The sequence below is a fragment of the Sphaerisporangium cinnabarinum genome, from assembly GCF_055567015.1.
Genome location: NZ_JBVHRG010000001.1, coordinates 1 through 55,474 on the forward strand (window position 1 = coordinate 1; position 55,474 = coordinate 55,474).

The following is a 55,474-nucleotide window of genomic DNA, read 5'->3' on the forward strand; positions in this document are numbered from 1 at the left end:
GCCTGGTGGTGCTTGGAGTGGTGCAGCTCCATGATCCGCCCGGAGATGTGCGGCTCGAGCGCACCGTAGTCGTAGGACAGCTCGGGGAGAGTGTAGACAGGCATGGTTCCTCAGGTTCCTTCCGTCGGTATGCAGCCACGCTAGGACCTCGACCACGGTTGAGGTCAAGGTGGGCGCGCTGTGATCTTGCAGGTCGGACGGGTCGTCCCGCGCGTCGAGCGGCCCGGGCTGCCCGGCGGCCAGGGCGCCAGGTCCGGCGGATTCCGCTGGGGCTCGGGGACCGTCGTCGGGCACGATGGACGGATGCCCGACGACGCCCGCCCCGGCCTGCGCGTGACGACCAGCCTGGTCGTGCCCGAGGCGGAGCTGTCGTGGCGGTTCTCGCGCTCGTCCGGGCCCGGCGGGCAGGGCGTCAACACGACGGACTCGCGCGTCGAGCTGTCGTGGGACGTCGCACGGTCGGCGGTGCTCACGGAGGCCCAGCGGGCGCGGATGCTGGACCGCCTGGGGCGGCGGGTCGTGGACGGCGTCGTCACCGTCGCGGCGTCGGAGCACCGCGAGCAGCGACGCAACCGCGAGGCGGCGCGCACCCGGCTCGCGGCGCTGCTGGCGGCCGCCGTCGCACCGCCCGGGCCGACCCGGCGGGCGACGCGGCCCACGCGTGGGTCCGTCGAGCGGCGGATCGCCGCCAAGAAGCGGCGGACCGACGTCAAGCGCCTGCGCCGCCCTCCGCACGACTGACGGGGGCTCGGCTCGCCGACCACGACCCTGCCCCCGGTCGAGCACGACCCTGCTGTCGTTCTCGACGTGAGAACGACGGCAACCTCGTGGTCGGCGGGGTCAAAGGCGGCGCGCGAGCTCCGGGTAGTCCACGACCAGACCGTCGGCGTCGACGGTGAGGTCGGCCGTGAAGTCCCGCGTCGCGCTCGTGTAGGTGACGACGCCCTGCCCGGTCGCGGGGTCGAGCGGCTCGCGCGCCGCGTAGACCTGGTCGCTGCGCAGGACGCGCAGCGACGGCACCTCGACCCAGGCCATGACGAGGTGCGTCTCGTGCGCCGGCGGGTCGTCCCCGAGCAGGCCGAGCCGCAGGATCGGCATCGTGTTCGTCACCGGGCAGAGCGCGATGTCGCAGTCCAGCGCCCCGTCGAGCGTGGCCGGGTCCGCCACACCGGGCGCGGCCAGGCCCGACGGCGGCGTCCCCGCCTCGCGCACGTCGGCCCGCCACGCGCCGTCGGGCGTCCGGACGAGGTCGAGGTGCCGCGACCACCCGAGGCCCCGCACCGACACGTCGAGGTGCTCCGTGACCCAGCCCGGCCCGGTGCGCAGCGCCCACGCCGTCGCGTACGTCGTCGCGCGCGACGTGCCGAGCGCGGCCAGGCGGTCGCCGCGCACGGTGACCGTCGCCGCCTCGAGGCGGTCCGGGTCGTCGTCCCAGCCGGTCCATGCGACGTGCCTCGTCCGTGGGCTCACGCCGGTCAGTGTGGGCCGAAAAGCCGGTGCCCGCGCGGCGAGCGCGTGGCAGGGTCGCGCCATGACCTCTCGTATCTCCCACACCACGTTCGACGCGCGGGACGCCTACGCGCAGTCCGTCTTCTGGGCCCAGGTCCTCGGGTACACCGACGTGCCCGGTGACCCGAACCTCCCCGGCCACGAGGAGTGCATGATCGTCCCGCCGGCCGACGCGACGACGCCCACCGAGAGCCGTGGGCACGTCCTGTTCGTCGAGGTGCCCGACGACAAGCAGCTGAAGAACCGCGTCCACCTCGACCTGCGGCCCACCGACGGGTCGCGCGAGGAGGAGGTCGAGCGCCTGCTCGCCCTCGGCGCGACCCAGGTCGCCGACCGCCGCACGCCCGACGGCGGCGGCTGGGTCGTCCTCGCCGACCCGGAGGGCAACGAGTTCTGCATCCTGCGCAGCGACGCCCAGGTCGCGGCGGACGCGGCGCGCTAGCGGTCGGTCATCCGGATCCAGCCGCGCTGCGCGGCCCGGACGCCGGCCTCGAACCGGCTGGTGGCGCCGAGCCGCCCCATGAGGCCGGCGGCGTGACGGCGCACGGTGCGGGGCGAGACGCCGAGCCGGACGGCGACGGCGGTGTCGGTCTTGCCCTCGGCGAGGAGCCGCAGCAGCGTGTCCTCGCTCGGGGCGAGCGCGTCGCCGTCGGGCCGCGCGCGGTCCCACTCGGACTCGGCGAGGGCGCGGAGGGCGGCGACGGCGTCGCGGTCCGTCACGGCGCGCGTGCGGCCGGGGCGCGCCACGAGCACGACGGTGTCGTCGAGGGCGACGAGCGACACCGGGAGGGTGGTGGCGACCCGGCGCTCGACCGCGGGGGCGCCGCCCGCACCGCCGACGCCGAGCGTCACGACCCGGAGGCGTGCGGCGTGGCGGGTGCGCTCGCGGACCCGGACCCACAGCGGCTCCGGACAGTCCTCGCTGCCGTCGTCGAGGACGAGGACGTCGTGCGCGCGGCGCAGCGCGAGGGCCCGCGCGGAACGGCGGGCCCCGAGGACCGGGTCCCGCTCCGTCGAGGTCACGCCGTGTGACTGTAGTCGACCCCGGCAACGGTCCCGGGTCGTCCCGCGGTGCGGACCGATGTGACAGCTTGCGGGCAAGAGAAGGCTTCTGTCCTCTTCCGGCCAGCCGAATTTGTTTACACCGCGAGCAACCGCTGCGAGGCTTCCCCCGGACCGCCGGGCGGGGTGCGTGCTGCCTGGTGTCCGCGTGCGTCGGGACGGTCCCGGCGCCGGCGAGCAGGGGGCGACGTGGGCGTGCTGCCGGACGACCGGACTCTCGTGGACCTCGTCCGCGACCACGTGCGCGAGCGCCCGGACCACGCCGCGGTCGTCGTCGTGCCGGAGGTGGGGGAGCGGCGCACGCTCACCTACGCCGAACTCGACATGCAGGCGGCGGCGCTCGCGGCGCGCCTCGCAGCCCGGCACCAGCCCGGCGACCGGGCCCTGGTCCTCTACTCCGCCACCGCGTCGTTCGTCGTCGGGCTCCTCGCGTGCTTCTCCGCCGGGCTGGTCCCCGTCCCGTCGCCCCTCCCGGGCGGGCAGGCGTACCAGCGCGAGCGCGTGCGGGGCATGCTCGCGGACTGTGACGCCGCGGTGGTGCTCGTCGACCCGACCGCCGCGACCGAGACGACGGAGTGGGCCGCGCCGCTGCGGCGGGCCGACGGCGGCCCGGTCGTCGTCACCGTGGTCGACGGCGCGACGGACGGCCCGGCACGGCGTGACCGCCCCGGCCCGCAGGACGTCGCGTTCCTCCAGTACACCTCCGGGTCCACGAGCAGCCCCAAGGGCGTCGTGGTCACGCACGCGAACGTGCTGCACCACCACGACGCCTTCACGACGGCGCTCGACCTCGTCCCGGACGACGTCTTCTGCAGCTGGCTCCCCGGGTACCACGACTTCGGGCTCGTCGGGATGCTCCTGGTGCCGCTGGGCCTCGGGGCGACGGCGGTCGTCGTGCCCTCGACGTCGTTCCTCAAGCGCCCGGTCCGCTGGCTCTCCGCCATCACCGAGACGGGGGCGACCGTCACGGCGTCGCCGAACTTCGGTTACGACCAGTGCGCGCGGCGCGTGCGCGACGACCAGCTCGCCGAGCTCGACCTGTCCCGCCTGCGCTGGGCGCTCGGGGGTGCCGAGCCGGTCGACCCCGCCGTCCTCGACGCGTTCACGCGCCGGTTCGAGGCCGTGGGCTTCCGCGGGTCCGCGCACGGCCCCGGGTACGGCCTCGCGGAGGCGACGCTGACCGCCACGTACCCCGACAGGCGGCTCCCGCTCGTCGTCACGGCGGACGAGGCGGCGCTCGCCGACGGCCGCCTGGTCGTGACGGCGGAGGCGTCGTACCTGTCCGCGCTCCCCGACGCCACGGCGGCGGCCGTCGACCCCGGCGTGCGCCTCGTGTGCTGCGGCGTGCCGAGCGGGGTGGACCTGCGGGTCGTGGACGCCGAGGGCGCCACCCTGCCGGACGGCGCGGTCGGCGAGGTCTGGCTGCGCGGCGGCAGCGTCGCGGCCGGGTACTGGGGCGACGCGTCGGCGGCCGCGACGGCGGAGACCTTCGGCGCCGTCGCCGCGGACGGCACGGGCCCGTGGCTGCGGACCGGCGACCTGGGGGCGATGCACGACGGGCAGCTCGTCGTCACGGGCCGCATCAAGGAGCTCCTCATCGTCGCGGGACGCAACCTCTACCCGTACGACCTCGAGCGCGAGCTGCGCCGTCTGCACCCCGGGGCCGAGGGGCGGCCGGGCGCGGTGTTCGAGGCGGACGGTCGGCCCGGCACGCTGTGCGCGGTCCAGGAGTTCCGCCCCACGCCGGGCGCCCGTGCGGACGGGGCGGCGAGCGCCGAGGAGGAGCTGGACGCCGTCGTCCGCCAGATGGCGGCCCACCTCGCTACGGTCTCGGGCGCCACGGTGCACGACGTCGTCCTCGTGCGTCCCGGCCAGGTGCCGCGGACCACGAGCGGCAAGATCCAGCGCGGCCGGGCGCGCGACCTGCACGGTCGGGGCGACCTGGCCGAGCTCCACTCCCTGCGCGCGGCCCGGGCCCGCGCGCACCCCGAGCTCGCAGGGACCCGATCATGACCGCACCCCGCCACGACGCCTTCGACGACCTCGTGCTGCGCCACGTCGCCACCGCGCTCGGCGTCGCCACCGCCGACGTGGACCCGGGGGCCGACCTCGCCGGTCTCGGCCTCGGATCGGTCCAGGTGCTGGCGCTGCTCGGCGACCTGGAGGACGCTCTCGGCGTCGACCTCGACCCGGAGGCCGTCGTCGACAACCCGACGCCCCGCGCGCTCGCGGCGCACCTGCGCAGCGTCGTCGACGTCCCCGGGACGGCGGCATGACGACCCTCGTCGACGTCGGCGCGCACGTGCCCGCGACGCGCGTGCCGATCCGCGACCTCGCCGACGAGCTGGGCCTCGACCACCTCGAGCTCGGCGTGTTCGAGCGGTTCTTCGGGCTGCGCGAGGTGTGCACGGCGCCGGGGCAGACCCTCACCGACCTGCTCGTCGCCGCGGCGCGCGCGGTGCCCGGTCTCGCGGGCAACGAGCACCGCGTGCGGTACGTGCTGGGGGCGCGGACCATCGCGACGGTCGCCCCGGTCGGGGCGAACCCCCTGCACGACGCCGCGGCGCGCCTCGGCCTGGACCACGCGGTCGTGTGGACGCTCACCCAGCACGCGTGCGCGTCGGCGCTGCTCGCGGTCGACCTCGCGGGGCGCCTCCTCGCGTCGGACGGCGACCCGGACGCGCTCGCGCTCGTGCTCACGGGCGAGAAGGCGTTCAGCCCGGGCTCCCGGCTCATCGAGGGCACGACGATCATGGGCGAGGGCACGGCGGCGTGCCTCGTCGCGGCGTCGGGCCCGACTGTCGGCGGGTCGGTGCGCACGCCGGGCAGCCCCGTCCTCGCGTACGCGACCCGCACGCTGGGCGAGTACCACCAGGTGCCGCTGCCCGAGGACCTCGCGGGCCCGTTCGGCGTCGCGTACACCGAGGTGCTGGCCGAGGTCGTGCTCGAGGCGGTCGAGCGCGCGGGCCTCACGCTGGACGACCTCGCGCTCGTCCTGCCGCACAACGTCAACCGCGTCTCCTGGCGGCGGCTGTGCGCGCGCCTCGCCCTCCCGCTCGCGCGCGTCCGGCTCGACGACGTCCCGGTGACCGGCCACTGCTTCGGGGCGGACTCGTTCATCGGCTACGCCGCGGCGCGCACCGAGGGTCGGCTGCGGCCCGGCGACCCGTTCCTCATGGTCGCCGTCGGGCTGGGCGCCACGTTCTCCGCCATGGTCCTGCGCCACGAGGGCTCCGACACCTCCGAGGGCTCCGAGAGCGACGCGGTCCACGACACGAAGGAGCAGGCATGACGGTCGAGCAGGTGACGGGGACCGCCTCGCACGCGTCGGCGGCGGTCGGCCGCGAGCCGTTCCTCGCGCGCGCCAAGCGCGCGCTCGCGGGCGCGCCCGACGCGCCGCTCGTGCTGCTGGGGAACTTCGAGGTCGAGGACGCGTGGGCGGTCGGCGAGGTCGGCCTGCCCACGGTCGGCGGCGCGTCGGCGACGGCTGCGCTCGTCCACCGCATGGACGAGCTCGCGCTGCTGCTCGCCGGCCCGCGCGACCACGTCGTGCTCAAGGCCGAGCCCGACCCCGACCACCTCGCGCACCTGGACGCTCTCGGCGTCGGGTTGCCCACGGTGCACGTCGCCGGGTCGAGCGACCCCCTGCGCACGGTGACGCTCGACGCCCTCGACTCGCCCGCGCTGCTCGCGCGCCTCGGGGAGCTCGCGGCGGGCGGCGTGCGGCTCCTCGCGCACGGGACGTCGTCGGCCGAGGAGGACCTCGCGACGGCGACGGGCCTGCGCTCGGTGCTCCCCGACGCGGCGACGACCAAGACCGTCAACAGCAAGGTCTACAGCCGCGGCCTGTGCGACGAGCTGGGCGTCGAGCAGGCGCGCGGCTGGGCGTGCCGGACCGTCGAGGACTTCGAGCGCGCATGCGCCGAGGCCGCGCGGCTCGTCGCGGACGGCGCGACCGTCGGCGTCAAGGACGCGTACGGCGTCTCGGGCAAGGGGATCCTCGTCGTCGACGACCCGCGCCGGCTCGACCAGCTCGTGCGCATGGTCGCGCGCCGGGCCGCGCGCTCGGGCGACGACCGCCTCGCCGTCGTGGTGGAGGTCTGGGCCGACAAGGCGGCGGACCTCAACTACCACTTCACCGTCGCGCGCGACGGCTCGGTCACGTTCGACTTCGTCAAGGAGGCGATCACGGAGGGCGGCGTCCACCAGGGCCACCGCATCCCGTCGCGCCTGCCCGCGGACCAGGTCGACACGCTGGCCGAGCTGTCCGGGCGTCTCGGCACGCGTCTCGCGGCCGACGGCTTCCACGGCCTCGTCGGGGTCGACGCGCTCGTGCGCACGGACGGTCGGCTCCTGCCCGTCCTCGAGATCAACGCGCGCAGCAACATGTCGACGTACACCGTCCCGCTCCAGGAGCGGTTCCAGCCGGACGGGTGGGTCGCGCTCGCGCGCCAGTACCCGCTGGTGCTCGACGCTCCGCTCCCGTTCGCGGCGCTCCACGACCTCCTCGGGGACCTGCTGCCGGGCGCCCCCGGCGAGGCGGGCCTCGTCGTCCAGGGGACGGGCACCGTCAACGCGGGTGCGCCGGGCCCGACGCCGGGCGCCACGTTCGCGGGCCGCCTCCACGGCCTCCTCGTCGCGCCCGACGACGAGACCCTGACCCGCCTCGACCGCGCCGTGACGGAGCGGCTGGCCTCGCGGCCCTCCGCCCGCCCCACCGAAGGAGACGCCCGATGACCACGACGCCGACCCGGCCGACGACGCCCGGGAGCGCGGACCTCGCCGCGGTCGCGGAGCGGTACGGGACCCCCGTGTACGTGTACGACGGCGACGTGCTCGCCGCGAACTACCGGGCGCTGCGCGAGCGGCTGCACCCCGCGCTGGGGATCTTCTACTCGCTCAAGGCGAACCCGAACGTCAGCGTCTGCGGGCTGCTGCACGCGCTCGGCGCGAACGCCGAGGTGTCGTCGCTCGCCGAGCTGCGCACCGCGCTCGCCGCGGGCGTCGCGCCGCAGGACGTCCTGTTCCTCGGCCCCGGCAAGAGCCGCGACGAGCTCGTCTCGTGCCTCAACTCGGGCGTGCGCGCGATCATCGTGGAGTCGCTCCCCGAGCTCGCGCTCGTGGACGAGCTCGCGCAGGCGGTGGGACGGCCCGCGCGCGTCGTGCTGCGCGTCAACCCGTCGTTCTCCGTGAAGGGCTCCGGGCTCACGATGGGCGGCAAGCCGCGCCAGTTCGGGATCGACGAGCAGCAGCTCCTCGACGCGCCCGACCTGTGCGCCGGGCTCACCGCGGCCCGCGTCGTGGGCGTCCAGGTGTACCTGGGGACGCGCATCCTCGACGAGGGCACGATCGCCGAGAACACGACGCGGATCTTCGACCTCGCGGAGCGGCTCGCGGAGCGCCTGCGGTTCCCGCTGGAGCTCGTCGACGTCGGCGGGGGCCTGGGCGTCGCGTACTTCGAGCGCGAGCGCGACCTCGACGTCGAGGTCCTCACCGCGGCGCTCAACCCCGTCGTCGAGGCGTTCGTGCAGCGCCACCCCCGGACCGACCTCGTCATGGAGCTCGGCCGCTACCTCGTGGCGCTCTGCGGCACGTACGTCGCGCGCGTGCGGTACGTGAAGGAGTCCATGGGCGAGCGGTTCGCCGTGGCCGACGGCGGCACGAACCACCACATGGCGGCCGTCGGCATCGGGTCGTTCGTCAAGCGCAACTTCCCCATGCGCCGCGTCGGGCCCGCCTCGACCGCCGAGGACGTCGCGTGGAACGTCACCGGTCCCCTGTGCACCCCCAACGACACGATCGGCAAGGCCGTGGCCCTCCCGGCCGACCTCGCACCGGGCGACCTCGTCGCCGTGGAACGCTCCGGCGCGTACGGCGCGACGGCGTCGCCGGTGCACTTCCTCAGCCACGGGTACCCGGCCGAGGTCCTCACGCTGGGCGACGAGACGTTCCTCGTCCGGCACGCGGACACGCCCGACGACCTCCTCGCGCGCCAGGTGTTCCACGACCTCGGCGCGCGGGTCGAGCCCGTCGCCGCCGGCGCCGTCCCCTGACCCGCCGCCCGTCCGCCGTCGTCCAGCCACCGCCCGCCCCGCGGGCGCCGACCCACCACCGGAGGAACCATCGTGAGCACCAGCACCGAGCCGCAGGAGGCCCTCGGCCGCGAGCGCGTCGTGGGGGCCGTCGTCGAGGCGCTGTCGAGCGTCCTCGGGCGACCGCTGCCCGACGTGACCGCCACGACGCGCCTGTTCGACGACCTCGACCTCGACTCCACGAGCGTCCTCGGCCTGCTCATGGCCCTCGAGGACTCCCTCGACATGGAGGTCGACCCGGAGTCGCTCGAGCAGCACCACCTCGAGACGGTCGGCTCGCTGACGGACTTCGTCGTCGAGCACTCGACCCGGAACTGACGTGCCGTCCGGGGGCAGCGGCGCCGGAGCCTCGCGGGTGTCCCGGCCGCGCGGGGACGGGCTGCGGGTGCGGGCGGTCGTGGACGTCCCGGTCGACGACCTCGCGCCCGTCGGGGACGGGACGCGGCGCTCGGTCGCGGAGGACCTGCGCTACGTCTACGGCGAGGACCAGCCGACGGACTGGCTCGAGGACGGGCCTGGCCGCGACTACCCGACGATGATCCGCGCCGCGCGCGCGGCCCTCGGCGGGCGCGGTCTGCTCGACGACGTGCGCCTCGTCGTGCTCGTCGTGACGACACCCGACCTTCAGCACGAACGGCTCCTCGGCGGGTTCGTCGCGGACCTGTTCGACGGCGGCCCCTTCACCTTCTGCGTCACGGAGCAGGGGGTCGCGGGCCCGTTCACCGCGCTGCGGCTCGCGGGCGAGCTGCTCGCCGACGGCGGGCCGGGCGTCGGGTCGGACGGCGGGTCGGGCGATGCAGCGCGTGGTGGGACGGCCGTCGTGCTCGTCCTCGAGCAGTGCACGCTCCCGCCCACGGCGACGCGCGTCCCGGCGCGGGACCGCGTGGTGGCGCTCGTCGTGGGGCGCGACGGCGCGGGGCGGCCGGTCGAGGACCTGTCGGTCGTGCGGGTGCCGCGAGGTCCGCGTCCCGCGGGTCGCGGCGCGTCGGCGGAGGCGTCCGCCGCGCCCCGGAAGGTGGGCCCGGACGCCCGGCGCGTCGTCCTCGGCGTCGACGTGGAACTCGCCGACGTGCCCCTGCTCGACGGCGACGTCGTGCGGCACACCGCCCGCGGGGCCGCGGCGACGGGCGTCTGGGAGGTGCTCGCGGACGACGACGCCCCGGACGCGCCCGTCGTGCTGCACGAGCGGTGCGTCGAGCTCGGCTACCGCTGCTCGCTCGCCCTCGGTCCGTGGTCGGCCGCGACGTCCCGCGAGACCGACGGCCGCGCCCGCGAGGCGGTGCTCGCATGAGCACGGGGATCGTCTCGCGAGACGCGGGCACGGTGGGTGCCGACGTCGTGGCGACCGGGGTCCCCGGGGTGCGCGACGTCGCCCGAGAGCAGGGCGCGGTCGCGGCGCTCGTCGCGCTCGCCGCGGTGCTGCCGGTCGCGGTGCTGCCGGGCGAGTGCGTCCTGCTGCCCGACGCCGTCGCCCCGCCGCCCAGGTCGGTGCTGCTGGGCGAGGTGCTGTCGGACGCCGGCCCGCTGCTCGCGTGGCGCGCGGCGTCCGAGACGGTGGACGACCGACGTGCCCGTGCCGCGGACGCCGCGTGGCGCGTCGGCGTGGCGTGGGCGCGGACGGGCCTGTGCGAACGGTTGACCGACCGTGCCGTCGACCGGCTCCGCGGCCGGAGCATCGGCGGCGCGGCGACGGTGAACCTGCCGCCGGTGCGCCTCGTCCTCGCGGACGCGGCGCTCGCGCACCTGGAGGCGCAGGCCCTGCTGGCGCGCGTGACCGCGGAGCCCGGGGAGCCGGCGGGGCGCGGGGGGCCGGCGGACGCCGGGCCGGTCCCCGCGGCGACGCTGGCGCGCGTCACCACGGTGCTCGACCGCGCGTCGCGCGCCGTCCACAACCTGTTCGGCGCCTCGGGGTTCGTCGACGGCGAGGCGGCCCGGCTGTCCCGCACGATCGACCTGCTCGGCCACGCGAGCGGCACGCTGCCGACCGCGGCCACCGGCGGCGGGGAAGGGGAGGACGCATGACCACCGTCGATCTCGGCGCGCTGCGGGACCACCTGCGCCCCGTGGCCGCCGCGCTCCGCGAGCGCGCGCTCGCGGTCGACGCCGACCCGGGAGCCCTGCACGCGCTCCTCGACTCTGGTGTGCTGCCCTACCGGCAGCTCGGCGGCTTCCCGCCCGGCTACCTCGACGACCCGCTGCGCGTGCGGGGCGTGCCCGTGCTCGTGCGCACGTGCGTCGAGCGCGCCGTCGTCGCGGAGACGCTCGCGTGGGGCGACGCGTCCGTCGTCGTCGGGGCGCCGGGGCCGTCGATGTCCGGGGTCGTCGTGGACGACCTCGCGGACGACGAGCAGCGCGACCGCTTCTACCGGCACGTCGCGCAGCCGCGCACCTGGACGTTCTTCGGGCTCACCGAGCCCGACCGCGGCTCGGACGCCGCCGCGCTCGAGACCGCGGTGGTCGCAGAAGGCGTCCTGCGCGGCCACAAGAAGTACGTCGGCAACGTCGCCCGCGCGAGCCTCGGCGTCGTGTTCGCGCGGCACCGCCCGGGTCCGCTCGGGGTCGGGGTGTACCTCGTCGACACCGCGCGCCCGGGCTTCGACGCCGCCCCGCTCGTGACGACGGGCATGCGGGCCGTGCAGCTCGGCGAGGTGCGGCTGCGCGACGTGCCGCTCCGCCCGGAGGACACCCTGGGCCGGCACCTCTCGCCGTCGCGCCGCGGGCTCCTCGGTGCGGTCCGCACGTTCAACCGGCTGCGGCCCGTCGTCGCGGCGCTGGCAGTGGGTGTCACGCAGGCGGCGCTGGACTACGTGCGGGCCGAGCGGTCGTCGTTCCGGGCCGACGAGCGCCGGCTGCTCGAGACGTTCGACGACCGCCTCCACGCGGCCCGGGCCCTCGTGCTCCAGGCGGCGCGCGGGGCCGACGCCGACCCGGCGGACGGGACGCTGCCCGCGGCGGCGAAGGCCACGGCGCTGGACCTCGCGGACGAGGTCACCCGCACGGTGCCCGCGCTGCTCGGCCCCGGTGCACGCTGGGAGCACCCGTACGTCGACAAGCTCGTCCGGGACGTGCCCGGGCTGGAGATGATGGAGGGCACGCGGACCGTCCAGCGGCTCACGCTCGCCCAGGGCTGGCTGCAGGGCAGGGCACGGCATGCCGAGCTGGTCTAGGGCTGCAGGAAGGGCGCCGGCCTTGCCCGCACCCGGGCCTGATCCGCACGCCGCCGCGCCGCTGGACGGGGCGGGCGGCTCGGATGCTGCCGGAGGCTCGCGCGCGGTGGGCGCCCCGACGGACGTGTCGGTCCCGTCGGTCCCGTCGGTCGCGAGGCTGCGTCGTCGCGTCCTGCGGCTCGCGGGCCCGATCTGCGCCGCGCTCGTCGTCGGGGCGCTCGCGCAGCTCGTCGTGGCGGCACTGCTCGGCCACATGGGCGACGACGCCCTGTACGTGCGCGCGCTGTTCATCCCCGTGACGTTCCTCGTCCTCGCGGTCCAGGAGGGCCTCGACGTCTCGACGCAGGTCGGGTTCGCTCGCCTGCGCGGCGCGCGCGACGGGGACGACGCGCCGACGTCCGCGACGACGGCGCTCCTGGGCCGGTTCGTGGGTGCGGGCACCGCGGTGCTCGGCGCCGTGGCGCTGCTCGTCGTCCTCGCCGCCCCGGCGCTCGCGACCGTGCTCGCGGTGCCGGGCCCGCTCGTCGCGGAGTTCGTGGCGTTCGCGCGCTGGACGGTCGTCGCGAGCGTCCTGTCCGTGCCGACGGCGGTGGCGGCCGCCGCGCTGCGCGGCTGGGGCCGCACGGGCGCGTCGGCGACCGTGGCGCTGCTCGTCGCCGGGCTGCAGGTCGTCGTCGTGTGGCTGGCCGGGCTGGTCGGCGGGTTCGGCGTCCTCGCCGTCCCGGTCGCGATCACGGGGTCGACCCTCGTGGGCGCGGGCGTCGCGTGGGTCCTCCTCGTGCGCGCGCGCCTCCTCCCGAGCCCAGGACGGCCGACGCGCGGCGTCGCGCGACCGGGCGCGGCGGACCACCGGGGCGTCGACGTGCGCGCGCTCCTCCTCGGCGTCGGCCTGCCGGTCGGCCTGTCCTACCTCCTGCTCACCGTGACGAACCTCGTCATGGTGTGGGTGCTCGGGCCGTCGGGGACCGCCGTCGTCGCCGGGTTCGGCGGCGCGGCGACGGTCCAGACGCTCGTCGTCGTGCCGGCCATCGGCCTCGCGGCCGCGGTGAGCATCGTCATGAACCAGCAGTGGGGTGCGGGCGCGCTCGGTCTCCTGCCGCGCACGTTCCGCGCCGGGACGGTCGTGGTCGCGGGGACGTACGTCGTCGTGGGCGGCCTCGTCCTCGCGGCGGCACCCCTCCTCGCGGGGCAGCTCTCCGCCGACCCGGAGGTCGCCGCGCAGGCGGCGCTGTACCTGCGGGTCGTCGGGCCGTCGTACGCGGGCGTCGGCCTCGTGCTGTACCTCGTGACGCTGCTCGAGCAGCTCGGCTACGGGCGCGTCGCCGTGACGCTCAACGTGCTCTACCACGCGGTGTCGCTCGGGGTCGGCGGGGCGCTCGCGCGGTCGGGCGGCGGGCCCACCGCGCTGTACACGACGATCGCGGTGACGAACGTCGTCGGGCTGGCCGTCCTGCTCCCCGTCGCGGTGCACCTCGTGCGACGACGCGCGGGCAGCCGGGTGCGGCAGGGTACGCCGTGACGGCCGGAGCGGCGGTCGCGCGCGCCGGGGAGCCCGGGCCGGGAACGGCCACGACCGGCGGAGAGGGCCGCGACCCGGTGCTGAGCGTCGTCGTCATGCACCACCCGGCGCGGGGCGACGTGTCCGGCCTCGTGCGTGCGTGCGCGCCGCTGGACGTCCGCGTCGTGGAGGACCCCGACCCGGACGGTCCGCCCAGCCCGCTGCGCACCGCCAAGCGCGCCTGGGCCGCCGTCGCGCCGGATGCGACGCACCACCTCGTGCTCCAGGACGACGTCACGCCCGTCGCGGGCTTCGCCGCACTCGTCCGGCGGGCCGTGCGGGCCCGCCCGCGGCACGCCGTCGCGCTGTACTCGAACTGGAACAGCCCGCGCAACGCCTACCTCGTGCGCGCCGCCGCGGCCGCGGGCCAGGCCTGGGCGCCGCTGGGCCACGACGAGTGGGTGCCGACCCTCGGCCTCGTGCTCCCCGCCGACGGCGCCCGACGCCTCGCCGCGCACCTCGCGACCCTGCCCGACGACGCGCGCGACGACGACGAGGCCGTCGTGACGTTCTGCGCACGCGAGGAATACCCGGTCGTCGCGACGCTGCCGCACCTGCTCGAGCACGGCGACGGCCCCAGCCTCGCGGGCAACGACGCGCACGGCGCCCGCCACGCCACCGTCCCGGCGGGCGACGTCGTCGACCCGGACGCGTGGGACCGTCCGGGGCCGGAGCGCACGCCACCGCGCACGCCCGCGACCCTGCGGTCGGTCGCCGTGACGCTCGACCGGTCGCGCTGCACGCTGCGCGTCCTGCGTCCGGCGGTGGGCGAGCCGCTCGAGCACCCGTTCGGGTGGGGCTGGGACGCGTGGGCGGGGTGGCTCGGCGTCGACCCGGCGGTCGTCGCGCACGACGTCGCGGCGCTCGCCGCCGGGGTCTGCCCGGAGCTCGGGGGTGTCGCGCCCGCAACGCTCGTCGAGCTCGGCGCGGCGTGCTGGCTGCTCGGGTCCGACGTCGCGCGCACGGACTGGCCGCCGCCCGCCGGCCCGGGGACGACGGCGCACCGCGCGGCCGCGGTGCGGACGTGGGTGCTCTCGGGGCTGCTCCCCGCCGACCGCCCCGAGGGCCGGGTGGACGAGCTCGTCGCGTTCGGCCTCGACGCGCTCGCCGCAGGCACGGCGTGGGCGGTGACCAGGGCTTCGGCCTCCGCCGTGGGCGGCGCGTCCCCCGCGGGACACGCCCGGCCCGATCCGGCCGTTCTCGACGACCGACCCGACCTGGCCGCTCTCGACGACCGGCTCGACCCTGCCGCCCTCGACGCGGTGCGGCTCCTGGCCGAGCGGGACGCGGCCGTCGTCTGCCGCGCGGCCGGTCCCGCGGTGCCGGTGCGGGTCGTCGTGCACGACTGCGCGTCGTGCGGTGCGCAGGCCGCGGACGCCGTCGCCGACCTCGCCGCGCACGGTGACCTCGACGGCGCGGCCGAGCACGCCGTCGCGGCCGAGCACACCGCGGCGGCCGCCGTCGAGCCGGAAACCGCCGACGTCCGGGCGACGGTCGAGGTCCTCGCGTGCGAGCGGCTGGAGGTGCGCGGGCTCCTCGGCCTCGTGCCGGGCGGACGGCACGTCTCGCGCGGGTTGTGGGCTGCTCGCCGCGCGTCGGCCACGGGCGAGGAGCGGCTCGACGCCGCCGACCTCCTCGTGGCGCTGGTGGACGAGGCGTCCGGCCTCCCCGTCGTGGCCCGAGCGGTGGGCGCGCCGCTCGGCCGCCCGAGCCGTGCGCCGCTCGGGCTCCAGCATGCGACGGGTGCCGCGCAGGAGTACGCCGACCGGTACGCCGCTGCGCGGTCCGCGCGCGCGGCGGAGCTGCTGTGAGCGGCGGCCCGGCAGGGGGGTGGCGGTGGCGCGGGGACGCGCTGCTGCTCGATCTCGACGGCACGCTCGTCGACTCGTCCGCCGCGATCGAGCGCCACACGCTCGCGTGGGCCGCGCGCCTCGGGCTCGACGGCGCGGCCGTCGTCGCCGCGTCCCACGGGCGGCGCGACGTCGAGGTCGTCCGCCTCGTCGCGCCGGGCGCCGACGTCGCGCGCGAGGTCGCGTGGCTGCACCGCCTCTCGTGCGACGACACGGAGGGCGTCGTCGCCGTGCCGGGCGCGGCCGACCTGCTGGCCGGGCTGGACCCGCGCACGTGGACCGTCGTGACGTCGGCGGCGCGCGAGGTCGCGCTCGCGCGCCTCACGGCGGCCGGGCTGCCGGTGCCGGGGCGCCTCGTGTGCTCGGAGGACGTGACGCGCGGGAAGCCCGATCCCGAGGGTTTCCGCGCCGGGGCCGGGCTGCTCGACGTCGACCCACGGCGGTGCCTCGTGCTCGAGGACTCGGCGGCGGGCGTGGCGGCGGGGCGCGGGGCGACGGCGGCGGTGCTCGCCGTCGGGCCGGAGCCCGTGCCGGGGGCGCATCACCGCGTGCCGGACCTGCGGCCGGTGGCGGCGCGGCCGCTGCGCGGCGGGCTGGAGGTCGTCGTGCGGGTCGACCGCGCTCTGCGTGACGCCGGGCTGGAGGTCGTGGCGTGAACGGTGCCCGCGAGGTCGAGGTCTGGTCCGTCGACACGACGGTCCCCGTGCCAGGCGGCGAGACCCTCCTCGGCCCGGCCGAGCGCGCGCGGTCCGCGCGGTTCGTGTCCGGCGTCGACGCGTCCCGCTACGTGCACGCCCACGTCGCCGCCCGGACGATCCTCGCGCGCCGCACGGGGCTCTCACCGGCGGACGTCGGGTGGGAGGTGGGGCCGCACGGGAAGCCGGGACCCGTCGTCGGGCAGCGGTGGAACCTCAGCCGGAGCGGGGGGCACGCGCTCGTCGCGCTCGCCGCCGCCGACGTGGGCGTCGACGTGCAGGTGCGCGACCCCCGCGTCGACGTGGCCCGTGTCGCGGCGCGCTACCTCGCCCCCGCTGGACGGACCGCGGGAGCCGCCGACGACTGGCGGCGCCTCGCGCGCCTGGAGGCGTGCGCCAAGGCGGTCGGCGGGCGCCTGCTCGACGTGCTCGGGCTCGACGTCACGACCCCCGGGCTCGTGCGGGCCGACGGCGGCGCGTGGCACGAGCAGGAGTGGTGGGTGACCGACGTACCGGCCCCGGGCGGCGCCGTCGCCGCGTGCGCGACGCCCGGTGCGCGCCCGCACGTGTGCCGCGTCCGGGCGTGGCCGGGTGAGCAGCGCGACCGCCGCCGCACGGTCCGGGTCCCGCAACCGGTCGCCGCAGGGGAGGGGTTCCGATGAGGGTCGTGCACCGGGTCGAGGTCCGTGGCCCGGCGGGCGAGGGGCCCGCCACGTGGGGACAGACCGCCATCCGGCGGGCGCTCGCGGCGCTCGCGCCGCAGGACCACCAGTTCAACCTCGTCTGGGGCGGTCCGCTCGACCGTCCGCTGCCCGTCGCCGCGGCGGTCGAGGTCGTGCGGGCGCTCGTCGAGCGCCACGACTCCCTGCGGACGCGGGTCCACGCGCGGGGCGACGGCTTCGTCCAGGAGCTCTGCGGCGCCGGGGAGGTGGAGGTCGTCGAGGAGCGGGTCGACGACCTCGACGCCGTCGCCGTGCGCGGCGCACGGATGCGCCACGAGCTCTGGGGCCGGGCGTTCGACTACGCGACGGACCTGCCCGTGCGAGCCGGTCTCGTGACCGTCGACGGCGCGGTGCACCACACGGTGCTCGTCGTCGCGCACACCGCCCTCGACGGGTGGGGCCTGCCCGTGCTCGACGCCGACCTCACGGCCCTCGCCGCCGGGACCGTCCCGCCGGAGCGGGCCGCGTGGACGCCGCTCGACGAGGCGGCCTGGCAGACGTCGGACGCGGGCCGACGGCACGACGCCGCCGCCCGCGCGCGTACCTTGCGCACGATGCGGGCCGCGCCCGTCGAGATCTTCCCGCGGGGGAGCATCGCCGCCGGGACCATCGACGGCGGGAGCACCGCCCGCGAGGGCGCAGGAGACGGGAGCACGGACGGCGGCGGCGCGGTGGCCGCCGCGCGGCCGCGCTACCGGCAGGCCGTCCTGCGGTCGATGCGGCTCGGTCCCGCCGCCGAGCGCGTGGCGGCCCGGTGGCGCACGAGCACGTCCGGGGTGCTGCTCGCGGCGTCGTGCCGAGTGCTGGCCGCCGCCGCGGGCCGGGACGACCTCGCTCTCCAGGTCATGGTGAGCAACCGGTTCCGCCCGGCGCTCGCGGACGCCGTCGTGACGACCGCGATGGAGGGGTTGCTCCACGTCGACGGTCTCGACGCCCCGCTCGAGGAGGTCGGGCCGCGCGTCTGGCGGGCCGCGATGACGGCGTACCGCTCGGCGTACTACGACAAGGACCTGCTCCGGCGCGAGGCCGCCGCCGACCCGACGACCGCGCACGACGGGACCTGCTGGTACAACGACCGGCGCGGCACCGGGCCCGACCGGACGCTGCGCGCACGACCGACGCGGTCACGGCGGCTGGCGTGCGCCGACGCGTCCGACGAGCAGGGCGGCGTCACGCTCACGCTGCACCTCGTGGACGCGCCGGGCGGCGGCGTCGACGTCGTGCTGACGGCGGACGCCACACGCCTCGACGACGCGACCGCGGAGTCCGTGGTGCGGGACGTCGAGCGCACGGTCCTGGCGGCCTCCCGGACCCCGCCGACGGCGGGGCCCCGACCCACCCGCGACGCGCCTCGTGACCTGCCCCCCGACGCGGCCGTGCCTCCGCCCGCGGGGCCCGCGACCGCGCGTCGGGCGGTGTGACGTCCGCAACGTGGTGCGGCTGAGGTGGCGCCAGCGCGTGCGAGGAGTGCCGGACCCTGGGAGTGTTCACGTCCGCAGGGGGAAACCGACATATCGGAGGAGAACTCATGGGTTGGATCGCGTACATCGTCCTCGGCCTCGTGGCCGGTCTCATCGCCCGTGCCGTCCTGCCGGGCAAGCAGACCGGATCGGTGATCATCACGATCCTGCTGGGCATCCTGGGCGCGCTGCTCGGTGGGTGGCTCGGCTCGGTGTTCTTCGGGACCTCGCTGGGCGACCTGGGCGACTTCCGCACCTGGCTCCTCGCCATCCTGGGCTCGCTCATCACGCTCGGCGTGTACGGTGCGGTCACCCGGAACAACCGGGGCTGACCGTGCGCACGGCGCACCGTCGGTGACGTCGGGGACGGGAGCGTCGTGGGGAGCACTGGCACCGGGGGAGTCCGCGTCGAGGACGGTGGCCGTCGCTGGGTGATGTGGGGCCAGATCGACTTCGCCGTCACCCACGAGGTCAAGTCACGGCTCGCCGCCACGATCGACGGCCGCCCCAAGACGGTCGACCTCTCGGCCGTGACGTTCATGGACTCGTCCGGGCTGCACCTGCTCCTCATGAAGGTGACCGAGGAGTCGCGACCGCGGCTCCTCGGTGTCCCGCCCCAGGTGCTCGAGATCCTGGAGTTCAGCCACGCGCTCGACCTCGTCGAGATCGTCGGCCCCGACGAGGTGCCCCCGCCCGACGAACCGGCCGGCGCGCTGGCCGGCTGACCGACCGCCCGCGGCGCGCGACGTGCTATCCCAGCGCGTCGCGCGCCGCGCGTGCGACAGCCGCCGCGAGCCGGTCGAGCGACGCAGAGTGCAGCCGCCACTGCTGCCAGTGCTGCGGAACCTCCGTCGCCCGCGCGTCGTCGAAGCCGACGAGGCGCCCGGCCCGCTCGGCACGGGCGCTCTGCAGGTCGGGCAGCATCCCCCAGCCCATGCCGAGCTCGACGGCCCGGCGGAACTCGTTCGAGGCGGGGACGTAGTGGCGCGGCGGCTCGAGCGCGGTGCCTGCCTCCTCCGCCCGGAGCCGCAGGTAGCGCTCCTGGAGGTCGTCCTTGCGGTCGAACGCGAGGACGGGCGCCCGGGACAGCGCCGCGGCCGTCGGGCCGTCCGGGAACCACCGCTCGACGAACGCCGGGCTCGCGCAGGGCCGGTACCGCATCTGGCCCAGGAGGGTCGACCGGCAGCCCGGCACCGCGTCCGCGACCGACGTCACCGCCGCCACCGCCGTCCCGTCGCGCAGGAGCCCGATCGAGTGCTCCTCGTCCTCGCGCAGCACCTCCAGCCGTGCCCATCCCGCCGCCTCGGCCAGGGCGGGCAGCGCCCACGTCGTGAGCGCGTCCCCGGAGACGACGAGCGTGATCTCCGGCAGCGCGGCCGGGTCGCCCGTGTCCTGCCCGTCCCGTCCGATTCCCAGCTCCGCGAGCACGTCCGCCTGCTGCAGCGCGAGGTGGCGTGCGTGGCGCACGAGCACCCGCCCGGGCGCGGTCAGCTCGGCGGGCTTGCCCCGCCGCACGAGCACCTGGCCGACGGCGGCCTCCAGCGCGCGCATGCGCTGGCTCACGGCCGACGGCGTGACACCGAGACGGCGCGCCGCGGCGTCGAACGTGCCGGTCGCGGCGATCGCCTCGAGCGCGCGGAGCTGGTCGGGCTGCAGGTCCACCATGAGCGGATCTTACGGTTCTGCAGAATCTGTCGCTGTACTTCAGGAGTGCTGGTCCCTACCGTCAAGGGGTGCTCGCCCTCCTCGCGCCCCTCGCCGCCGGCCTCGCGGCCGGGCTGTCCCTCATCGTCGCGATCGGCGCGCAGAACGCGTTCGTGCTGCGTCAAGGGCTCCGGCGCGAGCACGTGCTGCCCGTCGTCCTCGTCTGCGCGCTCTCGGACCTCGTGCTCATCGCGGCCGGGACGGCCGGCCTCGGCGCGCTGGTGACGGGTGCTCCCGTGCTCCTCACCGTCGTGCGGTGGGGTGGCGCCGCGTTCCTCCTGACGCTCGCGGCGCTCGCCGCCCGACGAGCGCTGCGCCCCGGGGGCCTCGACCCGGCGGCGGGCGCAGGGGCGACGTCGGCGCGGTCGGCGGTGGGCACGTCGCTCGCCCTCACGTGGCTCAACCCGCACGTGTACCTCGACACCGTCCTGCTGCTGGGGTCGCTCGCTGCGGGTTACGCCGCCGCCCACGCGAGCGGGGCGACGGTCGGAGGCGCCGACGCCACCCGGTGGCTGTTCGGCGCCGGGGCGATGGTGGCGAGCGCCGTCTGGTTCACCGCGCTCGGCTTCGGTGCGCGGCTGCTCGCGCCGGTCTTCGCCCGGCCCGGGGCGTGGCGCGTGCTCGACGGCGTCATCGCCCTCGTCATGGCGACGATCGGGGTGTCGCTGCTCCTGGGGGGATGAGCGGACGGGCGCCGGTCACGGTTCCGGGCTGCGAGGTCGTGGGACCATCGCGTCGGGGCTGGCGTCAGGGCGTGGGGTCGAGCTGGTAGAACGTGCGGATGCGCTGCTGGGTCGCCGGGTCGATGCGGCGGCGAGGGCTCGTCGACCCGCCGGCGTGCACCGCGATCCACGAGCGCAGGACCGTCGGCTGGACGTCGACGACGCGCGCGAACTCGTCGACGGTCGGCCACGTGGGCTGCGGCGTGCGGACGCGCGGCCCGCTCGCGGCGAGGTGCAGGTCGTCGCCCCAGGCCATGGCCTCGGCGGTCGACGGGAAGCCTCCGATGCGGCCCGGCGTCGGGTACGGCTTCTCGAGGCACCACTCCGTGCCGCGCGCGACGATGCGGTACGTGCCCTCGGGCGCGTGCGCCTCGTACTCGTCCGGTCCGGTGTTCCCCCAGTTCAGCCCCATGGGCCACATCTTCAGCGGAAAGCGCTGTCAGCGGAAGGGACCTAGGTCAACTTCACCCGCTCCTGCTGCTGGACGCTTGTCCAGTTCGCGTCTAGCGTGAGGAGCAGCCGGTGCCGCATCTCTGCCCCCTGCTGGTGCGGCACCGGCAACCATTCGTCACCCCCGCGGCAGCCGCTCGACGTCCCGGCGGTAGAGCGCCGCGTGCCCCCGCAGGTCGTCGCGGCCCGTCGTCCGGGCCCGCTCCTCGGTCCAGCCCGCGAGGTCGAGCAGGCGCTCGCGCATCGTCCGGAGCACGACGGCGGCCCCCGGCGCCGCGTCCGGCCCGTAGGCCTCCAGCAGATGAGCCAGCCGCTCCTCGGGCCGCACGTCCGCAGGGGCCGGCATGTCCTCGCACCAGCCGCACATCCGGTGGGCCAGGTAGGCGAGGTCCCACGCGCGCGGCCCGGGCGCCGCCATGTCGACGTCGATGAACCCGACGACCCGTTCGCCGTCGTGCACCATGTTGTACGGCGCGACGTCGTTGAGGCACACGACCTCCGCCGGCTCGCGCACCGGCGAGCGCCACACCGCCCCCGGGGGAGCGAAACCGACCGAGGCGTCGTGCACCCGGCGCAGCATCCCGGCCGCCTGCTCGCGCGCCGCGGCCGTCCACACCCAGTCGGGGACGGGCCAGCCGCCCGTCTCGCCGGGGATCCAGCCGAGCACCTCGCGGCCCTGCTCGTCGAGCCCGAGCGGCGCCGGCACGAACGACACGCCCTGCGCGCGCACCCAGGCCAGCAGCGCCTGGACGGTCGGCGTCCACGGGCCCGCCGAGCGCCGCACGGTGTCCCCGCGCCGCACGACGTCGTTCACGGTGCCGCCGGTGAGCTCCTGCTCGGTCGTCGTGTCGTCCATGGCCCCGATCCTGCGCGGTGCGCGGAGCGTGGAACAGCGATTGACGGCCCGTCTCAGCACCCCCCAGGCGCCGGGCGGACGACGCAGCCCACTACGATGCGGAGGTGAACGCGGACGCGAGCTGGTTTGACGAGGCGACGTCGGGCAGCGACGTCGGTCGCCTCGCTCGCGAGGTCGCGTGGGCGGACACCCCGCTGGGGGAGCCCGAGACCTGGCCGGTCGCCCTCCGCCACGCGGTGCGCCTGTGCTTCTCCACCCGGTTCCCCGCGATGCTCGTGTGGGGTCCGGAGCTGACGCTCCTCTACAACGACGGGTACCGGGACCTCCTCGGCACCGACAAGCACCCGAGCGCGCTCGGGGCGCCGGTCCGTGCGGTGTGGCCGGAGATCTGGGACGACATCGAGCCGCTGTTCGACGCGGTGCTCACCGAGGGCCGCGCCACCTGGAGCGAGGACATGCCCCTCGTGATGAACCGCTCCGGCTTCGACGAGGAGACCTACTTCACGTTCTCCTACAGTCCCCTCGTCGACGACGACGGCCAGATCGCGGGCGTCCTCGACATCGTGACCGAGACGACGCGCGAGGTCGTGAACCAGCGTCGCCTGCTCACGCTCGGGGAGCTGCACGCCGTCCTGCCGACGACGGCCGGCAGCCTCGCCGCGTTCGCCCGGCCGGTGGTCGAGGTGCTCGCCCGCAGCGCCGACGTCGCACGTGTCGCGTTCTACGCCATCGACGGTCCGCGCCCGCGCGTGCTCGTCGAGGCGGGCGCCGCCGCCGACGCGACGGAGGCCGACGCCGTCGGGCGCACGCTCAGCACCGGGCAGCGCGAGGTCGCGGCGGGCCGCGTCGTGAAGCCCCTGCGGGACGCGAGCCCGCGGGGCGCCGCGGGCGTGCTGGTCCTCCAGGCGGCGCCCGGCCGCCCGTGGGACGACGACTACGCGCGCTACCTCACCGGTCTCGCCACGACCATCGGTGCGGCGCTGCGCGACGCCGCGCGGATGCGCACGACCCTGGACGAGCTGCGCCGTCGGGCGGAGCGGTCGGAGGAGGAGACGGCGCGCGCCCGCGAGCTCGCGCTCGTGCTCCAGCAGGCGGTGCTCACCGAGCCGCCGCAGCCCGAGGACCTCGAGGTCGCGGTGCACTACCAGCCCGCGACCCACGACCGAGACATCGGTGGTGACTGGTACGACGCGTTCGTGGCGTCCGACGGCGTGACGACCCTGGTCATCGGCGACGTCGTCGGGCACGACCTGGGCGCCGCCGCGACGATGGGCCAGCTGCGCGGCCTGGTGCGCGCCATCGGCTACGACAGCGGCGCGACCCCGGCCCGCCTCCTCGAGCGCGTCGACGCCGCGATCGACGGCCTCGCCCTGGGGATCAACGCCGTGGCGACCGCCGTCGTCGCCCGCATCGAGCAGAGCGACGACGAGCGCTCCCGGGGCGTGCGGACCGTCCGCTGGTCCAGCGCGGGCCACCTGCCCCCGGTCGTCGTCCGCGCGGACGGCGCGGTCGAGGTGCTCACCGTGCGCAACGACCTCCCGCTCGGGCTGCGCCCGGGTGCGGGCCGGCGCGACCACACCGTCGAGCTCGGCACCGACGACACCCTCGTCCTGTACACGGACGGGCTGGTGGAGCGCCGCGGGCACAGCATCCGGGACGACGTCGCGGCGCTCGCCGACGCGCTGCGGGGCCTGGCGGGCGCGAGCCTCGACGACGTGGTGCGGACGGCGCTCTCCCAGGTCCTCCCCGGCGACGGGGAGGACGACGTCGCGCTCGTCGCGCTCCGCACCGGACCACAGGCGGCGGTCGTGCGGCGCGACGTCCCCGGCACCCCGGTGGCCGTCTCGGTCTGAGTCCCGCCGCGCACCGCGCCCGCAGCGGGAGTCACGGCCGCGGGTCGATCCGGCGCCACGGCTTCTCGTCGCGCCGGCCACGCGTCCCGGCGGCGCAGCGGCGGTCGCAGCCCTGGCGGGTGGTGCGGTCAGGTGAGGTGGTCGAAGTCGCCGCGGACCCAGGCGGCGTGCCGTTGCGCGGAGCGGAGCACGACAGCGCGGGCGTCGGCGGGGATCACGCCCTCGAAGTTGTTGTAGAGCCGCTCGAACGGGCGCCGCGCCACGCGCTCGGCGATGCGCAGCACCACGGCGGCCGAGAGCGGGATGCGGTTCGGGTAGGACCGCATGAAGCTCACCGAGGTGCGGTCGGGATTGGCGAAGATCGTGTCGCCCGAGAGCAGCACGCCCCGCCCGTCGGCGCCGGCGGCCCAGTGCACGACGGCGCTCCCGGGGAAGTGGCCGCCCGGCTGCGAGAGCACGACGCCGGGCAGCACCTCGCGTTCGCCGGTCCACGTCTCGATGACCCGGTCGGGCCGCGCGACCCAGTGCGCGTCCGCCTCGGCGACGAGCACGGGGACGTCGCCGAGCGCACGGCTCCACTCGACCTGGACGCCGAACATGTGGGGGTGGCTCGCGGCGATCACGACGACCGGGCCGAGCGCGCGCACCTGCTCGACGGCGGCGTCGTCCACGTAGCCGGGCGGGTCCCACAGGAGGGTGCCCGCCGGGGTGCGCACGACCTTGGCCTGCTGCCCGATCCCGACGCTCGGCGAGCTCGTCAGGCCGAACAGGTCCGGCTCGAGCTCCTCCAGGACGAGGCGTTCGCCCGCCGCGGCGAGCTCGGCGAGCGTGGTCCACGCCTGGCCCGTCGCGGGCACCCACTGGCGCTCGTCGGCGCAGATCGCGCACACCGCCGGCCGCTCGGCGTGCTCGACGGCGCACGTGCGGCAGATCCACCAGCCCGCGTCCGGGGTCGGGTCGAGGGAGGGCGCGGGCGTCGTCGTCATGGCACAGGTCTACCGTGCCCCGCCGACACGCGTCTCCTGAGAGACTGTCGCCCCCATGATCTCCACGCTCCTCGTCGCGCACCCCTGGATGTCGCCGCTCGCGCTCGCGGCCCTCGTCGTCGTCGGCCCGTTCCTGGGCTCGTGGCTCGTCGGGCGCCGCCGCCTCACCGGCGCGCTGCTCGCGCTGTCCCTCGTGCCGCTGCTCCTGCTGACGCTCGTGCCGGTCGACCGCGAGCTGTACGCCGTCTGCACGGTGAGCTGGGTCCTGCCGACGCCGGCCCGGGTCGAGCTGTTCGCGAACGTCGTGCTGTTCGTGCCGCCGGTCCTCCTCGCGGCGCTGCTGCTCCGCCGACCGCTCGTCGCGCTGCTGGGCGGGGTCGTCGCGTCGGCGCTCGTGGAGGCGTTCCAGGCGCTCGTCCCGGCGCTGGGCCGGTCGTGCGACACGAACGACTGGCTCTCCAACTCGATCGGCGCGCTCGTCGGTGCGGGGATCGCCGTCGTCGCGCTGGGTCTCGCCGCGCGGCGGACGCGCACGACGGACGACGACCGCGTGCCCGCGACCCGCGCGTCCTGACGGCCGCGGCCGAGCGCCCGGTCGGGTCCGGGCACCCGGGCGCAGGACCCGAGGACGGACACGGTGTGGGAACGCTTCCACGAAGCGTGCTCCCGGGTTAGCGTGGTGGTCCGGGCGCGTCGCCCGTCACCGCCGACAGGACCCCGCCGGGAGTACGCCATGCCGCCCATCACGCTCGACGACGTCGCGACCGCCGCGCGCGTGTCGCGGTCGACGGCGTCGCGCGTCGTGCGCGGGACGGGCCCCGTCTCGGACCAGGCGCGCCGCGCCGTGCTCGCCGCGGTCGACGAGCTGGGCTACGTGCCGCACCCGGGAGCACGCGCGCTCGCGAGCGGTCGGGGCGAGCGCGTCGTGGTCGCGGTCGGGTCGCCGTCGGCGGACCTGCTCGCCGACCCCTACGTCGCACGCGTCGTCGCGGCGGCGAGCCGCACCGCGGACACCCAGGGCGTCGGGGTGGCCCTGCGCTGGCTCGGCCGCGACCCGCAGGAGGAGCTGCGCCGCCTCGCGCGCGACCCCGGCGTGGGCGGCGTGCTGCTCGTCGACTACGCGGCCGACGTGCTCGCGAGCGTCCCGCGCGAGCTCGTCCCGCGCGTCGCGGCGATCGGCCCCGCGGACGGCCGCGTCCCCTCGTACGACGTCGACGCCGCCGCCGGGATCGCCGCGCTCGTCGAGCACGTGCTCGCGGACGGGCGGCGCGACGTCGTCATGCTCACGGGGCCGGGCTGGCTGCCCGGGTCGCGGCGTGCCGTCGAGGCCTACGAGAGCGTGGTCCGGGCGGCCGGGGTCCCCGCGCTCGTCGTCGCGGCCGACCTCTCGTGGCTCGCCGGCGCGGAGGCCGCGCGCGAGGCGCGACGGCGCTGGCCCGGGATCGACGCCCTCGTCGCGATGAGCGACACGCTCGCCGTGGGCGCGATGCGCGCGCTCGCGGAGGACGGCGTCCGCGTGCCCGACGACGTCGCCGTCACCGGGTTCGACGACCAGCCGTTCGCGGAGCAGGCCGGTCCCGGCCTGACGACCGCCACGCACCCGGTGGAGCGCATCGCGGCCGCCGCCACCGCGGCCCTGCTCGGACGGCGGCACGACGACGAGCGGACGTTCCCGTCCGTCGTCGTGCGGCGCACGAGCGCCTGACCCGGCCGCCGGGACGGTCCGGTCTCAGGCGGGGAGGTCGTGCGCGAGCAGGTCCTCGCGCAGGTGCCGGGCGTACCCGCCGGGCGTGCGCCCGACGAGGCGCGCCGACGTCAGGACCTCGGCGGACGCGTCGGCGACGACGCGCGCCCCCGCGGCCCGGGCGCGCTCCACGAGCCCCACGTCCTCGTGCTCGGCGACGGGCGCGAACCCGCTCGCGGCGTCGTGGGCCGTGAGGCGGACGCCCAGGTTGGCGCCGTGCACGTGCCCGTTCGCGTGGCCCGGCCGGTGCGTCGCGAGCCACGCGCGCGCCCGGTCCGGCGAGAGCGCGGCCAGCTCGGGGCGGACCGTCCCGACCACGACGTCCGCCCCGGCGTCGGCCAGGTCGAGCTGACGCGTCAGCCAGTGCTCGGGCACCGCGGAGTCGGCGTCGGTGCACGCGAGCCACGTCCGGGCGGCGGCACGGTCCCGGCGCACCGCGAGGGCCGCGACCCCCGCGCGCACACCTGCCCGACGGGCGCGCCCGACGTTGCCGTGCGCGACCTCCACCACGCGCACGCCCGCGGCCCGGGCAACGCGCGCGCTGCCGTCGGTGCAGCCGTCGAGCACGACGACGACCGCGACCCGCACCCCCGGGCGGTCCCGCGCGACGGCGGCCGTCGCGCGCCCGAGCGCCGCCAGGCAGCGGGGCAGCAGCTCCTCCTCGTCGCGGGCGGGGACGACCACGACGACGCGCTCGATCGTGCCTGCCGACCCGCTCCCCGGGGCGCTCACAGCAGCCCCGTCGCGCGCGCGACCGAGACCGCCGGACGGCGGACGAGCACGTCGAGGACGAAGTCCTCCTCCACGTGGTGCGCGAGCCGGTCGAGCTCCGGGCGGGCGGCGAGGCGCGCGTGCACCTCGTCGCCGCCGAGCGGGTACTCGACGACGTCGTGCCGCCAGTGGCACGCGACGAGCACGCCGTCGTCGGCGAGCGACGCCGTCGCCCGGTCCAGCGCGCGGTCGAGGTCGTCGCGACCGTTGTAGTAGAGGACCTCCGAGAGCACGACGAGGTCGAACGTGCCGTCGGGCCACTCGTCCGGGGTGTCGAGACGCAGCAGCTCGACCTCCGGCCCGAGGCGGCGCCGCGCCTCCGCCAGCGGCGCCTCGGCGACGTCCACGCCGACCACGCGGTCGCAGCGCGCGGCGAGCTCGGCCGTGAGCACGCCCGTCGAGCACCCGAGCTCGAGCGCGGCCCGGAACCGCGGCCGGGGGAGGCTCGCGAGGAGGACGGCCCGCTTGCGCTGCTCGTACCAGCGCGTCTCGAACCCCCACGGGTCGCGTCGGCCTGCGTAGAAGCGCTCGAAGAACCCCGCGCCGAGGCTCGCGCCCGGGTCTGCGGGCTCCTTCGCGACCCGGCGGCCCGACGCGTCGACGAGCACCTCGACGCCGCGGTCCGCGTGCCGGAGCATCTCCGGGCCGAGCGTCGCCTCGTCGCCGGGCGCCGCGGACAGCGGCTCGACCTGCGTCACGTGGGCGGCGAGGGCGCGCCGCTTGGCCTCCCTGGCCTCCGCGCCCAGCGGCAGCGCGCGCAGGGTCGGCCAGGGCACCGCGTCGTCGCCCGGGTCCGCCCAGTGCCACAGCCACACGGGGTACTCCAGGAGGCGCAGCCCGAGGCGGTCGGCGACCTCCGCCGCCACCTCGCCCGCGATCCGGTGGTCGCGGTGCCCGTCGCCGCGCCACGGCGCGCACAGCACCACCGACGACGGCGGCACGCCCTCGCCGCTCGGCCCGCCGAGCACGTCGTCCAGCACGTCCCCGAGCACGCGGGCGAGGTCGCCGCGGTGCTCGCGCAGACCGCCGTCGGGCAGGCCGGGCAGCACGACCCGGGCCGCGGGCGCCAGGACGGCCACCGCCTCGGCCACCTCCGCGCGGCGGACGGCGCGGAGCCGCTCGGGGGAGACCGTCGTCGAACCCGCGTGCGACGCCTCGCCGTCCGTCGCGACCACCACGGTGACCGCGGCGCCGCGGCCGGCCAGCTCGTGCACGAGCCCCGCCGCGCCGAACGACTCGTCGTCGGGGTGCGCGGCGAGCACCACGAGGTGCGCGACCTCGCCCACGTCGAGGCGCGGGACGTCCAGGATCCCGGCGCGCACCCACGCGTCCTCCGACGTGCCGGGCTCGCGGTGGTCGAACGTCACCACGCCGTCGTCCCGTGCGCGAGGAGGGCGCGGCCGAGCGACGCGTCGTCGCGCTCCGCGTGGTGCTGGCGCACGTACAGACCGAGGTCCGCGACGCGCCGCGCGAACCGCTCGTCCGTGGTCAGCGGGCCCGGGCCGAGCGCGTGGGCGCAGCGGCGCTGCACCTCCTCGACGACCTCCGCGACGACGCCGCGCACGCGGCGCGCCAGCAGGGAGGCGTCCGGGCCGTCCACGCCCGCGTCGACGGCGCTCGCGGCCTCGGCGAGGACCGCCCGGCCGGAGGCGAGCGCGCGGTCCGTCGCGCCGAGGTGCGCGAGCGCGAGCTGGTCGGGCTCGCGCGCGGCGAGCGCGTCGCGCTGCGTCCGCGCCAGCCCGACGGCGCCGCCCCACCAGCACGCCGCGACGCCGATCCCGCCCCACGCGAACCCCGGCCGCTCCAGGTACCAGCCGGGCGCCCCGACCGGCACGGCAGGGACGTCGTCGAACCGGACCGCGGCGCTCACGACCTGGGCGAGCCCGCGCGCGACCCACGGCCCGGCGGCGGGGACGACGCCCGGCGCCCGCAGCGCGACCGCGAACAGCCGCCGACCGGCGTCGGTCCACGCCGTGACGAGCGCGTGCGAGAGGTCGGCGGCGAGGGAGCACCACGGCTTCGTCCCCGAGAGCACCCACGCGCCGTCGCGCTCGTGCGCCTCCAGCCGGACGCCGGGACCCTCCGCCGCGTACACGCCCCACGTGCTGTCCGGACCCGCCCCGACGGCGTCGAGCGCCACGGGTACCGGGACCTGCCCGAGGATCGCGAGGGCGTCGAGGTGCGGCTCGACGACGCGCGCGGCGCCCACGTCCGTCGCGGCGAGCGACGCGAGCGCGCCCCAGAGCTCGGCGGTCCGCCCGTCGCCGGGGAAGGGCGCCCGGGCGCCGATCGTCCGCGCGTGGTCGAGGAGGGCCGCGACGTCGGTCCCGGCCGCGTCGATCGCGGCGAGCTCGTCGGGCCCGACGAGCGCGGGTCGGTCGGCGAGCGGGGTCGACGGCGGGCCCAGGTACAGCGGGACGAGGCCGGGGGTGGTGGGTCGAGCGAGGTCGGGCATGTCGCGGCTCCCGAGGGTCGAGGGCGGGCCTCGTCTCGACCCGCCACGACCGTAACCGCGGGGGCGTCGCCGGGCACGGCGACCGGCCGCGGGGACGGCAGAACCCTGGCCGACGGCGCGGTCAGTCGCGGCGCGGCGTCGTGCCCGGGCCGGTCCCCTCGTCGTCCGCGCTCGTGCGCCCGGTGCCGTGGGGGTCGGTGGCCGTGTCGGTGTCCGACGACCGGCCGTGCGACTCGCGGAGGGCGCGGGCCTGCTCGACGGCCTCCTCGCGCTTGGCGGCCTTCTTGTCGCTCGCGCGCGTGTCGCGCGGGGGGAGCTGGATGCGCTCCTCCGCGGGCATGCCGCTCTGCAGCTCGCGGCTGCGCTCGACCTCCGCGTCGAGCTCGGCGCCGAGCAGCAGCGCGAGGTTCGTCAGCCAGAGCCACAGGAGGAAGATGATGACGCCCGCGAGGGTGCCGTAGGTCGCGCCGTAGCTGCTGAAGCCGCTGCCGAGGTAGAGGCCGAACGCCGCCGAGGCGACGACCCAGACGAGGATCGCCAGGACCGCGCCGGGGCTGACCCAGCGGAACTTGGGCTGCTTGATGTTCGGCGTGAGGTGGTAGAGGAGCGCGACGAGGATGACGACGAGCAGGAGAGCGACCGGCCACTTCGCGACCTGCCACACGGCGATCGCGGTGTCCCCGAGGCCGACGAGCTCGCCCACCTGGCGCGCGATCGGGCCGGAGAGGACGAGGCTCCCGACGACCAGTCCCGCGAGCAGCACGGTGATGACCGTGACGCCGAGCATCACGGGGCGCAGCTTCCAGATCGGGCGCCCCTCCTCGATCTCGTAGATGCGGTTCATCGACCGGGAGAACGCGCCCACGTAGCCGGACGCCGACCACAGGGCCAGCACGACACCGATGACGAGCGCGAAGCCGGCCTTGTCCGTGTTGGCGGCGTTCTCCACGAGCGGTCTGATCATGTCGAGCGTGGTCGACGGCACGACACCCTCGACGCTCTGCAGCACCGAGTCGACGGCCTTCTCGCCGTCGCCCACGAGCCCGAGGATCGACACGAGCGCCAGGAGGGCAGGGGCCGACGCCAGCACCGCGTAGTACGTCAGCGCGGCCGCGAGGTCGGTGCACTGGTCGTCCATGAACTCGCGCACCGCGCCCTTGACAGCGAAGCCCCACGACGGCTTGCGCAGGTCCGAGGGGGAGTCGGGCTTGTGGTCGGCGTCGGGTGCGGGCCGCGACTCCTCGTCCCGTGCGGTGCCGGACGTGTGGCGTCCGCTGCTGTCGGTCATGGCGGCCTCCTCGGTGGGCGTCGCCTCGGCGCACGACGCTCGCGTCGGTGGACGGCCTCACGGCTCGTCCCGGACGAGCACCACGCTCCGTGCGCCGGGCTCCACCCGCAAGCGGAGCGCCCTCGGACGCGCGGCGAGGCTCAGTCGAGCGCGCTGCTCGCCGCCAGCACGACCTTCCGGGCCTGGTCGTGATGGGCGTCGAGGCGACGACGCAGCTCGGCGAGCCAGTCGGGGTCGTCCGGGGCGTCGCCGGCGTCGAGCACGCCGTGGCCGTGCACGAGCGAGCGTGCCGCGACGACCGGACCGCTCAGGGACAGGGCGCGCCGCTCCGTGTCGAGCACCGGGCGCGTGCGGCCGTACCCCTGCAGGAAGGCGGCGAGCAGCGCGGGGTGCCGGGGCTCGTCGACCGTGCCGCTCCCCACCAGGTCGCGGACGGCGACCGCGATGTCGAGCACGTACGGCCCGACGCACGTCTCGTCGACGTCGAACGCGACCATGTCCCGTCCCTCGCCGCGCACGTTGTCCAGCTCGAAGTCGCCGTGGAGTACGCCGCCGGGGAGCCCCTGGGTGACCTGGCCCCACGGGGTGCCCAGCCGGACCGCGGCCTCGGCGAGAGCGTCGTCGCCGCCCTCGGCCGAGCGGAGGGCGAGCGTGGCCCAGGGATCACCGCCGTTCCGGCTCCCCGTCGCGTCCGGCCCGGCGACGTCGGACACGAGCGCCGCGTGCGGGGCCGCGGCGAGGTGGAACCACGCCAGCGCGGCGCCCCAGTCGGTCGCGCCCTGGGGGGTCAGGTCGTCCGCGTCGTGCTCCCGCCCCGGTGCGTCGGGCACGACGACCGCGTGCGCGTCGCCCGACGGCGTCCGGACGGTCTCCACGAGCGCGCCGTCGAGCGAGGGCAGCGGTTCGACGACGCCACCCTGCGCGCCGACGGCGGCGAGCAGCGCCGCCGGTGCCTCGACGGATCGTCGCGACCGCAGCGCCGCCGGGACGAAGCGGACGTACAGCACACCGCGGTCGTCGACGCCCGGAGGGACGACGAAGACGTGCGACGCGCTCGACCGCCAGTACCGCGCGGCACCAGGTGGGAGTCCCCACCGGGCGGCGACGGCGTCCGCGACGGGACTGCGCCACTCGTCGTCGACGGTGGTGCGGACCGCGTGGATCTCGGAGAGCGGGAGCATGGCGACGATCCTGGGCGTCGTCGTCGCGCCGAGGCGAGAGATTTCCCGACGACGCCGCGCCGTCGTCCGCGCGCGGACGAACCCGTGCGGGGAGGGCCGCGGCGGCCCGGCCCGGGCGGCTACTCCAGCCCGAGGTCCTGCTGCGCGGCGTGCAGGGAGTCGGCGGACGCGCGGAGCTGACGCTCCTCGGCCGCGGACATCGTGAGGTCGAGGACCTGCTGGACGCCGCCGGAGCTGATGACGCTCGGCACGGAGAACGCGACGCCGCCGATGCCGCGGTAGTCGTCGTGCACGGTGCCGACGGGCAGCACGGCGTGCTGGTCGCTGACGACCGCCTCGACGATCCGGGCGCCCGCGAGCCCGATCGCGTAGTTCGTCGCGCCCTTGCCCTCGATGACCCGGTACGCGGCCTGGCGCACCTGGTCGGTGATCTCGTCGAGCTCGCCGTGCGTGAAGTGGTGGCCGTCGGGCGAGACCCAGTCGAGGATCGGCACCGGCCCGATGCGCGCCTGCGACCACAGCGCGAACCCGGTGTCGCCGTGCTCGCCGACGATGTCCGCGTGCACGCTCGTTGCCGCGACCCGAGCCTTGTCGGCGATGAGGCGCCGCAGCCGGGACGTGTCGAGCACCGTGCCGGACGAGAAGACGCGGGACGTCGGCAGCCCGCTGATCTTCTGCGCTGCGACGGTCAGCACGTCGCACGGGTTCGTAACGATGCAGTAGACGGCGTCCGGCGCGTGCTCCAGGAGCTGCGGCAGCAGCGTCTCGAGGATGCGGACGTTCGTGCCCGCGAGGTCCAGGCGGCTCTGGCCCGGGTCCTGCTTCGCACCGGCCGTGATCACGACGACGTGCGACCCCTCCGCGACCGACGGGTCCGCACCACCGACGACCTGGCTCGCCCCCGTGAACTGCGTGCCGTGCGCGAGGTCGAGCACCTCGGCCTCGACCTTCGCGCGGTTGATGTCGTAGAGCGCCACCGTCCGTGCGGAACGGCGGATCAGCGCGGCGTACGCCAGGCTGGTCCCCACGCTCCCGGCGCCCACCACCGTGACCTTCGAGCTCTCGACGCGTGTCATGGGACCACGCTACGCACGGGCCGCCGACGCGGCGCGCGGACGACCGGCCGCGCCCGCCGAGGAGCGGCGTGGCAGCGCCTGGGGCATCATCGGCAGTGCTCGCCGGGCCGCCCGGGGAGGCCGGACCACCAGGTCGGGCAGCGCGAGACGAGGACGGTCATGAGAGCTCTGCGGTCCCGGGTCGCGGTGGCCGCCGCGGTGGCTGTGGTCCTGGTGTCGGTCGCGGCGTGCTCGGCCGACGACGAGCCGAGCTTCTGCGACGCCGCCCGGTCCTACGCCGAGACCGTCAGGGCCAGCACGGAGTCGCTCACGCGCGACGAGGCCGCGGACGCGTTCGCTCAGGACGCGGAGACGATGCGCGAGGTCGCCGCGCCCGACGAGCTCAGGGCGGACTGGGACCGCGTGACGACGACGGCCTCGGGCGTCGCGGAATCCCTCGCCGACGGCGGCGACGGGACCGAGCTCCTGCTCGACGACGACTACCAGGCCTCGTTCACGGCCGTCACCGAGCACGTCGAGATCGGCTGCGGCTGAGAGGGCTCGCGCGAAGGGCGACAAGGGTGGGCGTGGCCGGGCGGACGCGATCGGGCGCCCCTGAGAGTAGGAGCGACGTAGCCCAGCGCGTTGCCATGGTGGAGTGCACGGCCGGTGAGGACGCGGGGAGCGGCGCGCGCTGTCGCGCTGGCGGGTCGTCGAAGCCGACCGGCTGCGTGGTCGTGTCGAGCGGCCACGGGGTGTCGTCGAGGTCGACCACGCATCGCCCGATGAGGTCCGTGTTCGGGGAGCTCAGAGCGTCCAGCCCACCCGGGCTTCGCTCGGGCCGCCGCACGCTTCCGACCCTCCGACACGGACCCAGCCGACGGAGAGACTGAAGGACCAGGTGTTGCCCTCCCTCGAGGTCGCGAGGGTCGGCTCGACTTCACACTTCCCGGGTGAGGACGCGGGCGCGTCAGGGAGCGAGCCTGGGGGACGGAGCCCGTGCGCCGCGCGGGACGGACGCGGGGAGGACGCGACGATGACGCAGGAACTCAGCGACGGGCCCGGTGGCGGGCTCGACGACCTCCGGGAGAGCGGGCCCGTCGACTTCCTCGTCGTCGAGCTCCCGACGGACCGCGCGACGGGTGACGCCGCGTTCCCCTATCTCGTCGACCTCGTGGACCGCGGCATCATCCGCGTGCTCGACCTCGTGGTCGTGCGCCGCGAGGACGACGGCGGCGTGACGGCCGTCGGGCTCGAGGAGCTCGACGACGGGTCGACGGAGCTCGCGGTGTTCGAGGGCGCGCGGTCGGGGCTGCTCGACGACGACGACCTCGCGCAGGCGGTGGACGCCGTCGAGCCCGGCATGACGGCCGTCGTGCTGGTGTACGAGAACGTGTGGGCGGCGCCGTTCGCGACCGCGCTGCGTCGCAACGGTGCCCAGCTCGTCGCGAGCGGGCGCATCCCGGTCCAGGCGCTCATCGCGTCGCTGGACGCCACCGAGCCGGTCGGCTGACCGGCGCCAGGAAGGAGACCACCGTGCCAGGACTGCTCCGCGGCGTGGCCCGCACCGCTGTCGTCGCCGGGACGGCGACCGCCGTCTCGAACCGTGTCTCGCGCCGCCAGGCGGGCCGCTGGGCCGCGCAGGAGGAGCCGCAGTACGCGGCCCCGCCGCAGCAGCCGCAGTACGCGGCCCCGCCGCCGCAGTACGCCGCGCCGGCCCCGGCGGCCACCGACGCGCGCATCGAGCAGCTCACGCAGCTCGCCGCGCTCCGCGACCAGGGCGTGCTCACGCCGGCTGAGTTCGAGGCCCAGAAGGCCCGCATCCTCGCCTGACACGGCCGGTCCGCCGTCGCGCGGCCCGGCCCGGCACGGCGGAAGGACGAGCATGACCCGCACCCGCACCGCCGACCCGGGGCGCCGCCTGCGGCGCGAGGCGTGGGGGTTCGCGGCGGGGTCGCTGTGCTTCCTCGTCGGCGCGCTCCCGCCGTACGCAGGCGCGGTGGGCGCCGTGGCGACCGGGGTGACGTTCGTCGTCGGCTCGGTGTTCTTCACGGCCGCGGCGTTCGTCCAGCTCGGCCTGAGCGGGCGCCGCCCGCCCCGGACGGGCACGCCGCCCGCCGACCGCTGGGACTGGTGGTCCGCGGCCGTGCAGCTCGTCGGGACGCTGTGCTTCAACGTGAGCACGACGGCGGCCCTCGTCGCGGCCGTGAAGGCCCCGACCGCGCTGTGGGTGGGGTGGAGGCCGGACGCCTACGGCTCGGTCGCGTTCCTCGTGTCGTCGGCGCTCGCGGTCCTCGCGACGCGCGACCGGGGCCACCTCTGGGACACCGACGCGCGCACGTGGCACGGCACGTGGCTGAACATGATCGGCTCCGTCGCCTTCGCGGCGTCCGCCGTCGGGGCGTACGTCGATCCGTCCACGGGCACGTACCTGAGCGCATGGTGGGACGACGCCGGGACGCTCCTCGGCGCCGTCTGCTTCCTCGTCGCCGCGCTGCTCTCGCGCCGGGCGGCCGGCGTCCCGGCCCGCACCGACGCCGTCCCGGCCGGGTGACGCCCCCGCGTCACCCGGCCGGACGCTCCGGGGGTCAGGAGCAGTCGGTCGCCGCGTAGTCGGCGTCCACGGCCGCCGCGGCCGTCCCGGCGCTCGCGCTCCCGGCGTCGACCGACGCCGCGCGGACGGCGAACGACTGGTACGCCGCCCGGCCCGGCTGGACGTCCGCCACCGTGCGCTCGCCGTACGGCGTGCGCAGCGTGACGTCGGCGGGCGCGTCACCGGTGTTGCGCGCCGTGACCGCGACGTAGGCGCCGCCGGCGAGGCAGCGGCTCGTCGCCTGGACGTCGAGAGCGGCCGGGGCGGTCGGGAGCTCGACCGTCGGACCGTCGAGCTCGACGACCGTCACGCTCGACCCGGAGGTCGAGGTCCACGTCGTGGCGGGCGTGAACGACCCGCGGTCGAGGTCGGCCTGCGTGACGACGTGGTACGCGAAGGTGCAGGTGTACGACCCCTCGGCCGGGAGGTTCCGGTACCGGCAGTTCTGCGCGGCGTTCGCGGGGTCGAGCCCGGACAGGTTGCCCGTCGGCACGACCTGGGTCGCGGCCGTCGAGAGGTTGCGCACGTCGAACGTGAAGCTCAGGCGGTCGCCCACGGCGTACGTCTCCCGCGGGTTCGCGTGCGTGCCGCGCACGCTGATGTTCCCGGGTGCCCCGAAGTACACGCCCGGGCCCTCGTGCTCGACGGTGGTGACGGTCGTGCCGGAGGTCGACGTCCACGTCGTGCGCGGGGCGAAGAAGCCCGCGTCGAGGTCGGCCTGCGTGATCGTGTGCCGGGCGGACGTGCACGTGTACGCCGCGCGCGCCCCGAGGTTGCGGTAGCGGCAGTTCGGCGCGCCCTGCGCGGGGTCGAACCGCTCGAGGTCCCCCGTCGGGGAGACGGTCGTCACGGCGTCGGACAGGTTGGTCACCGTGAAGGAGTAGGTGACGACGTCGCCGACCTTCCAGCCGCCGGCCGGCGTCGCGCTCGTGACGCTCGCCGCGGTGACCTCGACCTCGCCGGGCGTGCTGCTCGGGGCCGCGAGGAGCCAGTCGTGGTCGAGCTTGGCGAACCGGATGCCGCCCCCGCCGCCGCCCGGCTCGTAGAGCAGGCCGACGGTCCCGTCCGCGAGCGTGGCGAGCGTCGAGTACGCCATGCCGCCCGGCTGGAAGACGCGCGCGACGGGCCACGTCTCGCCGTCGTCGTAGCTGACGCGGACGGTGCCGTTGACGCGCCCGGTCTGCGACGCGGCGTTCGAGAAGAGGAGCACCTTCGCCTCGGCCGACCCCTGCGGCGCGTTCGGGTACGCGCGCACGATCGAGGCGTTGTTGGTCGGGTCGGGCAGCTCGGTGTCGAGCGTGACCGGCCCGTACGTCACGCCGCCGTCGGTCGAGTACGCGACCTTGCGGTACTTCGACCCGGCGGAGTCGCGCGAGTTGAGCATGACGCGCCCGTCCGAGAGCTCGACGGTCTTGTTCTCGTCCATGCCCGTGCCGACGGGCTGCCCGACCTGCCACGTCGCGCCGTGGTCGTCGGAGTAGACGGACACGGCCTGGAACTGCCCGGACCCGTTGATGATCGTGTACTGCTGCACGAGCCGTCCCGCGTGGGGGCCGTACCGGAGCTGGATCCCCTGGCCCGACGCGGCGAAGCGCGAGCGCCACCCGAGGTCCGCCGTGACGTCGGCGGTGATGGTGCGGTGGGTCCACGTGCGGCCGTCGTCCGTGGAGGCGGAGACGTTGGCGTGGATGACGTCGCGCGCGGTCGGGTCGACGCCCGGCCGGGAGCCGCCGAAGCCCTGGTCGTACGACTTCACGTGGAAGTTGAAGATCGTCCCCGTCTCCCGGTCGACGACGTAGCTCGGGTCGGAGTAGCCCTCGATCGGCGCGGTGGTCTTCCCGGCGGCGACGACCTCCTGCGGCCCCCACGTGACGCCGTCGTCCGTGGAGCGGCGCTGGAGGATCGAGTTCGGGCCGGGGGAGTCGGCCGCGGTGGGGCGGCCGTCGTACGAGGCGAGGACGTCGCCGTTGGGCGCCACGGTGAGCGCGGGGATGCGGTAGTTGGGGAAGCCGCCCTGGCCGTTCGTCGCGAGCTGCTGCTCGGCGTACGAGCCCGGGCCCCCGGTCGCGGGCGCGAGGTCGAAGTCGGGGGCGAGGGTCGTGTGGTGGGCCGACGCCGTCGTGACGGGGGCGACGACGCCGCCCACCGCGAGCGTGAGCGCCGCGGCGAGGGTCACCGCGCGGTGCGCGGGTCTGCGGAGGTGTCCGATCATGCCGTTCCTTCCGGTCGGTGCTCGGCGCGGGCGGACGGTCACGGGGAACGCGGCGACGCTGCCGAGGACGCTTGAACAGATGATGTCAGATGTCTGACGTCAGGAAGGTAGCCCGGCGGGTCGGCAGGGTCAAGGGCGGCGCGCGGACAGCACGACGCCCGCCGGTCGCGCGAGGTGCGCGGCCGACGGGCGTCGGTGCAGGGAGAGCTCTGCGGCGGCTCAGCCGCGTCGGGTCCGGCGGGACACGAGGACGATCGCGGTGCCCGCGGCGGCGAGGACGGCGGCGATCCCGGCGTACAGGGCCGCGCTCACGCCGGTCTCCGCGAGGCCCGGGTTCGCCGCGGAGGCGCTGACCGTGCTCGAGACCGGGACGGCGCCGGCCGGGTCGCCCAGCCCGGGCGGGTTCGTCGCGCAGTCGGGCGACGCCGGCGGGTAGACCGTCGTCACGACGACGTGGGGGTTGACCTCGAAGCGCACGTCGACGGAGGGGCGCACCCAGTCGTACTCGTCGCCCTCGACCCACCGGCCGTCCTCGAGGCGCCAGCCCGGCCAGTCGACCCCGCGGCCCGAGTCGTCGACGACGGCACCCGGCCACAGGAGGCGGCCCGAGAGCGGGAGCCCGCTCTGCACGACGCTCTCGCCGTCCGGGTTGATCCACGTGACCGTCGCGGTGTCGTGGTCGGTGCCCTCCACCTCGATCGCGTAGTCGAGGTACGCGGCGTCGCTCTCGCACACGGGCGCGAGCGTCGTGAGACGCATCGAGGGCTCGGTCGGCACGTAGGTGTCGCCCTCCGCCGCGTGAGCCGGCCCCGCGAGGAGCGCGGCGGTGGCGGCGAGAGCGGCGGCGGCGGTGGCCCGCCCGGCGGCGCGGCGCCCGGTCGAGGTGCTCATGGTGGTTCCCGTCGGGTCGTGGTCGGTCGGGTCTCGGCGGGCGTCGTCCACGGGCGCCGCCGTACCCCCGCGGACCAGCGGGACCGGAGCAGCAGGGGCACGGGCGTGTCGGACACGAGAGAGCGGCACCGCCGTCGTCGCCGATGCCCGCACCTGCAGGGGGCTGTGGTGCGGGCATCGGCTGGCCCTCAACCTAGACACCCAACTGGACAGGCGTCCAGTTCTCGAGCGGGTGAAGTCCGGGCGGGTTCGACCGGACCTGGACGTCGGTTCAGAGGCCTTGCCAGTCGGGCTTGGACGCGTACGTCTGGCGGTAGTAGTCGCCGAGCTGCAGGCGCGAGGCCGCCGCGTCGTCGACCAGGACCGTGGCGTGGGGGTGCATCTGCATGATCGTCGCGGGCCACATCGCGCTGATCGGACCCTCCACGAGCTGGTGCACCGCCTCCGCCTTGCCCTTGCCCGTGGCCAGCAGCACCAGGTGCCGCGCCGACATGATCGTGGCCAGACCCTGCGTCAGGCAGTGCCGCGGCACCCGCTCCACGTCATCACCGAAGAACCGCGCGTTGTCCTCGCGCGTCTGGGCCGTCAACGTCTTGATCCGCGTGCGCGACGCCAGCGACGAGCCCGGCTCGTTGAACGCGATGTGCCCGTCCGTCCCGATCCCCAGGATCTGCAGGTCGACACCCCCCGCCCCCGCGATCGCGTCCTCATAGGCCGCGCACGCCGCCACCAGGTCCGCCGCGTTGCCGTCCGGACCCTGCACCGCACCCGGGGCGAAGTCCACCCGCGAGGCGATCTCGGTCTCGATCACGTTGCGGTACCGCTCCGGATGATCGACCGGCAACCCCACGTACTCGTCCAGCATGAACGCCCGCACCCCCGCGAACGACAACCCGTCCTGCACATGACGACGCACCAGCTCGTCGTACACCTTCAACGGAGACGACCCCGTCGCCAGCCCCAGCACCGCCCCCGGCCCCGACCGCACCACCGCCTCCACGGCATCCGCAGCCAGCACCGCCAACCGCTCCGCCGGAGCGATCACGACCTCCATCAGACCCTCGCCTCCTCGCGCACCGTCCGGTGCTCCACCGCGACGACGTCGCCCGTCTCGACCGAGCGGTACGCCGCGTCGATCACGGCGAGCGACGCGCGCGCCTCCTCGATCCCGTAGTCCGGCCGTCCGCCGGCCAGCACCGCCCCGACCACGTGCCGCAGGTAGGCCGCGGCGGCGACCTGGCCCGCGTCGGCGGCGATCGCCGTGCGCCCGTCCGCGCCGAACCGCGCGACGGCCGGGGCGTCGTCGTCCGCGACGGCGTGGCCGTGCGACCCGAGCAGCCGCACCGACGACGTGGTGGGCGTGCCGCCGGGCGCGAACGGGACGCGCCCGAGCGTGACGGTCGCGGTCACACCGCGCTCCAGCTCGAGCGTGACGACCGCCGTGTCCTCGACCCCGGCCTCGCGGTGCGGCTCCAGGAAGAGCGACCCCGCGAACGCGTGCACCTCGAGGGTCCGCAGGCCCGTGAGGTGGTGCGCCGCGTCCGCGCAGTAGCCGAGGAAGTTCAGGAGCTCGCCGCCCCCCGAGAGGGCGCGGTCCACGACCAGCTCCGGACGCTCGACCGACGTCGCGAAGTGCGCCCCCGAGGCGAGGAGCTCGAGGTCCAGGTGGCGCGGCAGGCCCACGTGGCCGGCGTCGACCCACGCGCGCAGGCGGCGCAGCGCGGGCGCGTGCGTGCGGTTCACGACGGCGCACGTCCGGCCCGTGCGGGCGGCGACCGCGACGAGGTGGTCGGCGTCGGCGAGGGTCGTCGCGACGGGCTTGTCGACGAGCACGTCGAGGCCCGCCTCCAGCAGCGCGGCCGCGAGGCGGGCGTGCCGGGTCGGCTCGGCGCACACGACGACGAGGTCCACCGCGCCGCCCAGGGCCTCCGCGACCGTGGCCACGTCGGCAACCTCGGCGTAGGGCACCCCCGCGCGCTCGGCGACGGCGCGCGAGTCGTCGCGCACCCAGCCGGGCGCGTCCGCCTCCTCGACGACGCCGACGAGCTCGACGCGGTCGTCGGCGCCGAGGATGCGCAGGTAGTCGCCCGCGTGGCGCACGGCCGACGCGAAGGCGACGCGCAGGACGGCGCTCATGCGGCCACCCCCGTGGTCGCGTAGCCGGGGACGTCGGCGACGCGCTCGCGCCGCCCGGAGACGAGCGAGCGCTGCGCCGCGAGCGCGGTCGCGAGCGCCGCCCGCACCTGCGGCGTCGTGACGACGGGCGCCGCGTCGCCGCGCACCACGTCGAGCCAGTGCGCGAGCTGGAGCCCCAGCGCGCCCTCGACGGAGACGGGCGGGGCGGTCGTGGCGTCGGAGTGCAGGCCGTCCTCCTCGGTGGTCGAGTGCGCGAGCGTCCCCTCGGTCCCCACGAGCACGACCCGGCGCACGAGCTCGCCGCGGCGGCGCAGCGCGTAGCAGAGCTCGAGCGTCGCGAGCGCGCCCGACGCCGTGCGGAGCTGCACGTGGAACGAGTCGGGCGACTCCATGTCGGGCGAGAACGTGCGGAACCCGCGCGCGAAGACCTCGACCGGATCGTCGTCGAGCAGCCACGTCGCGGCGTCCATGATGTGGGTCCCGTTGTGCACGGGGTGCCCGCCCGAGAGCTCCGGGTCGAGCTGCCAGCCGCGCCACCCGGCGGGCCACGCGTGGCCCGTGTACCAGGAGATGTGCGCGAGCCGCGGGGTGCCGATCTCGCCCCGGCGGGCCGCGGCGGCGAGCGCCGTCACGGCGGGCTGGAAGCGCACGGTCTGCCCGACGACGAGCGTCGTGCCCCGGCCCTCGGTCGCCGCGACCATGGCGTCGAGCTCGGGCAGCGACAGCGCCGCCGGCTTCTCGACCTGGACGTGCTTGCCGGCCTCGCCCGCGGCGATCGTGTCGCGCGCGTGCGTCGGGGTCGCCGTGACGACGTCCACGGCGTGCACGGCGTCGTCCGCGAGAGCGTCGTCGAGGGACGTGGTCGCGCGGGCGCCGGGGACGAGCGCCGCGAGCGCGCGGGTGCGCTCGAGGTCGTGCCCGACGACCCAGCGCACGTCCGCGGCGTCGAGCGCCGCGAGCGCCGTGAGGTGCTCCCGGGCGAACGCCCCGATGCCCACGACGGCGATCCCGACGGGACGGCGGCTCGACGGTCGCCCGGCCGGGGGGAGGTGCTGAGGACTCACGCCGTCGTCACCCCGAGTGCCCGGTCGATCGGCTGGTAGTGCGAGGCGACGGCGTCGCGGAACGCCTCGACGTCGCCGACCTCGGCGGCGTCGAGCATCGCGCCGTGCGCGCGCGCGGTCTGGTCGAGGTCGGCGGCGACGGAGAGCCCGAGCTTGGGGATCACGGCGGTGTGCACGTCCCAGAACGCGGCGACGAGCTGCCCGACGAGCGAGTTGTCGAGCCGCGCGAGCAGGCCGGTGTGGAACGCCCGGTCCTGGGTGGGGAACGACAGGCCCTGCGACGCCGCGGCGACCATCTCGTCGACGAGGGCGTGCAGCTCCGGGTTCGACGTGCCGGCGAGGCTCGCGACGATGCGCTCGGCCATGGCGAGGTCGAGGGCCTGGCGCACCTCGACGACGTCGCGCAGGGCCCGCAGGTCGTCGCCGGGGGAGAGCACGCCGCGGAAGACGAGCGCCTCGACGAGCGCGTCGAGCGACATGCTGCCGACGAACGTGCCGTGCCCGTGCCGGACCTCGACGATGTCGAGGGTCGACAGGGTGCGGATCGCCTCGCGCACGCTCGACCGGGAGACGCCGAGGTGCTCGCACAGCTCGGCCTCGGTGGGGAGCGGGTCGCCCGGGCGCAGCCCCTCGCCGAGGATGAAGTCCTTGATCCGGTCGGCGGTGGTGGTCCGCCGCGGTGCGGTCGCACCGGTGCTGCCGGCTCTGGAGGCGTCGAGCGTCGCGAAGCTCCTCCGCCGTGGTGTCGCCATCTTGACCCCTTCGGTTTCTGGTCCTAGTGTCATGCTACACAACGTCAGACATCAGACATCTTCTCTCCGGAAGAGTGTCGGTCTCATGTCAGGAGAACCAATGAAGCTTCACGTCAGCTCACCTCCCCGTCGCCGGGGAGTCGCTGCGGTCGCCGCGGGCGTCGTGCTCGCGCTCGGCCTCGCAGCGTGCTCGGGTGGCGACGCCGCGCAGGACGACCCGACCGAGGGCACCGCCGCCCAGGGTGAGATCGACCAGGACGCCGTGATCGAGGCGGGCATCTCGTACTCCCTCTCCGGTGGCTTCGACCCGATGATCACCACCGGTGCCGTGACAGTAGCCGCGAACTGGCACGTCTTCGAGGGGCTCACCGAGCTCGACCCCGCGACGCGCGAGGTCTACGCGGCGCTCGGCACCGAGCTCCCGGCGCAGGTCGACGACACCCACTACGAGGTGGACATCCGCGAGGGCGCGGTCTTCCACGACGGCACCCCCGTCACCGTCGACGACGTCGTCTTCAGCTTCGAGCGCGTGCTCGACCCGGCGAGCGAGTCGCTCTACGCCGGCTTCATCGACTTCATCGAGTCCGTCACCCCGGTCGACGACGACACGGTCTCGATCAACCTCAAGTACCCGTTCAGCCTCGTCCCCGAACGCGTGTCGGTCGTCAAGATCGTCCCGAAGGCGCTCGTCGAGTCCGACTACGAGGCGTTCAACGCCCTGCCCGTCGGGACCGGCCCGTTCAAGATGACCCAGGCGACGCCCGACGACAAGATCACGTTCGAGCGCTTCGACGACTACAACGGCCGTCGCCCCGCGCTGGCCGCCGGTCTCGTGTGGAACCTGCTGTCCGACCCGGCCGCGCGCGTCACCGCGATGAGCTCCGGCACGGTCAGCGCGATCGAGGACGTCCCCTACATCGACGTCCCGACGCTCGAGGGCGCCGTGGACGTGGAGTCGGTCCAGTCGTTCGGCACGCTCTTCATGATGTTCAACACCGACCTGCCCCCGTTCGACGACGTCCGCGTGCGCCAGGCGTTCTTCTACGCCCTCGACATGGACAAGATCATCGACAACGGGCTCCTCGGCAACGGTGCCGCGGCCACGAGCTTCCTGCCGCAGAGCCACCCGAACTACCACGAGGCGTCGACCGTCTACTCCTACGACCCGGAGAAGGCCAAGTCCCTCCTCGCCGAGGCCGGCGTGAGCGACCTGTCCATCACCCTCATGACGACGGACACCGGCTGGGTGTCGGACATCGCCCCGCTCATCAAGGAGAACCTCGACGCGATCGGCGTCGACACGACGCTCGACATCGGCCAGTCCGGCGGCCAGTACACCAAGGTCGACAACGGTGACCTGCAGGTCATGGTGGCGCCCGGCGACCCGTCCGTCTTCGGCAACGACCCCGACCTGCTCATGCGCTGGTGGTACGGCGACAACGTCTGGTCGCAGTCGCGCTACCGCTGGAACGACGACCCGAAGTTCGCCGAGCTCCAGTCGATCCTCGACGCCGCCGTCCGCACGTCGGGCGACGAGCAGCAGGAGCTGTGGGACCAGGCGTTCGACCTGATCTCCACCGAGGTGCCGCTGTACCCGTTGCTGCACCGCAAGCTCCCCACCGCCTGGGACGGCGAGAGCCTCTCCGGCTTCAAGCCGCTGCCGATCACCGGGCTGTCGTTCCTCGACGCCGGCCTCGTCAAGTAGCAAGCCGGCTCGACGCCGGCGCCGACCGACCCCGGGTCCCCTCGCCCCGCCCCCTTCGGGCGAGGGGGCCCGGCACCCGCACGGCACCCAGAACGGACAGACCATGCACCGCACCCCCGACGCACCAGGAGGCCGACCGTGAGCGCACTGCTGCGGCTCGTCGGACGCCGCCTCCTGCAGCTGCCGATCATGATCCTCGGGATCACGTTCCTCGTGTTCCTCGTGATGTCGTTCTCGCAGGTCGACCCCGCGATCCAGGCACTCGGCGAGGGCGCCTCGGTCGAGGCGCGCGAGGCGTACCGCGAGGCCAACGGGCTCAACGACCCGCTCCTCGTCCGGTACGTCGCGTTCCTCGGCGGCCTCCTGCACGGGGACCTCGGCACGTTCAGCGCACGTCAGGTGCCCGTCGCCGACGAGGTCGAGCGCGCCCTGCCGATCACCCTGCAGCTCACGCTCATGGGCCTCGTCATCGCCGTCGTGGCCGCGCTCGTCATGGGCATCCTCGCGGCGCTCTACCGCGACCGCTGGCCCGACAAGGCGATCCGCGTCGTGTCCGTCGCGTCCCTCGCGACGCCGTCGTTCTGGCTCGCCGTGCTGCTCATCCAGGTCGTCACCCTGAGCGCCGGGTGGCTGCCCGCGAGCGGGCCCCTGCCCGACCCGTCCGAGGACCTCGGCGGCTACCTCGCGCGCATGGCGCTGCCCGCGCTCGCGCTCGCGATCCCCGTCGTCGGCCAGCTCACGCGCGTCGTGCGCACGTCCGTCGTCGAGGAGCTCGACAAGGACTACGTCCGCACCGCGATCGGCGCCGGCATCCCGCGCCACGTCGTCGTCGGGCGCAACGTGCTGCGCAACGCGCTCATCACCCCGATCACGGTCCTCGGCCTGCGCGTCGGCTACCTCATCGGCGGCGCCGTCGTCATCGAGATCATCTTCGCGCTGCCCGGCATGGGCACGCTCATCCTCAACGGCGTCACCAACAACGAGCCCAACCTCGTGCAGGGCGTGACCCTCACCGTGGCGCTCGCGTTCGTGCTCATCAACATCGTGGTCGACATGCTCTACGTGCTCGTCAACCCGCGGATCAGGACGGTGTGACGTGCGCCGACAGCTCACCGAACGACTCTCGACCCCCGGGCTGCGCCTGCGCGCGCTGCCCCTCGGGTCCAAGATCTCCCTCGCGTTCGTGCTCCTCGTGGCGCTCGCGGCGGTCTTCGCGCCGCTCGTCGCGAGCCACGACCCGCTCGCCACCGGCACCCCCGTCCAGCCTCCGGGCGCGGAGAGCTGGTTCGGCACGGACCGGCAGGGCCGCGACATCTTCTCCCGCGTCGTCTACGGCGCGCGGTACTCGCTCGTCATCGGCCTCGGGGCCACCGCGATCGCGCTCGCCGCGGCCGCCGTGCTCGGCGCCGTCGCCGCGACGGCCCGCAAGAGCGTCTCCGAGACCCTCATGCGCGTCCTCGACATCATCATGTCGTTCCCCGGCATCGCGCTGGCCGCCGTGTTCGTCTCCGTCTTCGGCCGCTCGCTGCCCGTGCTCGTCCTGACGATCGCGTTCCTCTACACGCCGCAGCTCACGCGCGTCGTGCGGGCCAACATCCTCGACCAGTACGGCGAGGACTACGTCGCCGCGACCCGGGTCATGGGCGCGCGCACGGCCTGGATCCTCGCGAAGCACGTCGCCCGCAACTGTGCGGCGCCCGTGCTGGTGTTCACCACGGTGCTCGTGGCCGACGCGATCGTCTTCGAGGCGTCGCTGTCCTTCATCCAGGCGGGCGTGCCCGACCCGGAGCCCTCGTGGGGCAACATCATCGCCGCCGGCCGCGACCTCGTCATGGGCGGCTACTGGTGGGCGACGTTCTTCCCCGGCCTGGCCATCATGCTCACCGTCCTGTGCCTCAACATCCTGTCCGAGGGCATGACGGACGCGATGGTCGCCGCCCCGCGGGCGACGCGCGCCACCCCGGCGAAGGCCGTCGCGACCGACTCCGACGACGCGGCCGTCGCCGCGGAGCTCACCGCGATGGACGCCGACGAGCCGGTCGAGACGGCGGACGAGGCGCGCCTCGCCGAGTCCGAGCCGGTCGTGCCGGACGTCGAGCCGGAGGTCGCGCACGTCGGGCGGGCCGTGCCCCTCGCCACGCGCCTCGCCACGCTGCGCGCGGCCGAGTCGGCCCGCACCGACCGTCCCGTGTACGACGGTGACGCCGAGCCCCTGCTCGAGGTGCGCAACCTGTCCATCCGGTTCCCGCGCCACGGTGACGTCGCGGTCGTGGACGACGTCTCGTTCTCGGTCCGCCCCGGCGAGACGATGGCGCTGGTCGGCGAGTCCGGCTGCGGCAAGTCGATCACGTCGCTCGCCGTCATGGGCCTGCTGGACTCCTCCGCGCAGATCAGCGGCGAGATCCGCTACGGCGGCAAGGACCTGCTCGCGATGGGCAACCGCGAGCGCGCGTCGCTGCGCGGCACCGAGATCGCGATGATCTACCAGGACGCGCTGAGCTCGCTCAACCCGTCGATGCTCATCCGTGCGCAGATGAAGCAGCTCACGCGCCGCGGCGGGACCCGCACGGCCGAGGAGCTCCTCGAGCTCGTGGGCCTCGACCCGGAGCGCACGCTCAAGAGCTACCCGCACGAGCTCTCGGGCGGGCAGCGCCAGCGCGTGCTCATCGCCATGGCCCTCACGCGCGACCCGAAGCTGGTCATCGCGGACGAGCCGACGACGGCGCTCGACGTCACCGTCCAGGCCCAGGTCGTCGCGCTGCTCGACGAGCTGCGCGTCAAGCTCGGCTTCGCGATGGTGTTCGTCAGCCACGACCTCGCGCTCGTCGCGCAGATCGCGCACCGCATCACGGTCATGTACGCGGGTCAGGTCGTCGAGCAGGCGCCGACGAGCGAGCTGCTCACCGACCCCCGCCACGAGTACACGCAGGGACTGCTCGGCGCGGTGCTCTCGATCGAGCAGCGCTCCACGCGCCTGCACCAGATCCCCGGCACCGTCCCGTCACCGCGCGACTTCCCGACGGGCGACCGGTTCGCGCCGCGCTCGTCGCGCCCCGACCGCGGCCTCGACGTGCGGCCCGTGCTGCGCGCCGTGGACGCCGACGGGCAGCACCTCGTCGCGATGCCGCCGGACGAGCCGGTCGGCGCCGTCGCGGGCGGTGGCCCCGCCCCGATCACCACCGGAGGGACGCGATGAGCGCCACCGACCAGACCCCGCCCGCCGCGGAGCGGGGGTCCGCGACCGATCACGACACCCCCGTCGTCGAGCTGCGCGGCGTGCACGTCGTCTTCAAGGCGCGCACGGGCACGCTCTTCAAGGCCAACCGGGTGCACGCCGTGAACGACGTCAGCGTCGCGGTGCGCCGCGGCAGCACGCTCGGGATCGTCGGCGAGTCCGGCTCGGGCAAGTCGACCATGGCGAAGGTGCTCGTCGGGCTGCAGGCACCGACGTCCGGCGAGATCCGCTTCCGCGGGCAGCCGGTCGACACGTACACGACGCGCGTGCGGCGCGAGGTCGGGCGGGTCGTGTCCGTCGTCTTCCAGGACCCGGCCACCGCGCTCAACGCCCGCATGCGCGTGCGGGACGCGCTGCGCGACCCGCTCGACGTGCACCGCGTCGGCGACGCCGCGTCGCGCGAGGCGCGCGTCCGCGAGCTCGTGCACCTCGTCGGGCTGCCCGAGTCGGCGCTCGACGCGCTGCCCGGCCAGCTCTCCGGCGGGCAGCGCCAGCGTGTCGCGATCGCGCGCGCCCTCGCGCTGTCGCCCGACGTGATCGTCGCCGACGAGCCGACGTCCGCGCTCGACGTGTCCGTGCGGGCCCAGATCCTCAACCTGCTCGCCGACCTCAAGGCCACGCTCGACCTGGGGATGGTCTTCATCTCGCACGACATCCAGACGGTGCGCCACGTCTCCGACGAGATCGTCGTCATGCAGGGCGGCCGCATCGTCGAGTCGGGCCCTGCCGCGCGCGTGCTCGACGACCCCCAGGACGACTACACCCGCACCCTGCTCGGCGCGGCGCCCGCGCTCCTGTGAGCGCCGCCGCGCCCCGCCCGACGCCGGGCACCACCCCGACCACCACACCGCTGAACCCAGAACCGGAGCTCCTCGTGACCACCCCCTTCCGCGGGATCGTCCCGCCCGTCCTCACCCCGCTCACGACCGAGGGCGAGGTCGACGTCGCGTCCCTCGAGCGTCTCGTGGACCACCTCGTCACCGAGGGCGTGCACGGCCTGTTCGTGCTCGGGTCGACCGGCGAGGTCGCCTACCTCACCGACGCGCAGCGCGACGTCGTCGTGCGGACCGTCGTGCGCGTGGCCGCCGGTCGCGTGCCCGTCATGGGCGGCGCCATCGACCTGACGACGGCGCGCGTCGTCGAGCAGGCGAAGGCGCTCGTGGCGGGCGGGGTGGACGCGGTCGTCGCGACGGCCCCCGTCTACGCGCTCAACGACCTCGACGAGATCGAGCGCCACCTGCGCGCCGTCGCGGCAGCCGTCGACGTGCCGCTGTTCGCGTACGACATCCCGGTGCGCGTGCGGACGAAGCTGCCCGCGGACCTGCTCGTCCGGCTCGGCACCGAGGGCGTCCTCGCGGGCGTCAAGGACTCGTCGGGCGACGACGTCGGGTTCCGCCGCCTCGTCGCCGCCAACGCGGCGGCCGGCTCGCCCCTCGTGCTCTTCACGGGCCACGAGGTCGTGGTCGACGGGATGCTGCTGCTCGGCGCCGACGGCGTCGTGCCGGGCCTCGCGAACGTCGACGCGGGCGGCTACGTGCGCCTGTGGGACCTCGCCCAGGCCGGGAAGTGGGACGATGCCCGGGTGGAGCAGGACCGTATCGCCGCGCTGTTCGAGATCGTGTTCCAGGCACGCGGGCGCTCGGGCGACGCCGCGGGCGTCGGGGCGTTCAAGGTGTCCGCGCAGCGTCAGGGGCTCATCGAGACCGCGACGCTCGCGTACCCCGTCGAGCCGCTCGCGGACGACGTCGTCGCGCGCGTCGAGGAGATCACGCGCGCCGCGGGGCTCCTGCGTGGCTGACGCCTCCCCGGTCGCCGCGGCGCCGACGGTCGTCGTCGGCGTCGACCTCGGCGGCACCAAGACGGCCGCGGCGACCGTCGCGGCCGACGGGACCCTCGGTCCCGTGCTCGCCGTGCCGACCCCGGCCGCGGGCGGCCCCGACGCGGTGCTCGACGCCGTCGCCGGGGTCGTGCGCGAGGTCGTCGCCGCGCTGCCGGGCGCGGCGCGCCTGCGCGCGCTCGGGGTCGGCACGGCCGGCGTGGTCGACGTCGGTCGCGGCGTGATCGTGTCCGCGACCGACACGCTGCCCGGCTGGCCCGGGACCGACGTCGCGGGCGGCCTGCGCCGTCGGCTCGCCGACCTCGCGGAGGCCGCCGACCTGCCCGTGTTCGTCGAGAACGACGTCGACGCGCACGCCGCCGGCGAGGTGTGGCGCGGCGCCGCCGCAGGCGCGCGCAGCGCGCTCCTCGTCGCCGTCGGGACCGGGGTGGGGGGCGCCGTCGTGCTCGACGGGCGTCCCCTGCGCGGCGCGCACCACGTCGCGGGCGAGCTGGGGCACGTGCCCGTCCCCGGCGCCGAGCTCCTGGGATGCCCGTGCGGACGCACGGGCCACCTGGAGGCGATCGGGGCGGGCCCGGCCGTCCACCGCCGATACCTCGCGCTCGGCGGGGACGCGACCAGCCCCGACACGCGCGACGTCGTCGCCCGGGCCGACGCGGGCGACGAGCTCGCGGCCTCGGTCGTGCGCGACGCCGCCCGGGCAGTGGGCCGCGCCGTCGCCGGCGTCGTCACCGTGCTCGACCCGGAGGTGGTCGTCGTCGGCGGCGGCATGGCCGGGGCGGGGGACCTGTGGTGGTCCGCGCTCGAGGACGCGCTGCGCGCGGAGGTCGTCGACGTGCTCGCCGACCTGCCGCTGCGGCCCGCCGCGCTCGGGAACGTCGCGGCGGTCGTCGGCGCGGCGCGCGGCGCGTGGAACCTGCTGGACGACCGCACGACCGACGGAGGGGCGCGATGAGCGCGGAGCAGCACGACCGGACCCCCTGGACGCGCGAGCGCGTCCTCGACGCGATGCGCGGACGCCTCACCGTGTCGTGCCAGGCCTACCCCGGCGAACCCCTGCGCGACCCGCGCACGACGGCGCAGATGGCGCGCGCCGTCGTCGCCGGCGGCGCGGCCGCCGTCCGCGTGCAGGGCCTGGACGACGTCGCAGCCGTCGTCGCGGCGGTCGACGTGCCCGTCGTCGGGCTGTGGAAGGACGGCGACGGCGGCGTCTTCATCACCCCGACCCTCCGGCACGCCGTCGCGGTCGCGGACGCCGGCGCGCACGTCGTCGCGCTCGACGGCACACGCCGGCCGCGCCCCGACGGGCTCACCCTCGCCGAGACCGTGGCGCGCCTGCGTGAGACGACCGACGCGCTCGTCATGGCGGACTGCGGGTCGCTCGACGACGCGCTCGCCGCGCAGGACGCGGGCGTCGACCTGCTCGGCACGACCCTCTCCGGGTACACCGGCGAGCGGCCCCGGACCGACGGTCCCGACCTCGCGCTCGTCGACGAGATGGTCGCGGCCTGCACCCTCCCGGTCGTCGTCGAGGGCCGCGTGCACACCCCCGCCCAGGCCGCGGAAGCGATGGCGCACGGCGCGTTCGCCGTGTGCGTGGGCACCGCGATCACCCACCCCACGACCCTCACCTCCTGGTTCGTCGACGCGGTGGCGCCGTCTGCCTGACGCGGTGTGCGCCGAGGCTCTCTGTGAGGAGGGGCTTCACAGCGGCAACGAGCACGCTCGCTCGGACCGGTGGCTGCTCCTCGAACGCCGCACCCTGTGGCCCGGCACGAGCCGAGACGGCTGGTTCACGCCGCTGCGGGGGATCGGGGACGCGATGGACGCCGTCGCGACCTACCTGCGCGACACCGAGAACCTCCCTTATGCCACGCGCCGCTGTTCAACGGCTCTCTGAGAAGCTCTTCGCTCCCCTCACTCGATCAGCCGTAGCAGCTCTCGATCACCACGGCGGGTCGGGCCAGGCTCTCGACGGCATGCCGAGCTACTGGGGACTGGCTCCGGGGGCCGGTGCACAGACGATCAACCAGGACGTGTAGTGCTCGACGACGCGCCCTCCGAGGTCCGCGACGGCCGCCGCGACCTCGTCGACCTCGTCCCGGCTCCAGTCGCTGAACGTGCTGAAGAGCCCGTGGACCTGCTCGGGGTCGAGCTCGATGCTCCAGCGGTACTCACCGATGTCCTCGACGGCGAACAGCCCGGACGCAGTCAGCCGTGCCGCTGTGGACCTGACGTCCTCCGGGTTCCCGCTGCGCGGCGGCCTGCTCCGCCGCGCGACGATCCGTGCGACCCGGTCACGGAACGCGGTCGGCTCCGCCGCCGGGTCGCCGAAGACGTGCCGCCAGACGAGGAACCGCCCGGCTGGCACCAGGGCGCGATGGAGCCGGGGCAGGAGCGCGTCGAGGTCCATCCAGTGGATCGAGGTCGCGGCGACCGCCAGGTCGAACACCGCTCGGCCGAGCTCGGCGTCCTCGGCCCGTGCGACGACCACCTCCGCCGTCGGGTGACGGGCCGCGAGCACGGCGGCCAGCTGCGTGCCCGGTTCGACGGCGACCACGTCGACCCCCGCTGCGAGCAGCGGTCCGGTCGCCTCACCGGTGCCCGCGCCGAGGTCGACCGCTCGCCGGCCCGGCGCGACCAGGCCCGTCCGACGCACCCGCTCCCACAGCTCGGCCGGGTACGGCGGACGGGCGGACCCGTAGGCGTCCGCCAGCGCGTCGAAGTGCGTCGGGTTCCCCATCGTCCGACCCTACGACCGCAGATCCTGGCGCTCGGCGGTCGCGCCTCGTTCGGCGATCCGGCGCTGCGTCAGGCGCGCCCGGTGCGCTCGAGCACGCCACGGAGGTAGGCGGCCTGGCCCGCGTGCTCGAGAGCGTCCACCGCGACGCTCACGAGCCGGACACCCAGCGTCACGGGCGGGTCCCACGCCTCGTCGACGACCCGGTCGAGGTCGTCGGCGGTGAGGGACGCGAGCACGTCGCGGGACTCGACCTGGACCGCGTGGACGTAGCCGAGCAGCAGGTCGTCGCGCGCGCGGACGCGGGCGACGTCGTCGGCCGACTGCCCGTAGCCGGTCGCGCCGTCGTCGAACGGCAGGTCGAACCGGCGGGCCCACCCGTCGCGCGTCCACACCTGGTCCCGCCCGACGGCGCTCGCGACCTGGGCGTCCTGCCCCCGCGCGAGGTGCCACGCGAGCCACGCGATCGTGTTGGCGCCCGGGTCGACGCGCGCGGTGAGCGCGTCCTCGCCGAGGCCGTCGACCGCGCGCGTCGCGGTCGGCCCGATCCTCCCGAACAGGTCCTCCAGCACGGTGATCGCGTCCACGGTCCTCCCTCTCCTCGGGTGCCGGGCGGTCTGCCGCCCCTGGCAGCGTCTCCGGACAGCAGGATGCTCGCGACCGGAGGCGCAGAGACGGCTCCACCGGACCTGCACGGCCCGACGGCGTCCCGGCGGCTAGCGTGGGGGCGTCCCGCGCGCGCCGACCCGGGCGCGGCGCCGGTTCCCGGAGGTGCAGATGGAGTTCCCGTTCAGCCTGACCGAGGAGCAGATCCTCTCCCTCATCGTCGTCGGGACGCTCGCGGTCGTCGCGATCGTCGGGGTCAACGCGCTTGCCCCGAAGGCCGGCGTCGCCGCGCCGCTCGTGCTCGTCGCGGTCGGCGTCGTCGTGAGCTTCGTGCCCGCCGTCCCCGAGATCGAGTTCGAGCCCGAGTGGATCCTCGCCGGGATCCTGCCACCGCTCCTCTACTCGGCGGCCGTCGGCCTGCCCACGATGGACTTCCGGCGGGACTTCACCGCGATCAGCGGCCTGTCCGTCGTGCTCGTCCTGCTGAGCACCGCGCTCCTCGGCTACCTCTTCACCTGGCTCATCCCGGGCATCCCGCTCGCGGCGGGCTTCGCGCTCGGCGCCATCGTCAGCCCGACCGACGCCGTCGCGACGTCCATCGTCAAACGGCTCGGCGCGTCACCACGCGTCGTGACGCTGCTCGAGGGCGAGAGCCTGCTCAACGACGCGTCCGCTCTCGTGCTCCTGCGCTCCGCCATCGCCGGGATCGGGATCGCCGTCGCGACCGGGGAGTCCGCCACGCGGGTGTCGCTGTGGTCGGTCGCGGGCGACTTCGTGCTCGCCGTCGTCGTCGCCGTGCTCGTCGGGTTCCTCGTCGGCTTCCTCGGCCTGTTCGTCCGGCGCCGCCTCGCCAACCCCGCGCTGAGCACCGCGGTGTCCTTCGTCGTGCCGTTCCTCGCATACCTGCCGTCGGAGGAGCTCGGCGCGTCGGGCCTCGTCGCGGTCGTCACCGCGGGCCTCGTCACCGGCAACGGCGCCGCGAAGTACCTGCGCCCCCAGCACCGGCTCGCCGAGGAGTCGAACTGGCGGACCGTCGAGCTCCTGCTCGAGGGCACCGTCTTCCTCCTCATGGGGCTCGAGCTGTTCGCGCTCGTCACCGACGTCCAGGAGGCGCACGGCAGCCTGTGGCGCGCGGTCGGCATCGCGGCGCTCGCGGCCGTCGTCATCCTCGTCGTGCGCTCCGCGTACGTCGCGACGCTCCTGCGCTCCCTCGCGCGGCGCGCGCGGCGGGGGGAGTCGATGCGCGGCGTCATCGCGGGCATGCAGGAGAAGCTCGACGCGCGCTTCGCGGCCGACGGCACGCCCGTCGCGCCGACCGTGCCCGCGGCGGCCAAGCCGGCGCCCGGGACGCCGGAGCGTCGCGGCGCCGAGATGGTCGCCAAGGCGCCCCCGGAGCGGGTGGGCCGGCTGCGGTCGTCGCTGCGTCGTCGTGCCGCCGACATCGACTACCTGACGGCCGAGCGGCTCGGGTGGCGCGAGGGCACGCTCCTCGTGTGGGCAGGCATGCGCGGCGTCGTGACGCTCGCCGCGGCGCAGACCCTGCCGCTCGACACCCCGCAGCGCTCCTTCCTCGTGCTCGTCGCGTTCGGGGTCGCGGCCGGGACGCTCGTCGTGCAGGGCGGCACGCTCCCGTGGGTCGTGCGCCGCCTCGGCCTCTCGGGCGGGTCCACGCGTGCCGACGAGGACCGCGGCGCCGTGCGCGCCGAGCTCGACGGCGCGGCCGTGGCCGTGATCGACGCGCCCGACCTCCGCCGCGCCGACGGCACCACCTACGACGGTGACGTCGTCGCCCGCGTGCGCCGCGACGTCGTGCGCGAGCTCGAGAACCGAGACACCGACGCCGCGACGTCGGCCGACCTGTTCGCGCAGTACAAGGAGCTGCGGCTCCGGGCGATCGCGGCGCAGCGCGTCGCGCTGCTCGACGCGCGCACGTCGGGCGCGTACAGCTCGCAGGCGCTGCGGCACGCGCTCGACCTGCTGGACGCCGAGCAGATCGACCTCGAGCTCCGCCGCGGCCCGTACGTGCCCGGCGACGACGACTGAGCCGCCCCCTTGCGGCTGCCCCTGGGGAAGGCCCTAGCGTCGCGGGCATGGACGAGTACACGACGGGTCAGGTGGCCCGCGCGACGGGGCTGAGCGAGAAGGCCGTCCGGATGTACGTGGACCGCGGGCTCCTCGACGCACGCCGCACCTCCGGGGACGGTCCGCGGCTGCTCGACGGCGGCCAGGTGGAGCGCGCCCGCCTGGTCCGGCTCCTGCGGGGCGTCGGGCTGTCGCTCGCCGAGGTCGGCGACGTGCTCGCCGCGCCCGACCCGGTCCCCGCGTTCGACGCCGTGTGGAGCGACCGCCGGTCGGCGCTCGCGGCGTCGCTGACCGCGGGGGAGTACGTGCGGTCCGCGCTCGTCGGGGAGCCGCAGCTGGACGTCCTCGTGCGGCGGCGCCACGTCCCCGAGCGCCTCGTGCTCGGGACCGAGCGCCGCGCGACGCTCGCCGAGCTGCCGTCCGTGCTGCCGGAGGCGACCG

At 75.8% G+C, this 55,474-nt stretch carries 55 protein-coding genes and 1 pseudogene (1 of these 56 cut by a window edge); 35 read left to right on the plus strand and 21 right to left on the minus strand.

The annotated features are described in order from the left end of the window. Positions 1-104, minus strand: a pseudogene (locus tag ACZ4MO_RS00005) (superoxide dismutase); the annotation flags it as partial. A gap of 199 nt (positions 105-303) precedes the next feature. Here ACZ4MO_RS00005 and arfB point away from each other — a divergent pair. Further along, positions 304-741: an alternative ribosome rescue aminoacyl-tRNA hydrolase ArfB gene (gene arfB, locus ACZ4MO_RS00010; protein ID WP_175010162.1), complete on the plus strand. Its 438-nt coding sequence runs from the start codon at positions 304-306 to the stop codon at positions 739-741. Positions 742-840: 99 nt separating this feature from the next. On the opposite strand, the gene ACZ4MO_RS00015 is transcribed toward arfB, so the two are convergent. Next, positions 841-1,470: a putative glycolipid-binding domain-containing protein gene (locus ACZ4MO_RS00015; protein WP_255437412.1), complete on the minus strand. Its 630-nt coding sequence runs from the start codon at positions 1,468-1,470 to the stop codon at positions 841-843. 61 nt (positions 1,471-1,531) lie between these two features. Between ACZ4MO_RS00015 and ACZ4MO_RS00020 the strand changes: the two genes are divergently transcribed. Next, positions 1,532-1,951 carry a VOC family protein gene (locus tag ACZ4MO_RS00020; RefSeq protein ID WP_175010160.1) on the plus strand — a complete coding sequence of 140 codons (420 nt, stop codon included), beginning with the start codon at positions 1,532-1,534 and terminating at the stop codon, positions 1,949-1,951. Here ACZ4MO_RS00020 and ACZ4MO_RS00025 read toward each other — a convergent pair. Next, positions 1,948-2,532: a helix-turn-helix transcriptional regulator gene (locus ACZ4MO_RS00025; RefSeq protein WP_209829398.1), complete on the minus strand. Its 585-nt coding sequence runs from the start codon at positions 2,530-2,532 to the stop codon at positions 1,948-1,950. The two genes, ACZ4MO_RS00020 and ACZ4MO_RS00025, sit on opposite strands and share 4 nt — an antisense overlap. 228 nt (positions 2,533-2,760) lie before the next feature. Between ACZ4MO_RS00025 and ACZ4MO_RS00030 the strand changes: the two genes are divergently transcribed. The 16 genes from ACZ4MO_RS00030 (at position 2,761) to ACZ4MO_RS00105 (ending at position 18,840) form a co-directional block, all read left to right on the plus strand. Then, on the plus strand, positions 2,761-4,584 hold the full coding sequence (locus ACZ4MO_RS00030; RefSeq protein WP_222592440.1) for a fatty acyl-AMP ligase: 1,824 nt from the start codon (positions 2,761-2,763) through the stop codon (positions 4,582-4,584). Further along, positions 4,581-4,847: a phosphopantetheine-binding protein gene (locus tag ACZ4MO_RS00035; RefSeq protein WP_175010158.1), complete on the plus strand. Its 267-nt coding sequence runs from the start codon at positions 4,581-4,583 to the stop codon at positions 4,845-4,847. Before ACZ4MO_RS00030 ends, ACZ4MO_RS00035 begins: the two co-directional genes overlap by 4 nt. Next, entirely contained in the window at positions 4,844-5,863 is a 1,020-nt protein-coding gene (locus tag ACZ4MO_RS00040) for a 3-oxoacyl-[acyl-carrier-protein] synthase III C-terminal domain-containing protein (protein WP_175010157.1), read from the plus strand. The genes ACZ4MO_RS00035 and ACZ4MO_RS00040 overlap by 4 nt, the downstream gene beginning before the upstream one ends. Beyond that, the gene (locus ACZ4MO_RS00045) at positions 5,860-7,308 is read left to right on the plus strand and encodes a preATP grasp domain-containing protein (protein WP_175010156.1); all 1,449 of its coding nucleotides are present in this window, start codon (positions 5,860-5,862) and stop codon (positions 7,306-7,308) included. The genes ACZ4MO_RS00040 and ACZ4MO_RS00045 overlap by 4 nt, the downstream gene beginning before the upstream one ends. Continuing rightward, the gene (locus ACZ4MO_RS00050) at positions 7,305-8,624 is read left to right on the plus strand and encodes an alanine racemase (RefSeq protein WP_175010155.1); all 1,320 of its coding nucleotides are present in this window, start codon (positions 7,305-7,307) and stop codon (positions 8,622-8,624) included. Before ACZ4MO_RS00045 ends, ACZ4MO_RS00050 begins: the two co-directional genes overlap by 4 nt. A 72-nt stretch (positions 8,625-8,696) precedes the next feature. Then, complete coding sequence (locus tag ACZ4MO_RS00055) at positions 8,697-8,981, plus strand: acyl carrier protein (RefSeq protein ID WP_021482864.1); 285 nt, start codon at positions 8,697-8,699, stop codon at positions 8,979-8,981. A gap of 37 nt (positions 8,982-9,018) precedes the next feature. After that, positions 9,019-9,954: a hypothetical protein gene (locus ACZ4MO_RS00060; RefSeq protein ID WP_175010154.1), complete on the plus strand. Its 936-nt coding sequence runs from the start codon at positions 9,019-9,021 to the stop codon at positions 9,952-9,954. Then, positions 9,951-10,685, plus strand: coding sequence for an acyl-CoA dehydrogenase (locus tag ACZ4MO_RS00065; RefSeq protein ID WP_175010153.1), 735 nt, complete (start codon positions 9,951-9,953; stop codon positions 10,683-10,685). The genes ACZ4MO_RS00060 and ACZ4MO_RS00065 overlap by 4 nt, the downstream gene beginning before the upstream one ends. Further along, positions 10,682-11,830 carry an acyl-CoA dehydrogenase family protein gene (locus tag ACZ4MO_RS00070; protein WP_175010152.1) on the plus strand — a complete coding sequence of 383 codons (1,149 nt, stop codon included), beginning with the start codon at positions 10,682-10,684 and terminating at the stop codon, positions 11,828-11,830. The genes ACZ4MO_RS00065 and ACZ4MO_RS00070 overlap by 4 nt, the downstream gene beginning before the upstream one ends. 106 nt (positions 11,831-11,936) lie before the next feature. Further along, positions 11,937-13,349, plus strand: coding sequence for an MATE family efflux transporter (locus ACZ4MO_RS00075; protein ID WP_186810522.1), 1,413 nt, complete (start codon positions 11,937-11,939; stop codon positions 13,347-13,349). Beyond that, positions 13,346-15,199, plus strand: a complete 1,854-nt coding sequence (locus tag ACZ4MO_RS00080; RefSeq protein ID WP_175010150.1) for a hypothetical protein — start codon at positions 13,346-13,348, stop codon at positions 15,197-15,199. Before ACZ4MO_RS00075 ends, ACZ4MO_RS00080 begins: the two co-directional genes overlap by 4 nt. Continuing rightward, positions 15,196-15,894 (plus strand): HAD-IA family hydrolase, encoded by a 699-nt coding sequence (locus ACZ4MO_RS00085; protein WP_175010149.1) that lies wholly within the window; start codon positions 15,196-15,198, stop codon positions 15,892-15,894. Before ACZ4MO_RS00080 ends, ACZ4MO_RS00085 begins: the two co-directional genes overlap by 4 nt. After that, positions 15,891-16,595, plus strand: coding sequence for a 4'-phosphopantetheinyl transferase family protein (locus ACZ4MO_RS00090; protein ID WP_175010148.1), 705 nt, complete (start codon positions 15,891-15,893; stop codon positions 16,593-16,595). Before ACZ4MO_RS00085 ends, ACZ4MO_RS00090 begins: the two co-directional genes overlap by 4 nt. Further along, complete coding sequence (locus tag ACZ4MO_RS00095) at positions 16,592-18,076, plus strand: condensation domain-containing protein (protein ID WP_175010147.1); 1,485 nt, start codon at positions 16,592-16,594, stop codon at positions 18,074-18,076. Before ACZ4MO_RS00090 ends, ACZ4MO_RS00095 begins: the two co-directional genes overlap by 4 nt. A 107-nt stretch (positions 18,077-18,183) precedes the next feature. Next, positions 18,184-18,447: a GlsB/YeaQ/YmgE family stress response membrane protein gene (locus tag ACZ4MO_RS00100; RefSeq protein ID WP_009863124.1), complete on the plus strand. Its 264-nt coding sequence runs from the start codon at positions 18,184-18,186 to the stop codon at positions 18,445-18,447. 45 nt (positions 18,448-18,492) lie between these two features. Further along, complete coding sequence (locus ACZ4MO_RS00105) at positions 18,493-18,840, plus strand: STAS domain-containing protein (RefSeq protein ID WP_175010146.1); 348 nt, start codon at positions 18,493-18,495, stop codon at positions 18,838-18,840. 25 nt (positions 18,841-18,865) lie between these two features. On the opposite strand, the gene ACZ4MO_RS00110 is transcribed toward ACZ4MO_RS00105, so the two are convergent. Further along, complete coding sequence (locus tag ACZ4MO_RS00110) at positions 18,866-19,780, minus strand: ArgP/LysG family DNA-binding transcriptional regulator (RefSeq protein WP_175010145.1); 915 nt, start codon at positions 19,778-19,780, stop codon at positions 18,866-18,868. A 68-nt stretch (positions 19,781-19,848) separates the two neighbouring features. Here ACZ4MO_RS00110 and ACZ4MO_RS00115 point away from each other — a divergent pair, with 68 nt between their 5' ends. Then, complete coding sequence (locus ACZ4MO_RS00115; RefSeq protein ID WP_175010144.1) at positions 19,849-20,502, plus strand: LysE family transporter; 654 nt, start codon at positions 19,849-19,851, stop codon at positions 20,500-20,502. 64 nt (positions 20,503-20,566) lie between these two features. Here the strand turns inward: ACZ4MO_RS00115 and ACZ4MO_RS00120 are convergent, their stop codons facing one another. Together ACZ4MO_RS00120 and ACZ4MO_RS00125 are read right to left on the minus strand one after the other, a co-directional pair. Continuing rightward, positions 20,567-20,953, minus strand: a complete 387-nt coding sequence (locus tag ACZ4MO_RS00120; RefSeq protein WP_074804450.1) for a hypothetical protein — start codon at positions 20,951-20,953, stop codon at positions 20,567-20,569. Positions 20,954-21,109: 156 nt separating this feature from the next. Continuing rightward, on the minus strand, positions 21,110-21,847 hold the full coding sequence (locus ACZ4MO_RS00125; protein ID WP_175010143.1) for a phosphotransferase: 738 nt from the start codon (positions 21,845-21,847) through the stop codon (positions 21,110-21,112). A gap of 104 nt (positions 21,848-21,951) precedes the next feature. Here ACZ4MO_RS00125 and ACZ4MO_RS00130 point away from each other — a divergent pair, with 104 nt between their 5' ends. Next, the gene (locus tag ACZ4MO_RS00130; protein ID WP_175010142.1) at positions 21,952-23,700 is read left to right on the plus strand and encodes a SpoIIE family protein phosphatase; all 1,749 of its coding nucleotides are present in this window, start codon (positions 21,952-21,954) and stop codon (positions 23,698-23,700) included. Between the two features lie 128 nt (positions 23,701-23,828). Here the strand turns inward: ACZ4MO_RS00130 and ACZ4MO_RS00135 are convergent, their stop codons facing one another. Next, entirely contained in the window at positions 23,829-24,686 is an 858-nt protein-coding gene (locus ACZ4MO_RS00135; protein WP_175010141.1) for an MBL fold metallo-hydrolase, read from the minus strand. Between the two features lie 55 nt (positions 24,687-24,741). Between ACZ4MO_RS00135 and ACZ4MO_RS00140 the strand changes: the two genes are divergently transcribed. Next, positions 24,742-25,260, plus strand: coding sequence for a VanZ family protein (locus tag ACZ4MO_RS00140; RefSeq protein WP_175010140.1), 519 nt, complete (start codon positions 24,742-24,744; stop codon positions 25,258-25,260). Positions 25,261-25,419: 159 nt separating this feature from the next. Beyond that, entirely contained in the window at positions 25,420-26,391 is a 972-nt protein-coding gene (locus ACZ4MO_RS00145; protein ID WP_499278568.1) for a LacI family DNA-binding transcriptional regulator, read from the plus strand. 24 nt (positions 26,392-26,415) lie between these two features. Here ACZ4MO_RS00145 and ACZ4MO_RS00150 read toward each other — a convergent pair whose 3' ends face one another. From ACZ4MO_RS00150 to ACZ4MO_RS00175, 6 genes are all read right to left on the minus strand, one after another. Beyond that, positions 26,416-27,162 (minus strand): glycosyltransferase family 2 protein, encoded by a 747-nt coding sequence (locus ACZ4MO_RS00150; protein ID WP_255437411.1) that lies wholly within the window; start codon positions 27,160-27,162, stop codon positions 26,416-26,418. Beyond that, positions 27,159-28,568 carry a PIG-L family deacetylase gene (locus tag ACZ4MO_RS00155; RefSeq protein WP_255437410.1) on the minus strand — a complete coding sequence of 470 codons (1,410 nt, stop codon included), beginning with the start codon at positions 28,566-28,568 and terminating at the stop codon, positions 27,159-27,161. The genes ACZ4MO_RS00150 and ACZ4MO_RS00155 overlap by 4 nt, the downstream gene beginning before the upstream one ends. Beyond that, complete coding sequence (locus ACZ4MO_RS00160) at positions 28,565-29,656, minus strand: acyl-CoA dehydrogenase family protein (RefSeq protein ID WP_186810521.1); 1,092 nt, start codon at positions 29,654-29,656, stop codon at positions 28,565-28,567. Before ACZ4MO_RS00160 ends, ACZ4MO_RS00155 begins: the two co-directional genes overlap by 4 nt. Before the next feature lie 121 nt (positions 29,657-29,777). Next, a complete protein-coding gene (locus ACZ4MO_RS00165) occupies positions 29,778-30,944 on the minus strand; it encodes a YhjD/YihY/BrkB family envelope integrity protein (RefSeq protein ID WP_175010137.1) in 1,167 nt (388 codons plus the stop codon). A gap of 140 nt (positions 30,945-31,084) precedes the next feature. Beyond that, positions 31,085-32,125 (minus strand): aminoglycoside phosphotransferase/kinase family protein, encoded by a 1,041-nt coding sequence (locus ACZ4MO_RS00170; protein WP_175010136.1) that lies wholly within the window; start codon positions 32,123-32,125, stop codon positions 31,085-31,087. Positions 32,126-32,244: 119 nt separating this feature from the next. Further along, the gene (locus ACZ4MO_RS00175) at positions 32,245-33,201 is read right to left on the minus strand and encodes an L-lactate dehydrogenase (protein WP_175010135.1); all 957 of its coding nucleotides are present in this window, start codon (positions 33,199-33,201) and stop codon (positions 32,245-32,247) included. Positions 33,202-33,360: 159 nt separating this feature from the next. Between ACZ4MO_RS00175 and ACZ4MO_RS00180 the strand changes: the two genes are divergently transcribed. The 4 genes from ACZ4MO_RS00180 (at position 33,361) to ACZ4MO_RS00195 (ending at position 35,734) form a co-directional block, all read left to right on the plus strand. After that, positions 33,361-33,735 (plus strand): hypothetical protein, encoded by a 375-nt coding sequence (locus ACZ4MO_RS00180; protein ID WP_175010134.1) that lies wholly within the window; start codon positions 33,361-33,363, stop codon positions 33,733-33,735. Between the two features lie 481 nt (positions 33,736-34,216). Next, complete coding sequence (locus ACZ4MO_RS00185; protein ID WP_074804489.1) at positions 34,217-34,693, plus strand: DUF6325 family protein; 477 nt, start codon at positions 34,217-34,219, stop codon at positions 34,691-34,693. 23 nt (positions 34,694-34,716) lie between these two features. Continuing rightward, positions 34,717-35,013, plus strand: a complete 297-nt coding sequence (locus ACZ4MO_RS00190; protein ID WP_175010133.1) for an SHOCT domain-containing protein — start codon at positions 34,717-34,719, stop codon at positions 35,011-35,013. A gap of 52 nt (positions 35,014-35,065) precedes the next feature. Beyond that, a complete protein-coding gene (locus ACZ4MO_RS00195; protein ID WP_175010132.1) occupies positions 35,066-35,734 on the plus strand; it encodes a YrhK family protein in 669 nt (222 codons plus the stop codon). A 34-nt stretch (positions 35,735-35,768) separates the two neighbouring features. Here ACZ4MO_RS00195 and ACZ4MO_RS00200 read toward each other — a convergent pair whose 3' ends face one another. The 6 genes from ACZ4MO_RS00200 to ACZ4MO_RS00225 all read right to left on the minus strand — a co-directional run bounded on the left by ACZ4MO_RS00200 (position 35,769) and on the right by ACZ4MO_RS00225 (position 42,828). Further along, positions 35,769-37,985, minus strand: a complete 2,217-nt coding sequence (locus tag ACZ4MO_RS00200; RefSeq protein WP_175010131.1) for an exo-alpha-sialidase — start codon at positions 37,983-37,985, stop codon at positions 35,769-35,771. 219 nt (positions 37,986-38,204) lie between these two features. Further along, positions 38,205-38,876, minus strand: coding sequence for a peptidase (locus ACZ4MO_RS00205; RefSeq protein ID WP_175010130.1), 672 nt, complete (start codon positions 38,874-38,876; stop codon positions 38,205-38,207). 271 nt (positions 38,877-39,147) lie between these two features. Continuing rightward, a complete protein-coding gene (gene nagB, locus ACZ4MO_RS00210; RefSeq protein WP_108048785.1) occupies positions 39,148-39,930 on the minus strand; it encodes a glucosamine-6-phosphate deaminase in 783 nt (260 codons plus the stop codon). Next, positions 39,930-41,012, minus strand: coding sequence for a Gfo/Idh/MocA family oxidoreductase (locus tag ACZ4MO_RS00215; protein WP_175008877.1), 1,083 nt, complete (start codon positions 41,010-41,012; stop codon positions 39,930-39,932). Before ACZ4MO_RS00215 ends, nagB begins: the two co-directional genes overlap by 1 nt. Then, entirely contained in the window at positions 41,009-42,076 is a 1,068-nt protein-coding gene (locus tag ACZ4MO_RS00220) for a Gfo/Idh/MocA family protein (protein WP_175008876.1), read from the minus strand. Before ACZ4MO_RS00220 ends, ACZ4MO_RS00215 begins: the two co-directional genes overlap by 4 nt. After that, positions 42,073-42,828: a GntR family transcriptional regulator gene (locus ACZ4MO_RS00225; protein ID WP_175008875.1), complete on the minus strand. Its 756-nt coding sequence runs from the start codon at positions 42,826-42,828 to the stop codon at positions 42,073-42,075. Before ACZ4MO_RS00225 ends, ACZ4MO_RS00220 begins: the two co-directional genes overlap by 4 nt. A gap of 100 nt (positions 42,829-42,928) precedes the next feature. Between ACZ4MO_RS00225 and ACZ4MO_RS00230 the strand changes: the two genes are divergently transcribed. From ACZ4MO_RS00230 to ACZ4MO_RS00260, 7 genes are all read left to right on the plus strand, one after another. Beyond that, on the plus strand, positions 42,929-44,533 hold the full coding sequence (locus tag ACZ4MO_RS00230; protein WP_175008874.1) for an ABC transporter substrate-binding protein: 1,605 nt from the start codon (positions 42,929-42,931) through the stop codon (positions 44,531-44,533). 138 nt (positions 44,534-44,671) lie between these two features. Next, positions 44,672-45,628, plus strand: coding sequence for an ABC transporter permease (locus ACZ4MO_RS00235; RefSeq protein ID WP_499278569.1), 957 nt, complete (start codon positions 44,672-44,674; stop codon positions 45,626-45,628). 1 nt (position 45,629) lies between these two features. After that, positions 45,630-47,729, plus strand: coding sequence for an oligopeptide/dipeptide ABC transporter ATP-binding protein (locus ACZ4MO_RS00240; protein ID WP_175008873.1), 2,100 nt, complete (start codon positions 45,630-45,632; stop codon positions 47,727-47,729). Continuing rightward, the gene (locus tag ACZ4MO_RS00245; RefSeq protein ID WP_175008872.1) at positions 47,726-48,568 is read left to right on the plus strand and encodes an ATP-binding cassette domain-containing protein; all 843 of its coding nucleotides are present in this window, start codon (positions 47,726-47,728) and stop codon (positions 48,566-48,568) included. The genes ACZ4MO_RS00240 and ACZ4MO_RS00245 overlap by 4 nt, the downstream gene beginning before the upstream one ends. 74 nt (positions 48,569-48,642) lie before the next feature. Then, positions 48,643-49,566, plus strand: coding sequence for a dihydrodipicolinate synthase family protein (locus ACZ4MO_RS00250; RefSeq protein ID WP_186810423.1), 924 nt, complete (start codon positions 48,643-48,645; stop codon positions 49,564-49,566). Then, on the plus strand, positions 49,559-50,560 hold the full coding sequence (locus ACZ4MO_RS00255; protein WP_222592386.1) for an ROK family protein: 1,002 nt from the start codon (positions 49,559-49,561) through the stop codon (positions 50,558-50,560). The genes ACZ4MO_RS00250 and ACZ4MO_RS00255 overlap by 8 nt, the downstream gene beginning before the upstream one ends. Beyond that, on the plus strand, positions 50,557-51,273 hold the full coding sequence (locus tag ACZ4MO_RS00260) for an N-acetylmannosamine-6-phosphate 2-epimerase (protein WP_175008870.1): 717 nt from the start codon (positions 50,557-50,559) through the stop codon (positions 51,271-51,273). The genes ACZ4MO_RS00255 and ACZ4MO_RS00260 overlap by 4 nt, the downstream gene beginning before the upstream one ends. Before the next feature lie 319 nt (positions 51,274-51,592). On the opposite strand, the gene ACZ4MO_RS00265 is transcribed toward ACZ4MO_RS00260, so the two are convergent. Both ACZ4MO_RS00265 and ACZ4MO_RS00270 read right to left on the minus strand, forming a co-directional pair. Next, positions 51,593-52,348: a methyltransferase domain-containing protein gene (locus ACZ4MO_RS00265; protein WP_175008869.1), complete on the minus strand. Its 756-nt coding sequence runs from the start codon at positions 52,346-52,348 to the stop codon at positions 51,593-51,595. 68 nt (positions 52,349-52,416) lie between these two features. Beyond that, complete coding sequence (locus tag ACZ4MO_RS00270; protein WP_175008868.1) at positions 52,417-52,932, minus strand: mycothiol transferase; 516 nt, start codon at positions 52,930-52,932, stop codon at positions 52,417-52,419. A 190-nt stretch (positions 52,933-53,122) separates the two neighbouring features. Here ACZ4MO_RS00270 and ACZ4MO_RS00275 point away from each other — a divergent pair, with 190 nt between their 5' ends. Then, positions 53,123-54,994 (plus strand): cation:proton antiporter, encoded by a 1,872-nt coding sequence (locus ACZ4MO_RS00275; protein ID WP_354051819.1) that lies wholly within the window; start codon positions 53,123-53,125, stop codon positions 54,992-54,994. 47 nt (positions 54,995-55,041) lie between these two features. Next, positions 55,042-55,474, plus strand: the 5' portion of a protein-coding gene (locus tag ACZ4MO_RS00280; protein ID WP_175008866.1) for a MerR family transcriptional regulator. It continues 386 nt past the right edge of the window; the window shows 433 of its 819 coding nt (coding positions 1-433); the start codon lies at positions 55,042-55,044; its stop codon lies beyond the right edge, outside the window.

Coding starts and splice junctions, on each gene's coding strand:
- arfB (WP_175010162.1), top strand. CDS start 304: ATGCCCGACGACGCCCGCCCCGGCCTGCGCGTGACGACCAGCCTGGTC.
- ACZ4MO_RS00135 (WP_175010141.1), bottom strand. CDS start 24,686: ATGACGACGACGCCCGCGCCCTCCCTCGACCCGACCCCGGACGCGGGC.
- ACZ4MO_RS00095 (WP_175010147.1), top strand. CDS start 16,592: ATGAGGGTCGTGCACCGGGTCGAGGTCCGTGGCCCGGCGGGCGAGGGG.
- ACZ4MO_RS00170 (WP_175010136.1), bottom strand. CDS start 32,125: ATGCTCCCGCTCTCCGAGATCCACGCGGTCCGCACCACCGTCGACGAC.
- ACZ4MO_RS00125 (WP_175010143.1), bottom strand. CDS start 21,847: ATGGACGACACGACGACCGAGCAGGAGCTCACCGGCGGCACCGTGAAC.
- ACZ4MO_RS00225 (WP_175008875.1), bottom strand. CDS start 42,828: ATGGCGACACCACGGCGGAGGAGCTTCGCGACGCTCGACGCCTCCAGA.
- ACZ4MO_RS00160 (WP_186810521.1), bottom strand. CDS start 29,656: ATGCCCGACCTCGCTCGACCCACCACCCCCGGCCTCGTCCCGCTGTAC.
- ACZ4MO_RS00205 (WP_175010130.1), bottom strand. CDS start 38,876: ATGAGCACCTCGACCGGGCGCCGCGCCGCCGGGCGGGCCACCGCCGCC.
- ACZ4MO_RS00020 (WP_175010160.1), top strand. CDS start 1,532: ATGACCTCTCGTATCTCCCACACCACGTTCGACGCGCGGGACGCCTAC.
- ACZ4MO_RS00185 (WP_074804489.1), top strand. CDS start 34,217: ATGACGCAGGAACTCAGCGACGGGCCCGGTGGCGGGCTCGACGACCTC.
- ACZ4MO_RS00065 (WP_175010153.1), top strand. CDS start 9,951: ATGAGCACGGGGATCGTCTCGCGAGACGCGGGCACGGTGGGTGCCGAC.
- ACZ4MO_RS00200 (WP_175010131.1), bottom strand. CDS start 37,985: ATGATCGGACACCTCCGCAGACCCGCGCACCGCGCGGTGACCCTCGCC.
- ACZ4MO_RS00140 (WP_175010140.1), top strand. CDS start 24,742: ATGATCTCCACGCTCCTCGTCGCGCACCCCTGGATGTCGCCGCTCGCG.
- ACZ4MO_RS00165 (WP_175010137.1), bottom strand. CDS start 30,944: ATGACCGACAGCAGCGGACGCCACACGTCCGGCACCGCACGGGACGAG.
- ACZ4MO_RS00265 (WP_175008869.1), bottom strand. CDS start 52,348: ATGGGGAACCCGACGCACTTCGACGCGCTGGCGGACGCCTACGGGTCC.
- ACZ4MO_RS00100 (WP_009863124.1), top strand. CDS start 18,184: ATGGGTTGGATCGCGTACATCGTCCTCGGCCTCGTGGCCGGTCTCATC.
- nagB (WP_108048785.1), bottom strand. CDS start 39,930: ATGGAGGTCGTGATCGCTCCGGCGGAGCGGTTGGCGGTGCTGGCTGCG.
- ACZ4MO_RS00120 (WP_074804450.1), bottom strand. CDS start 20,953: ATGGGGCTGAACTGGGGGAACACCGGACCGGACGAGTACGAGGCGCAC.
- ACZ4MO_RS00180 (WP_175010134.1), top strand. CDS start 33,361: ATGAGAGCTCTGCGGTCCCGGGTCGCGGTGGCCGCCGCGGTGGCTGTG.
- ACZ4MO_RS00050 (WP_175010155.1), top strand. CDS start 7,305: ATGACCACGACGCCGACCCGGCCGACGACGCCCGGGAGCGCGGACCTC.
- ACZ4MO_RS00145 (WP_499278568.1), top strand. CDS start 25,420: ATGCCGCCCATCACGCTCGACGACGTCGCGACCGCCGCGCGCGTGTCG.
- ACZ4MO_RS00040 (WP_175010157.1), top strand. CDS start 4,844: ATGACGACCCTCGTCGACGTCGGCGCGCACGTGCCCGCGACGCGCGTG.
- ACZ4MO_RS00195 (WP_175010132.1), top strand. CDS start 35,066: ATGACCCGCACCCGCACCGCCGACCCGGGGCGCCGCCTGCGGCGCGAG.
- ACZ4MO_RS00260 (WP_175008870.1), top strand. CDS start 50,557: ATGAGCGCGGAGCAGCACGACCGGACCCCCTGGACGCGCGAGCGCGTC.
- ACZ4MO_RS00245 (WP_175008872.1), top strand. CDS start 47,726: ATGAGCGCCACCGACCAGACCCCGCCCGCCGCGGAGCGGGGGTCCGCG.
- ACZ4MO_RS00175 (WP_175010135.1), bottom strand. CDS start 33,201: ATGACACGCGTCGAGAGCTCGAAGGTCACGGTGGTGGGCGCCGGGAGC.
- ACZ4MO_RS00275 (WP_354051819.1), top strand. CDS start 53,123: ATGGAGTTCCCGTTCAGCCTGACCGAGGAGCAGATCCTCTCCCTCATC.
- ACZ4MO_RS00070 (WP_175010152.1), top strand. CDS start 10,682: ATGACCACCGTCGATCTCGGCGCGCTGCGGGACCACCTGCGCCCCGTG.
- ACZ4MO_RS00045 (WP_175010156.1), top strand. CDS start 5,860: ATGACGGTCGAGCAGGTGACGGGGACCGCCTCGCACGCGTCGGCGGCG.
- ACZ4MO_RS00110 (WP_175010145.1), bottom strand. CDS start 19,780: ATGGTGGACCTGCAGCCCGACCAGCTCCGCGCGCTCGAGGCGATCGCC.
- ACZ4MO_RS00035 (WP_175010158.1), top strand. CDS start 4,581: ATGACCGCACCCCGCCACGACGCCTTCGACGACCTCGTGCTGCGCCAC.
- ACZ4MO_RS00230 (WP_175008874.1), top strand. CDS start 42,929: ATGAAGCTTCACGTCAGCTCACCTCCCCGTCGCCGGGGAGTCGCTGCG.
- ACZ4MO_RS00215 (WP_175008877.1), bottom strand. CDS start 41,012: ATGAGCGCCGTCCTGCGCGTCGCCTTCGCGTCGGCCGTGCGCCACGCG.